Annotated in this window: 47 protein-coding genes, 1 tRNA gene and 1 riboswitch (1 of these 49 only partly in view); of the genes, 25 read left to right on the forward strand and 23 right to left on the reverse strand. The window is 74.0% G+C overall.

The genetic code is table 11. The features are described 5' to 3' along the window. Positions 1–256 (forward strand): ATP-binding protein (locus tag GD970_RS10020; RefSeq protein ID WP_193314915.1); only part of this gene is annotated, 256 nt, incomplete at its 5' end. Positions 257–467: 211 nt separating this feature from the next. After that, positions 468–1,565, forward strand: coding sequence for a tyrosine-type recombinase/integrase (locus GD970_RS10025; RefSeq protein ID WP_152202750.1), 1,098 nt, complete (start codon positions 468–470; stop codon positions 1,563–1,565). 17 nt (positions 1,566–1,582) lie between these two features. Here GD970_RS10025 and GD970_RS10030 read toward each other — a convergent pair. The 5 genes from GD970_RS10030 to GD970_RS10050 all read right to left on the reverse strand — a co-directional run bounded on the left by GD970_RS10030 (position 1,583) and on the right by GD970_RS10050 (position 5,800). Then, positions 1,583–1,655, reverse strand: a tRNA-Arg gene (locus GD970_RS10030). A 127-nt stretch (positions 1,656–1,782) separates the two neighbouring features. After that, a complete protein-coding gene (locus GD970_RS10035) occupies positions 1,783–2,304 on the reverse strand; it encodes a flavodoxin family protein (RefSeq protein ID WP_152202751.1) in 522 nt (173 codons plus the stop codon). A 159-nt stretch (positions 2,305–2,463) separates the two neighbouring features. After that, positions 2,464–5,277 (reverse strand): MinD/ParA family ATP-binding protein, encoded by a 2,814-nt coding sequence (locus GD970_RS10040; protein WP_152202752.1) that lies wholly within the window; start codon positions 5,275–5,277, stop codon positions 2,464–2,466. An 88-nt stretch (positions 5,278–5,365) separates the two neighbouring features. Beyond that, positions 5,366–5,566 (reverse strand): hypothetical protein, encoded by a 201-nt coding sequence (locus tag GD970_RS10045; protein WP_152202753.1) that lies wholly within the window; start codon positions 5,564–5,566, stop codon positions 5,366–5,368. Positions 5,567–5,602: 36 nt separating this feature from the next. After that, the gene (locus GD970_RS10050; protein ID WP_152202754.1) at positions 5,603–5,800 is read right to left on the reverse strand and encodes a hypothetical protein; all 198 of its coding nucleotides are present in this window, start codon (positions 5,798–5,800) and stop codon (positions 5,603–5,605) included. Positions 5,801–6,073: 273 nt separating this feature from the next. Between GD970_RS10050 and GD970_RS10055 the strand changes: the two genes are divergently transcribed. Then, positions 6,074–6,838 carry an AfsR/SARP family transcriptional regulator gene (locus GD970_RS10055; RefSeq protein ID WP_152202755.1) on the forward strand — a complete coding sequence of 255 codons (765 nt, stop codon included), beginning with the start codon at positions 6,074–6,076 and terminating at the stop codon, positions 6,836–6,838. 13 nt (positions 6,839–6,851) lie between these two features. On the opposite strand, the gene GD970_RS10060 is transcribed toward GD970_RS10055, so the two are convergent. Then, positions 6,852–8,621 carry a glycoside hydrolase family 13 protein gene (locus tag GD970_RS10060; RefSeq protein ID WP_152202756.1) on the reverse strand — a complete coding sequence of 590 codons (1,770 nt, stop codon included), beginning with the start codon at positions 8,619–8,621 and terminating at the stop codon, positions 6,852–6,854. Positions 8,622–8,796: 175 nt separating this feature from the next. Between GD970_RS10060 and GD970_RS10065 the strand changes: the two genes are divergently transcribed. Then, positions 8,797–10,545, forward strand: coding sequence for a RecQ family ATP-dependent DNA helicase (locus GD970_RS10065; RefSeq protein ID WP_226925266.1), 1,749 nt, complete (start codon positions 8,797–8,799; stop codon positions 10,543–10,545). Between the two features lie 268 nt (positions 10,546–10,813). Here the strand turns inward: GD970_RS10065 and GD970_RS10070 are convergent, their stop codons facing one another. Next, on the reverse strand, positions 10,814–11,353 hold the full coding sequence (locus tag GD970_RS10070) for a pyridoxamine 5'-phosphate oxidase family protein (RefSeq protein ID WP_152202757.1): 540 nt from the start codon (positions 11,351–11,353) through the stop codon (positions 10,814–10,816). 109 nt (positions 11,354–11,462) lie between these two features. Between GD970_RS10070 and GD970_RS10075 the strand changes: the two genes are divergently transcribed. Beyond that, entirely contained in the window at positions 11,463–12,290 is an 828-nt protein-coding gene (locus tag GD970_RS10075) for an alpha/beta fold hydrolase (RefSeq protein WP_152202758.1), read from the forward strand. A 34-nt stretch (positions 12,291–12,324) separates the two neighbouring features. Here GD970_RS10075 and GD970_RS10080 read toward each other — a convergent pair whose 3' ends face one another. Beyond that, complete coding sequence (locus GD970_RS10080; RefSeq protein ID WP_211489857.1) at positions 12,325–12,936, reverse strand: GNAT family N-acetyltransferase; 612 nt, start codon at positions 12,934–12,936, stop codon at positions 12,325–12,327. Between the two features lie 152 nt (positions 12,937–13,088). Here GD970_RS10080 and GD970_RS10085 point away from each other — a divergent pair, with 152 nt between their 5' ends. After that, positions 13,089–13,478, forward strand: a complete 390-nt coding sequence (locus tag GD970_RS10085; RefSeq protein ID WP_152202759.1) for a universal stress protein — start codon at positions 13,089–13,091, stop codon at positions 13,476–13,478. Positions 13,479–13,554: 76 nt separating this feature from the next. Here GD970_RS10085 and GD970_RS10090 read toward each other — a convergent pair whose 3' ends face one another. Beyond that, a complete protein-coding gene (locus tag GD970_RS10090) occupies positions 13,555–14,982 on the reverse strand; it encodes a dicarboxylate/amino acid:cation symporter (protein WP_452179358.1) in 1,428 nt (475 codons plus the stop codon). 526 nt (positions 14,983–15,508) lie between these two features. On the opposite strand from GD970_RS10090, the gene rocD reads away from it, so the two are divergent. Beyond that, positions 15,509–16,723: an ornithine--oxo-acid transaminase gene (rocD, locus tag GD970_RS10095; RefSeq protein ID WP_152202812.1), complete on the forward strand. Its 1,215-nt coding sequence runs from the start codon at positions 15,509–15,511 to the stop codon at positions 16,721–16,723. A gap of 368 nt (positions 16,724–17,091) precedes the next feature. On the opposite strand, the gene GD970_RS10100 is transcribed toward rocD, so the two are convergent. From GD970_RS10100 to GD970_RS10110, 3 genes are all read right to left on the reverse strand, one after another. Continuing rightward, positions 17,092–18,015, reverse strand: coding sequence for a universal stress protein (locus GD970_RS10100; RefSeq protein WP_152202813.1), 924 nt, complete (start codon positions 18,013–18,015; stop codon positions 17,092–17,094). Positions 18,016–18,223: 208 nt separating this feature from the next. Next, positions 18,224–19,015, reverse strand: a complete 792-nt coding sequence (locus GD970_RS10105) for a C40 family peptidase (protein ID WP_152202760.1) — start codon at positions 19,013–19,015, stop codon at positions 18,224–18,226. 2 nt (positions 19,016–19,017) lie between these two features. Then, positions 19,018–19,168, reverse strand: a riboswitch (cyclic di-AMP (ydaO/yuaA leader). A gap of 564 nt (positions 19,169–19,732) precedes the next feature. Beyond that, positions 19,733–20,551 carry a metal-dependent transcriptional regulator gene (locus GD970_RS10110; protein ID WP_152202761.1) on the reverse strand — a complete coding sequence of 273 codons (819 nt, stop codon included), beginning with the start codon at positions 20,549–20,551 and terminating at the stop codon, positions 19,733–19,735. Positions 20,552–20,786: 235 nt separating this feature from the next. Between GD970_RS10110 and GD970_RS10115 the strand changes: the two genes are divergently transcribed. Next, positions 20,787–21,803, forward strand: coding sequence for a citrate/2-methylcitrate synthase (locus GD970_RS10115; protein ID WP_152202762.1), 1,017 nt, complete (start codon positions 20,787–20,789; stop codon positions 21,801–21,803). 124 nt (positions 21,804–21,927) lie between these two features. On the opposite strand, the gene GD970_RS10120 is transcribed toward GD970_RS10115, so the two are convergent. Then, entirely contained in the window at positions 21,928–22,581 is a 654-nt protein-coding gene (locus tag GD970_RS10120; protein ID WP_226925267.1) for a vitamin K epoxide reductase family protein, read from the reverse strand. Between the two features lie 210 nt (positions 22,582–22,791). Here GD970_RS10120 and serC point away from each other — a divergent pair, with 210 nt between their 5' ends. Both serC and GD970_RS10130 read left to right on the forward strand, forming a co-directional pair. Beyond that, positions 22,792–23,904 (forward strand): phosphoserine transaminase, encoded by a 1,113-nt coding sequence (serC, locus tag GD970_RS10125; RefSeq protein WP_152202764.1) that lies wholly within the window; start codon positions 22,792–22,794, stop codon positions 23,902–23,904. Between the two features lie 353 nt (positions 23,905–24,257). Continuing rightward, a complete protein-coding gene (locus tag GD970_RS10130) occupies positions 24,258–24,524 on the forward strand; it encodes a hypothetical protein (RefSeq protein ID WP_152202765.1) in 267 nt (88 codons plus the stop codon). 423 nt (positions 24,525–24,947) lie between these two features. Here the strand turns inward: GD970_RS10130 and GD970_RS10135 are convergent, their stop codons facing one another. Beyond that, positions 24,948–26,057: a polyprenyl synthetase family protein gene (locus tag GD970_RS10135; RefSeq protein ID WP_170297336.1), complete on the reverse strand. Its 1,110-nt coding sequence runs from the start codon at positions 26,055–26,057 to the stop codon at positions 24,948–24,950. A 201-nt stretch (positions 26,058–26,258) separates the two neighbouring features. Between GD970_RS10135 and GD970_RS10140 the strand changes: the two genes are divergently transcribed. From GD970_RS10140 to GD970_RS10170, 7 genes are read left to right on the forward strand one after another with little or no spacing between them, the layout of a single operon-like run. Next, positions 26,259–27,437: an inositol-3-phosphate synthase gene (locus tag GD970_RS10140; RefSeq protein WP_152202767.1), complete on the forward strand. Its 1,179-nt coding sequence runs from the start codon at positions 26,259–26,261 to the stop codon at positions 27,435–27,437. Beyond that, a complete protein-coding gene (locus tag GD970_RS10145) occupies positions 27,434–28,294 on the forward strand; it encodes an SCO3242 family prenyltransferase (RefSeq protein ID WP_152202768.1) in 861 nt (286 codons plus the stop codon). Before GD970_RS10140 ends, GD970_RS10145 begins: the two co-directional genes overlap by 4 nt. Then, positions 28,291–29,178, forward strand: coding sequence for a sugar phosphate isomerase/epimerase family protein (locus GD970_RS10150; protein ID WP_152202769.1), 888 nt, complete (start codon positions 28,291–28,293; stop codon positions 29,176–29,178). Before GD970_RS10145 ends, GD970_RS10150 begins: the two co-directional genes overlap by 4 nt. Then, complete coding sequence (locus GD970_RS10155) at positions 29,175–29,810, forward strand: EboA domain-containing protein (protein WP_152202770.1); 636 nt, start codon at positions 29,175–29,177, stop codon at positions 29,808–29,810. The genes GD970_RS10150 and GD970_RS10155 overlap by 4 nt, the downstream gene beginning before the upstream one ends. A gap of 9 nt (positions 29,811–29,819) precedes the next feature. Then, a complete protein-coding gene (locus GD970_RS10160) occupies positions 29,820–30,713 on the forward strand; it encodes a TatD family hydrolase (RefSeq protein ID WP_152202771.1) in 894 nt (297 codons plus the stop codon). Further along, a complete protein-coding gene (gene eboE, locus GD970_RS10165; protein ID WP_152202772.1) occupies positions 30,713–31,882 on the forward strand; it encodes a metabolite traffic protein EboE in 1,170 nt (389 codons plus the stop codon). The genes GD970_RS10160 and eboE overlap by 1 nt, the downstream gene beginning before the upstream one ends. After that, the gene (locus tag GD970_RS10170; protein ID WP_152202773.1) at positions 31,879–33,282 is read left to right on the forward strand and encodes an alkaline phosphatase family protein; all 1,404 of its coding nucleotides are present in this window, start codon (positions 31,879–31,881) and stop codon (positions 33,280–33,282) included. The genes eboE and GD970_RS10170 overlap by 4 nt, the downstream gene beginning before the upstream one ends. 123 nt (positions 33,283–33,405) lie before the next feature. Here GD970_RS10170 and GD970_RS10175 read toward each other — a convergent pair whose 3' ends face one another. From GD970_RS10175 to GD970_RS10195, 5 genes are all read right to left on the reverse strand, one after another. Beyond that, complete coding sequence (locus tag GD970_RS10175; RefSeq protein WP_152202774.1) at positions 33,406–34,410, reverse strand: sugar phosphate isomerase/epimerase family protein; 1,005 nt, start codon at positions 34,408–34,410, stop codon at positions 33,406–33,408. Positions 34,411–34,420: 10 nt separating this feature from the next. Next, positions 34,421–35,620 (reverse strand): Gfo/Idh/MocA family protein, encoded by a 1,200-nt coding sequence (locus GD970_RS10180; RefSeq protein ID WP_152202775.1) that lies wholly within the window; start codon positions 35,618–35,620, stop codon positions 34,421–34,423. Between the two features lie 64 nt (positions 35,621–35,684). Continuing rightward, positions 35,685–36,743 (reverse strand): substrate-binding domain-containing protein, encoded by a 1,059-nt coding sequence (locus GD970_RS10185; RefSeq protein ID WP_152202776.1) that lies wholly within the window; start codon positions 36,741–36,743, stop codon positions 35,685–35,687. 168 nt (positions 36,744–36,911) lie between these two features. Beyond that, on the reverse strand, positions 36,912–37,958 hold the full coding sequence (locus GD970_RS10190; RefSeq protein ID WP_152202777.1) for an ABC transporter permease: 1,047 nt from the start codon (positions 37,956–37,958) through the stop codon (positions 36,912–36,914). Next, positions 37,955–39,466 carry a sugar ABC transporter ATP-binding protein gene (locus GD970_RS10195; RefSeq protein ID WP_152202778.1) on the reverse strand — a complete coding sequence of 504 codons (1,512 nt, stop codon included), beginning with the start codon at positions 39,464–39,466 and terminating at the stop codon, positions 37,955–37,957. The genes GD970_RS10190 and GD970_RS10195 overlap by 4 nt, the downstream gene beginning before the upstream one ends. A 106-nt stretch (positions 39,467–39,572) precedes the next feature. On the opposite strand from GD970_RS10195, the gene GD970_RS10200 reads away from it, so the two are divergent. Continuing rightward, positions 39,573–40,799: an ROK family transcriptional regulator gene (locus GD970_RS10200; protein ID WP_152202779.1), complete on the forward strand. Its 1,227-nt coding sequence runs from the start codon at positions 39,573–39,575 to the stop codon at positions 40,797–40,799. Between the two features lie 200 nt (positions 40,800–40,999). Here GD970_RS10200 and GD970_RS10205 read toward each other — a convergent pair whose 3' ends face one another. Further along, entirely contained in the window at positions 41,000–41,914 is a 915-nt protein-coding gene (locus tag GD970_RS10205) for a sugar phosphate isomerase/epimerase family protein (RefSeq protein ID WP_152202780.1), read from the reverse strand. 200 nt (positions 41,915–42,114) lie between these two features. Further along, positions 42,115–45,456 (reverse strand): PQQ-dependent sugar dehydrogenase, encoded by a 3,342-nt coding sequence (locus tag GD970_RS10210; protein WP_152202781.1) that lies wholly within the window; start codon positions 45,454–45,456, stop codon positions 42,115–42,117. Positions 45,457–46,213: 757 nt separating this feature from the next. Between GD970_RS10210 and GD970_RS10215 the strand changes: the two genes are divergently transcribed. From GD970_RS10215 to GD970_RS10225, 3 genes are all read left to right on the forward strand, one after another. After that, positions 46,214–47,266: a multicopper oxidase domain-containing protein gene (locus GD970_RS10215; RefSeq protein WP_152202782.1), complete on the forward strand. Its 1,053-nt coding sequence runs from the start codon at positions 46,214–46,216 to the stop codon at positions 47,264–47,266. Between the two features lie 10 nt (positions 47,267–47,276). Beyond that, positions 47,277–51,245, forward strand: a complete 3,969-nt coding sequence (locus GD970_RS10220) for a ThuA domain-containing protein (RefSeq protein ID WP_152202783.1) — start codon at positions 47,277–47,279, stop codon at positions 51,243–51,245. 175 nt (positions 51,246–51,420) lie between these two features. Next, entirely contained in the window at positions 51,421–53,577 is a 2,157-nt protein-coding gene (locus tag GD970_RS10225) for an OmpL47-type beta-barrel domain-containing protein (RefSeq protein WP_152202784.1), read from the forward strand. A gap of 119 nt (positions 53,578–53,696) precedes the next feature. On the opposite strand, the gene GD970_RS21615 is transcribed toward GD970_RS10225, so the two are convergent. Continuing rightward, complete coding sequence (locus tag GD970_RS21615) at positions 53,697–53,858, reverse strand: hypothetical protein (protein WP_170297245.1); 162 nt, start codon at positions 53,856–53,858, stop codon at positions 53,697–53,699. Next, entirely contained in the window at positions 53,858–54,634 is a 777-nt protein-coding gene (locus tag GD970_RS10230; RefSeq protein WP_152202785.1) for a class E sortase, read from the reverse strand. The genes GD970_RS21615 and GD970_RS10230 overlap by 1 nt, the downstream gene beginning before the upstream one ends. Positions 54,635–55,018: 384 nt before the next feature. Between GD970_RS10230 and GD970_RS22670 the strand changes: the two genes are divergently transcribed. The 4 genes from GD970_RS22670 to GD970_RS10250 form a co-directional block, all read left to right on the forward strand. After that, positions 55,019–55,519, forward strand: a complete 501-nt coding sequence (locus GD970_RS22670) for a GNAT family N-acetyltransferase (RefSeq protein WP_405002575.1) — start codon at positions 55,019–55,021, stop codon at positions 55,517–55,519. Positions 55,520–55,747: 228 nt separating this feature from the next. Continuing rightward, entirely contained in the window at positions 55,748–56,515 is a 768-nt protein-coding gene (locus GD970_RS10240) for a hypothetical protein (protein WP_152202787.1), read from the forward strand. A 100-nt stretch (positions 56,516–56,615) separates the two neighbouring features. Continuing rightward, positions 56,616–56,819, forward strand: a complete 204-nt coding sequence (locus GD970_RS10245; RefSeq protein WP_152202788.1) for a cold-shock protein — start codon at positions 56,616–56,618, stop codon at positions 56,817–56,819. 174 nt (positions 56,820–56,993) lie between these two features. Further along, positions 56,994–57,462, forward strand: partial view of a M14 family zinc carboxypeptidase gene (locus GD970_RS10250; protein ID WP_226925268.1) — the start only. It continues 557 nt past the right edge of the window; 469 of the gene's 1,026 nt are visible here — the first part of the coding sequence; the start codon lies at positions 56,994–56,996; the stop codon falls past the right edge of the window.

A 57,462-nucleotide genomic window follows, 5' to 3' on the forward strand; every position in this document is an offset into this window, starting at 1 on the left:
CATCCCCTTCGAGCCCGAGGCCGCGAACCTGTTCTTCCAGCTCGTCTCCGCCCGCTACGAACGCGCGAGCCTGATCGTCACCTCCAACAAGCCCTTCGGCCGCTGGGGCGAGGTCTTCGGCGACGACGTCGTCGCGGCCGCGATGATCGACCGCCTCGTCCACCACGCCGAGGTCATCGCCCTCAAGGGCGACTCCTACCGCCTCAAAGACCGCGACCTCGGCCGCGTCCCCGCGGCCACCACCGACGAACCATGACCATCCAGGGGGTCAGTTTTCAGATGCCGCCAGGGGGTCAGTTTTCACATGCCGTTGACAGTACTCCACCTGGGAGGCCTCCCGCAGGGACAAGGCTCCTCGGACACTAGAGGCCGAGCGGGAACGTTATGACTCCCTCATCTCCCCCACATTTGGTAAGTCCGCGCTGGGCCGCATCACCTACGAGGACGTGGTCAGGTGGTCAATCGAGATGAAGGCGTCCAACGGTGAGGTTGCCGGACAGACCCGCCGCAGGGATGCGGTACGGCTTCTGAAGAGCGTGCTTGATGCTGCGGTGGATTCCGGCCTCATCCTGCGCAACCCCGCTAGGACGAAGTCCGGCAAGACGCCATACATGCCGAGCCGATCCAAGACGAAACCGCACCGGTACCTGAACGACGAGCAAGTGGCACGCCTTGCTGACGTCGCGGGAGACCAGGCGGGTCGGCTCATCCGGATCGCCGCCTACACCGGGCCTCGCTGGGGAGAACTGACAGCCCTAACCGTGTCGGATGTCGACGTGCTACGAGGACGCCTTCACATTCGGCGTGCCTACACGCGCCTTGACAGCGGCCAACTCCTCCTTGGGGACACCAAGACCCACGCCAACCGGTATGTCGTGGTGCCCATCCCCCTGCGGGGCCTCCTTCAGGCACAGCTCGCAGACAAAGGGCCTCACGATCTTTTGTTCTCGCAGGGAGACGGCAAGGCTCTGCGTCGCGAGAACTTCACGAGCCGCCACCTCAGCACTGCGGTCGAGACGGCAGGCACGGCTGTGAGGACGCTGCAGGCCCTTCTATGCCTCCCTGAACGGCAGCAGACGGGTGTGTACGGTTCCAGCACCACGCAGGCCGTCAGGGCGCTCCAGGAGCGCTCAGGCATCCCTGTGACAGGGCTCGTGGATGCAACCACATGGACACACATCGAGCTAGCAGATCGGTCCGCTCGTTCTGACCTGACTCAGGGTGAGAAGGTCAAGCGCACCAACATGTTCAAGAGGCTACGTAGATGCACCCTCGCGGAGGGGGCCGAAGACTTCGAGCCACTCACCTTCCACGACCTCCGGCATACCGCCGCGTCACTCGCCATCCGAGTCGGAGCAACGGTGAAGGCGGTCCAGGAGATGCTCGGGCATGCCTCGGCGCAGGAGACGCTCAACACCTACGCGGGGTTGTTCCCAGACGAGCAGGATGCTGTTGCCGATCGCCTTGCGGCCAACATCGTGGCGCCCTCTGCCCACTATGTGCCCACTGGTGACGGACACCAGCATGAGGAGGCACCGACCGAGCGACGCCTACAGGCTGTCTGACCTGCGCAAACACTGCGTGCCCTCGGGCAGATTCGAACTGCCGACACCCGCTTTAGGAGAGCGGTGCTCTATCCCCTGAGCTACGAGGGCGGGGACGCACACCAGGGTAGCGGGCGCGACCACGCGCACCGAAACGTGCCCCTCCCCCGCCGCAGGTCCCGTGGGCAGCGTTCCCGCCGCGCCGCCGTACGGAGGCAGCGGGGCCGGCCGCGCCGGTTCATGTGGCCAGGGCTCCGGCCACGCGCGCGCCGAGCACCTCGCCCCAGCGCCGGGCCCGGTCGAGCTCGCCGTCGAGCAGCGGGCCGGTGTACCCGTGGACCCAGAAGCTCTCGGCCGGGCACGCGATCCGCGCCCCGAGGTGGCGCAGCCGCCGCTGCGCGGCGACCGAGGCCCGCCCGGGCACCCGCGGGCTCCTCACGTGGGTGTCGAAGGCGGCGACGGCGAGGCCGCCCCGCACGGGGGCCGCGGCGTCGAGCCACTCCCGCACCCCGGTGCCGGCGGAGAGCACCGGCCCCTCGCCGCGCGTCGCGGCGTCCTCGCGGGTCCCGGCCCGGCTGAGCCCGAAGGCGTGCGTGGGCGCGCCGACCACGAGGAGGTCGACGTCGAGGTCCGCGAGCGCCGGCGCCCGGCCCACCTCGCACAGCTCCACCTCCAGGGACGGGCGCAGGCCCGCGGCGACGGCGCGGGCCACCTCCTGGGTGTTGCCGAACATCGACTCGTAGACGACCAGCGCGCGCACGGCCGCTCACCCGCTCCCGCTCGTGCGGCGGGCGACCGCCGGCGGGTGCCGGGGCACCGTGCCGCTCCTCCTGCCACCGTGCCGGGCCGGGCCGCCGGGCGGAAGAGACCGAGGTCCCGGGCCGCCGGCGCGGTGACTTGGTGGACGTCGTCCGCGCGGTCAGCGGTTGCCGCGCACCTCGACGAAGTTGTCGGCCACGGCCGCCGCGACCCGGTGCAGGGCCTCGCGGGTGGGCCGGCGCAGCTGCTCGACGGCCGTCTGCGCGCCCTTCTCGAGCATCTCGTCCCAGGGCACGCTCAGCACGTGCGCGCACCGCTTGGTGAAGTGGGCCTCGATCTTCTCCAGCGGCACCCCCACGCCCGGGCGCACCCCGTTGATGACGACGACGGCGCGCTCGACCAGGTCGCCGTGGCCGTGCTGGTCGAGCCAGTCCAGGGTCAGCGCGGCGGCTCGGGCGCCGTCGAGCGCGGGGCGCAGGACGAGGACGAGCTGGTCCGCGTCGGCGATGAGGCCCTGGTTGGCGCTGTCGAGGATGCCCGTGCCGGTGTCGAGCAGGATGAGGTTGTAGAAGGCGTCGAGCAGCGTGATGACCCGGTGGTAGGACGCCCGCGTCAGGGCCAGGGAGATGCGCGGGTCGTCGTCGGAGGCGAGCACCTCCAGCCGCGACTCGGGCGCCTGGGAGGTGTAGCCCTGCAGGTCCGCGTAGGTGTGGATCCGGTCCAGGTCGCCCAGCACGTCGGTGATGGACCGGTGGGTGGGCCGGGTGTGCCCGCGGGCGAGGCGGTGGGCGAGGTTGCCCGCGTCGGGGTTGGCGTCCACGGCGATGACCCGGTCGCCGCGCTCGAGGGCGAAGGTGCTGCCCAGCGCCAGGGCCAGGGTGGTCTTGCCGACGCCGCCCTTGCGGCTCATGACCACCACCCGGCGCGAGCCGGTGATGGGGGCGCGGACCCGCTCGAGGACCTCCAGGTAGCGGCGCTCGGCCGCGCCGGGGCGCGGGCTGATCCGTCCGCCGGTGAGGACGTGGACGGCGTGCTGCCAGCCGAGGGTGGCGGCCGGCCGCGGCGGCGGGAACATCTCCGCGTCGGTGAAGGCCGCCGCCGTCAGCGGGAGGGGCAGGCCGGGCAGGTGGTCGGCGTCCGACGGCGCCCTCGCCGGCTCCCGCGCGGGGGCGGTCCGGGCGGGCGCCGGCGCTTCGGGGGCCTGCTGGGCGGCCGGGGCGATGGGAGGGGGCGCGGCTGCCTCGTCCGCCGGGGGCGCGGGGACGGCCGGTGCGGCCACCTGGTCGACCGGTGGGGCGGCGGCCGGCGAGGGCACGGTTGCGTCGTCGGCCGGGGGCCCGGGGACAGCTGGTGCGGTCACCTCGTCGGCCGGCGCCGCCGCCGACGGGGCGGGGGCGGGCGAGGCGGGAGCGGCGGCTGGGGCGGCCGCTCCGACCGAGCCCGAGATGACCCGCCAGCCGTCCCAGCCGCCCTGTCCGGGAGGCAGTGGCCGGGCGGGTGGGGTCGGGCCGTCCGCCGTCTGTGTCGCGGCGGTGCCGGCGCGGGCGCCGGGAGTGGCGGCATCGCCGGGCCGGGGCTGGACCATGATCGACCTCCTTGTCGTGGTCGCGTGGCGACGCACCTTGGTGATGGGCGCCGGACGCGGGTGGCGGGCGCGCCAGGCCCCGGCCGCGCGCCGCGCGGGGAGCAGCGCCATGACCGCGGTGCGCTGGACCACCAGCGCGGCGCCCAGGGCGGGCAGGGCGAGGACCACCATCGCGAAGACCGCCCCGAGGAGCGGCAGGGGTGCGCCGTCGGCGACGGCCTGCTGCGCCGTCGCCAGGTGGGTGCGCACGGCGTCGAGCGCCACCCGCACGATCTCGGGCAGGTTCCACACCAGCACGGCGAGCCCGAGGGCCAGCGTCGGCACGACGACGAGGACCCAGGTCGTGACGAGCCGGCGGGCGCGCGGGCGCAGCTCGGCGACGCGCGGGTGGGCCGGCCGCCCGGGCACCAGGCTGCGCATCACCGGGCCGACCCGCGAGAACAGGTCGGGCACCCCGGCGAGGTCGGCGAGGACGTAGTAGCCGTCGAAGCGCAGGGTGGGGATGAGCTGCTGGACCATCTGGAAGTGCGTGATGAGGATGTAGAGCACCAGCACCTGGGGCCCGCCGAGCAGGTAGGCGGCGCCGGCGGCCAGCAGCCCCCAGACGTTGAAGTACAGGCCCCCGAGGTCGGTGCGCAGCCGGCCCGCCCGGTCCAGCCGGTAGGAGTCCGTGACGTCGGTGTAGAAGGCGGGGAAGACCAGGTAGACCCCGGCCCCGATCCGGCCGGGCGTGGCGCCGCCGTACCGGCACGCTGTCGCGTGACCGAGCTCGTGGAAGAAGATGCCCACGGCGGTGAGCAGGTACAGCGCGGCGATCAGCCCCGGCGTGGCGAGCGTGGTGGCCAGCGCCGCGAGCGCGTCGCTGCGCACGAACAGCAGGACGTCCATCACGACCAGCGCGGCGAGCGCCAGCACGACGACGGGCGGCCAGAACAGCGGCGACAGCGTCCCGGCGGCGAACCGGACCGCACCGGCGGGCAGCAGCGTCAGCTTGGCGCGCAGCGCGAGCAGCGGCGTCGCGCGCGGGGCCGGCCGGGCGGCGGGGGCGGCGGCGTCGGTGACCAGCCCGACGGGCGCGAGCTTGGTCGTCACGAGGCGGTCGAGCCCCTCGACGCTGAGGCGACGACCGAAGGCGGCGCTGACGACGTCGGCGGCCTCGGCGGGGCTGCGGTCGGCGGAGAGCGCCATGAGCACGAGGTGGACGAGCTCGGAGACCTGGACCACCTGGCCGTCGCCGCGGCGCACCAGGAACGCCGGCGCGGTCAGCCCGGAGTCCTGGACCTGCCCGAGCGACTCCACGCCGTCGGCCCGGCGCCACCGGCGCGAGCCGGCGGCGGCGTCGTCGGCCGTGACCGGCGGGGCGTCCGGCCCGCGGGTCTGCGTCGACATCCCGTTCCCCCCTCGTTGCGGGAAGCCGCCGCCCGGCGGGCACGCCAGCGCGCGTGGCGGACCCACCGGGCGGCGGACCGGCCGGCGCCTAGTGGTGCTGCCAGGTGCCGATCCACTGCTGGGCGTTCGCCGCGGCCACCGAGTGGTCGGAGAACGCGTTGATGGCGATCGCCATGTTGACCCCGATGACGGGCGCAACGTTGATGTTGAGCCAGAGGGTCTCCCGCGCGGGGAGGACCTCCACCGCCTGGTCGTCGAGCTCGGGGTCCAGGATCACGTGATCTGTCATGACCACTCACCTTTCGCAGAGGTCAGGTCGTGCAGGTCAGTGCTGGTTCACGCCGATCCACTGCTGGGCGTTGGCGGCGGCGATGGAGTCCTTCGTGAAGAAGTTCACCGCCGTGGCCGAGTTGTGAGCGAACACCGCCGAGAAGTTGTTGTTCTTGAAGTAGAACAGCGTCTCCCGTTCCGGCAGCAGCTCCACGTCCTGGCCCTCGATCTCGCTGATGGTCAGCTCGCGCATCTTTGTCACCCCCCCTCGTGATTTCCGACCCGTGACGAACGTGCCCAGTGAGCCGGGTGCCCTGTTACTGGCGCGTGACAGGTCCGTCACCGCGCCCGCACCACCGGCGGGCGCTCGCGCCAGGACAGCGTTTCGCCCGATCCGCCCGATCCGCGATTTCATCCTTGACGGTGGAGTGACAGGTGGGGATCGTGATGCTTGTCGCCCCGGTCGGCGACAGGTGAGGCCGGGCGGCGCAGGCCGCGAAGTCGGGTCGAGGGGGACGCACCGACGATGGACAGCGACGCGATCGCGACCACCGCGCCACGCTGGTCGCTGCGGCTCTTCGACGGGTGGCAGCTGCGGTGCGGGGACGCCGCGGTCGTGGTGGCCTACCGCGAGCGCCGCCTGCTCAGCCTGCTGGCGCTGCAGGGCGAGCGGCCCCGGGCGCACCTGGCGGGGCTGCTGTGGCCGGAGAGCGAGGAGGGGCGGGCGCACGGGAACCTCCGCGCCGCCGTCTGGCGCATCCAGCACCTGCTCGACGGGGTCCTCGAGGAGTCCCAGGGGATGATGGCGCTGGCCCCGGGGGTCCACGTGGACGTGCACGACCTGCGCGGGGTCGCCCACCAGGTCACCGCCGGCCAGGACCCGCCGGACACCGCGCGGGCGCTGCAGGTGCTGCGGCGCGGCACCCTGCTGCCGGGGTGGTACGACGACTGGGCGCTGGAGGAGCGCGAGCAGCTCCACCAGCTGCGGCTGCGGGCCCTCGAGGCGCTGGCGGACCGCCTCCTGGACCACGACGAGCTGCACGGGGCCCTGCAGGCCGCGATGGGGGCGGTCCAGCTCGAGCCGTTGCGCGAGAGCGCCCACCGCGCGCTCATCCGCGTCCACCTCAAGGACGGCAACCACGTCGAGGCGGTGCGGGTCTACCGGGCGTTCAAAGAGCGGCTGAGCGAGGAGCTCGGCATCTCCGTCTCGCACCAGATCGTCGATCTCATCCGGCCGCTGCAGGCGGTGCACCCCCGCAACGACCTCCCGCCGCCGGACGCGGTCCCGTGAGAGGCCGCCACGCTCAGGCCAGGTAGACCCGCGACTCCCAGGGCGCCAGGCGCACGCGGTCGCCGTCGGCGGGGGCGCCGTCGGGATGGGTGGTGAGGAGCAGCTCGCCGGCGAGGACGCCGGCCTGGCCGGGCAGGTCGACGGCGACCGGCTCGCTCGACATGTTGGCCACCACCAGGAGCGTCTGGGCCGCCCTGCGGGTGTAGGCGAAGACCTGCTCGTGCTCGGGCAGGAGCAGCTCGAACCGGCCGTCCACCACGACGTCGAGGCGGTGGCGCAGCTCGATCAGCCGGCGGTAGTGGTGGAACACCGAGTCCGGGTCGGCGACCGCGGCGGCGGCGTTGATCTGGGGGTAGGCGGGGTTGACGCTCAGCCACGGGGTGCCGGTGGTGAACCCGGCCTGCGGGGAGTCGTCCCACTGCATGGGGGTACGGGCGTTGTCCCGGCTGACCGGTCCGATGCCGGCCATGACCTCCCCGTCGCTCGCCCCGCCGGCGACGGACTCGCGGTAGTAGTTGAGGGTCTCGACGTCCTGGTAGTCCTCGATCTGGGACCAGGAGACGTTGGTCATGCCGAGCTCCTCGCCCTGGTAGACGTAGGGCGTGCCCTGCTGCAGGTGCAGCACGGTGCCGAGGGTCTTGGCGGAGGCGACGCGGTGCTCGGGCGAGTCGTCGCCCCAGCGGGAGACCACCCGGGGCTGGTCGTGGTTGTTCCAGTACAGGGAGTTCCACCCCGCCCCGGCCAGTCCCTCCTGCCACCTGGCCAGGTTGGCCTTGAGGTCGGGCAGGTGCAGGGGCCGCAGCTGCCACTTCCCGCCCGGCCCGTGGTCGACGCCCATGTGCTCGAACTGGAACACCATGTCGAGCTCGCGGCGGGCCGGGTCGGTGATGGACCGCGCCTGGTCCAGGGTGACGCCGGGGGTCTCCCCCACGGACAGCAGCACCGCGCCGTCGCGCGCGCCGCCGGCGAGCACGGCGTCGTGCATCTCGTGGAGGAACTCGTCCAGGCGGGGCCCGTTCGTGTAGTGCGGGCTGCCGTCCCCGTACCGGGACGGGCCGGGGAGCGGGGCGCCGTCGGGCAGGGAGCCGTCGGGGCGCACCGCCTTGGAGATGAGGTTGATGACGTCCATCCGGAAGCCGTCGACGCCGCGGTCGACCCACCAGCGCATCATGTCGTACACGGCCCGGCGCACCGCGGGGTTCTCCCAGTTGAGGTCCGGCTGCTTGCGGTCGAACAGGTGCAGGTAGTACTCCCCGCTCGCCTCGTCCCACTCCCAGGTGGAGCCCGAGAAGAAACCGTGCCAGTTGGTCGGCTCGGCCCCCGGCTCCCCGCCGCGGCAGCCCGGGCGCGGCGGGCGCCACCAGTACCAGTCGCGCCGCGGCGAGTCCTTCGACGCCCGGGACTCGGCGAACCACGGGTGCTCGTCGCTGGTGTGGTTGACCACGAGGTCCATGACGAGCCGCATGCCGCGGGCGTGCAGCCCGGCGATGAGCTCGTCGAGGTCCGCCAGGGTGCCGAAGGTGGGGTCGACGTCGTGGTAGTCGGAGATGTCGTAGCCGTTGTCCGCCTGCGGGGAGCGGTAGATCGGCGAGAGCCACACGACGTCGACGCCGAGCGCGGCGATGTAGTCGAGCCTGCCGATGATGCCGCGCAGGTCGCCCACGCCGTCGCCGTCGGAGTCGGCGAACGAGCGCGGGTAGACCTGGTAGACGACGGCGCGGCGCCACCACTCCTGGCCGGGGCCCAGCGCGCGTGCGGTTACGGACGTGGAGCGGGCGGTCATGTCCCTCAGGCTAACGACGGCGCCCGGGCGCGCCAGCGCTGCCGCCCGGGGCCGGCGGCGTTCCGATTGCCGCCTCCCGGCCCGGGCCGCAAGGTGGTGCGGTGACACGTGACGTCGATGCCCCCGCCCTCCCCTCGGCCCCGACCCGCGCTGCGGGGCCGCGCCCGGTGCGCGCGTGAGCACCTCCACCCTGGAGCGGCTGCGCGAGGCCGCCCGCGAGACGTTCGACTGGGACACGCTCAAGCCCGGGCAGCGCGAGGCGATGGAGGCCGTCGTCGCCGGTCGCGACGTCCTCGCCGTGATGCCCACCGGGTACGGCAAGTCGGCCATCTACCAGGTCTCGGCGCTGCTGCTGGACGGCCCGACCGTCGTCGTCTCCCCGCTGATCTCCCTCCAGCAGGACCAGGTCGCGGCCCTGGAGGAGGCCGGCGCCGGCGCCGAGGCGGTCGCGGTCAACTCCGCCCAGGACCGGCGCGAGAACGCCGAGGCGTGGCGCTCCGTGGGCGGCGGGCGCGCGGAGTTCCTCTTCCTCTCCCCCGAGCAGCTCGCCAAGGAGGAGGTCACCGACCGGCTGCGGGCGCTGCGCCCGTCGCTGTTCGTCGTCGACGAAGCGCACTGCGTCTCCTCCTGGGGCCACGACTTCCGGCCCGACTACCTGGCCCTGGGCGCCGCGGCCGAGCGGGTCGGGCGGCCGGTGGTCATCGCCCTGACGGCCACGGCCTCCACCCCCGTCCAGGCCGAGATCGTCGAGCGGCTCGGGCTGCGCGACCCGCTCGTGGTCAGCCGCGGCTTCGACCGGCCGAACATCTTCCTCGACGTGGTCCGCCACCCCGACGACCACGCCAAGCGGCGCGCCGTGGTCGACGGCGTGGCCGACCTGCCCGGGCCGGGGCTGGTGTACGTCGCCACCCGCAAGGACACCGAGCGCTACGCCGCCGCCCTCGCCGAGCGGGGGCTGCGGGCCGCGGCGTACCACGCGGGCCGGTCGGCCGGGGACCGCGAGGACGTCCACCGCGCCTTCCTCGACGACGAGCTCGACGTCGTGGTGGCCACCTCCGCCTTCGGCATGGGCATCGACAAGCCCAACGTGCGCTACGTCGTCCACGCCGACGCCCCGGACTCCCTGGACAGCTACTACCAGGAGATCGGCCGCGCCGGCCGCGACGGCCAGCCGGCCCGCGCCGTCCTGCACTACCGGCCCGAGGACCTCGGCGTCCGGCAGTACTTCGCGACCACCTCGGTGGACGAGGAGGCGCTGCGCGCTGTCCTGACGGCGGTGCGCCGGGCCGACGGGGCGCTGGCGCTCAAGGACCTGCGCGCGCGGACGGAGCTGTCCGCGCGCAAGGCGGCCGGGCTGGTCAACCTGCTCCAGGAGGTCGGCGCCGTCCGGCGGGAGCGGCGCGGCGTGGCGGCGGTCGGCGACGAGGCGCCGGGGCGGGTGGCGGACCGGGCGCGGGAGCTGACCGACTCCCGCGAGCGCATCAACCGCTCCCGGGTGGAGATGGTGCGCGGCTACGCGGAGACCCTGCACTGCCGGCGCCAGTTCCTCCTGGGGTACTTCGGGGAGCCGCACGCCGGCCGCTGCGGCACGTGCGACGTGTGCGCGGGCCCGCAGGAGCGGGAGGAGGACGGCGTCGAGGACGTCATGGCCGACACCGACGTCCTCGCGGGCACCGGGATGCCCGAGGGTGGCGACGTCCCCGAGCGTGACGGCGGGCCCGAGGGGGACGGCCGGCCCGGGCCGCACCCGGGTGCTGAGGACCCCTTCCCCCTGCAGGCGGCGGTCGAGCACCGCGAGTGGGGCCGCGGGGTGGTCATGCGCCACGAGGGCGAGGACCGCATCACCGTCTTCTTCGAGCGCGAGGGGTACAAGACGCTCGGCCGGGACCTCATCGCCGCCCAGGACCTGCTGCGCCGGGTCTGACCGGCGCCGCCCGGTCCGCGCCGGAGCGCCGAGCCCGGGCGGCGCAGCACCCACCGCCCACGGCGGGCACGGCTGAACCAGCGGCAGATCGGCGAGTCAGCAGCAGACCGGCGAACCGGTAGCCGATCCACCGCGAACTCGCCGAGACGGTTCGACCTCACCCAGCCTGTTCGAGCTCACCGGTCCGGTTCGACCGCACCGGACCGGTTCGGGCTCGCCGGACCTGTTCGAGGTCGCCGGCGACGATCCCGCTCGGGACCCGGGCGCGTCACAGGGTGACCGTGCCCGTCTCCCCGCCGTCGTACCGCTCGCCCTTGATCTTGGACTTCACCATGCTCATGAGCTGGACGACCTTGGCGCCCGGGGTGTCCCAGTACTGCGCGGCGTCGGCGTGGACCTTGATCAGCAGGACCCCGGGGGTCTCCGGCCCGTCCGGGAACCACGCATCGACGAACGTGTTCCACAGCTCCTTGGACCGCTCGCGGTCGCGCACGATCTCGGCCTTGCCGGACACCGACACCCACGACCCGTTGGCGCTGAACGAGACGTTCACGTCGGGGACGGCGGTCAGGTCGGCCGCCAGGTCGGAGTGCTCGTCGGCGAAGAACCACAGGTCGCCGTCGAACTCGACCTCCTGCAGCCCCATGGGCCGGCTGACCAGGTGCCCGTCGGCGTCGATGGTGTTGAGCATGGCGATCCGGGCGTCCTTGACCAGCGCGGCGAGCTTCTTCCGGCCCTCGGCCTGCTCGTCGGTCTGCTGGTCGGCCCCGTGCGGGTCCGCGCCCGTCGCCTTGTCCGCGTCGCTCATGACCGTCCTCCTCGCCCGTGGTGGCACTCCCTCCACGGAACCACCCGGGCGCCGGCCCTGCCACCGGGTGGCTGTGGCGAGGGTGCGGCGGGCGAAATAACCTCCCCCCATGTCCCGCCTGAGCCAGGTGCGCCGCGGCCGACTCCTCTTCGACGTGCGCGACGAGGGTCCGGTGGACGGGGAGGCCGTCCTGCTCCTGCACGGCTTTCCCGAGGACGCCGCCAGCTGGGACCGGGTCGCGCCGCTGCTGCACGGGGAGGGCCTGCGCACGCTCGCGCTCGACCAGCGCGGCTACTCCCCCGGCGCCCGGCCGCTGGAGCGGGCGGCCTACCGGATGCCGTGGCTGGTCGCCGACGCCATGGCGGTCCTCGACGCCGCCGGGCTCGCCCGGGTGCACCTGGTCGGGCACGACTGGGGCGCGGGGGTGGCGTGGGCCGCGGCGGCGGCCCACCCGGCGCGGGTCGCCTCGCTGACCGTCCTCGCCACCCCGCACCCGCGGGCCTTCGTCTGGGCCCTGAGCCACTCGGCCCAGCCGCTGCGCTCCTGGTACATGGGCCTCTTCCAGCTGCCGGCCCTGCCCGAGGCCCTGCTGCGCCCGCGGCTGGAGGCCCTCCTGGCCGACGGCGGGCTGCCGGCGGCCGACGCCGCCCGGTACGCCGCCCGGATGCGCGAGCCGGGCGCCTTGCGGGCGGCGCTGAACTGGTACCGGGCCATGCCGCTGGCCCGGGGGCTGCCCGGCGCCGTCGAGATCCCGACGACCTACCTGTGGGGCGTGCACGACCCGGCCATCGACGCCGCGGCGGCGGAGCGCAGCGAGCACCACGTCGCCGCCCCGTACCGGTCCTTGGCGCTCGATGCCGGGCACTGGCTGCCCGAGACCCGGCACGAGGAGGTCGCCGAGGCGGTCCTGCACCGCGTCCGCGCGGCGGCGCGCTGAGGGGCCGGCCGCGGGCGGCGCCCGTTCCCCGGCGCTACGCGACCGGCGCCTGCTCCCGGGCGCGCGCGAGCTTCTCGGTGAGGGACAGGCGCACGGTGGGCCACTCGCTGGCGATGATGGAGAACACGACGGTGTCGCGCAGCGTCCCGTCGCGCCCGATCCGGTGGTTGCGCAGCACGCCGTCCTGCTTGGCCCCGAGGCCGGCGATGGCGCGGCGCGACTGCTGGTTGTGCCAGTGGGTGCAGAACTCGACGGCGATGCACCCGAGGGTGTCGAAGGCGCGGCTGAGCAGGTGCAGCTTCGCCTCGGTGTTGATGCCGGTGCGCTGGGCGCTCACGGCCAGCCAGGTGTAACCGATCTCCAGGCGCCGGTGCTCCTCGACCATGTTGCAGTACGTGGTCATCCCGACGGCCCGGCCGTCGCTCGCGCGGCGCACCGTCCACGGGACGATGTCCCCCGCGGCGTGCCTGGCGAGGCGCCGCTCGATCTCGTCGCCCATCTGCTCCGGGGCCGGGACGTTCGTGTACCACCGCTTCCACAGCCCGTCCTCGGCGACGGCCTGCGCCAGCTCGTCGACGTGCTCGAGCGACAGCGGCTCGAGGGTCATCAGGGTGCCGGGCAGGGTCGGGAGGTCCAGGAAGCTCACGAAACGGCGACGTTACAGCCTGCTGGCCCGCGATCGGCACAGCCTGCGGGCGAGCGATCCGCGGCACGGTCCGTCTGCGGCGCCGGGGTACGAATCCGGCGCTTGGGACTTTTATCCCTGCACCGTGAGCCAGGACACGCCATGATGCAGTCATGACCATCGTTGTGGGGTACACCACCAGGCCCGAAGGCCGCGCCGCGCTCGAGCGGGCCATCCTCGAGGCGAAGACGCACGGCGAGTCCGTCGTCGTCCTCAACGTCTCCGACGGCGACGGGGTCCGCGACCCGCTGCTCGCCTCCGAGGACGACCTGAACGAGGTGCGCGCGCACCTGGCCCATGCGGGCGTCGAGGGCACCGTCCGCCAGCTCGTGCGCGGCAAGGACGCGGCCGAGGAGATCGAGGCCGTCTCCGAGGAGGTCGACGCCAGCCTCATCGTCATCGGCCTGCGCAAGCGCACCCCGGTCGGCAAGCTCGTCCTGGGCAGCAACTCCCAGCGGATCCTGCTCAACGTCTCCGCGCCGGTCCTCGCCGTCAAGGCGTAGGGACGGCGCGAGGGCCGGCGGCGCGGTCTCCCGCGCCACCGGCCCTCGCCGGTGCGGCCCGTGCGCCGCGCCGCCGTCAGCGGCTGGCCGCGAGCTCCGGCTCGCGGGCGACGACGTCGCCGTCGACGACGCCGTCGGCCTCGTCCTCGGTGAAGAGGTCCTCGGCGTCGGCGCCGCGGTACTTCTCGACGTCGAGGATGCCCTCGCGCTTGGACACCACGATCGGCACCAGCACCTGCCCGGCGACGTTCACCGCGGTGCGACCCATGTCGAGGATCGGGTCGATGGCCAGCAGCAGGCCCACGCCCTCGAGCGGCAGGCCCAGGGTGGACAGGGTCAGGGTGAGCATGACCGTCGCGCCGGTCAGGCCCGCGGTCGCGGCGGAGCCGACCACGGAGACGAACGCGATGAGCAGGTAGTCGGTCACGGACAGGTCCACGCCGAAGAACTGCGCGACGAAGATCGCGGCGACGGCCGGGTAGATCGCGGCGCAGCCGTCCATCTTGGTCGTCGAGCCGAACGGCACCGCGAAGGCGGCGTAGGCCCGCGGGACGCCGAGGTTGCGGTGGGTGACCCGCTCGGTCACCGGCATGGTGCCGATCGAGGAGCGGGAGACGAAGGCCAGCTGGATGGCGGGCCAGGCGCCGCGGAAGTAGCTCATCACCGGCAGGCCGTGGCCCTTGAGCAGCACCGGGTAGACCACGAAGAGCACCAGGGCCAGGCCCACGTAGATCGCGACGGCGAAGGTGCCGAGGTTGGCCAGCGAGGACCAGCCGTAGGTGGCGATGGCGCGCCCGACGAGGCCGAGGGTGCCCAGCGGCGCCAGGCGGATGATCCACCACAGCACCTTCTGGATGACGGTGAGGACCGAGGCGTTGAGGGTGAGGAACGGGTCCGCCTTCTTGCCGACCTTGAGCGCGGCGAGCCCGACCACCAGGGCGATGACGATGATCTGCAGGACGTTGAAGCTCACGCCGGTGCTCACGGCGGTGACGGCGCCGTCGGCGCCGGTCTCGAGCGAGGACGAGGCGCCCAGGCCGAGGAAGTTGGCCGGGATGAGGCCCTGGAGGAAGTCCAGCCACGTGCCGGTCTTGCTCGGCGCGGCGGCGTCCGCGGCGTCCACGCCGGCGTTGGCGCCGGGCTGGAGCACCAGGCCCAGGCCGATGCCGATCGCCACGGCGACCAGGGAGGTGATGGCGAACCACAGCAGGGTCTGCCCGGCGAGGCGGGCGCCGTTCGTCAGCCCGCGCAGGTTGGCGATGGAGGCGACGATCGCCGTGAAGACCAGCGGCGGGACGACGGCCTTGAGGAGGCTGACGAAGGAGGAGCCGATGGTGCTCAGCGTGACGGTCAGCCAGTTGTCGGCGCCGTCGGCGGTCTTGCCCAGGCTCAGGGCGGCCCAGCCGAGGACGACGCCGAGCGCGAGGCCCAGCAGGATCTGGACGCTGAACGAGGGCATCCGGAGGCGGCGGCCCCGGGAGCTCTCGGTGGTGGTCGAGGACACGGGATTTCTACCTTTCGGGTCTCGTCCCGGCGGCGCGCGGGGACGACGGTAAGAGCGGCCCGGCGGGGGCGGCGCGCGCGGGCGCGGGCCACTGGTGCGGGCACGGCGGGTTGGAGCGAGGCCCCGGTCAGCGGGGCGTCAGGAGGGGCCGACGGTCGTCGTCGGCGGCGTGGTCAGCGGCTCAACAACACGTCCCGGACGCACACAGCATGCTGGCCTGACGACGAAGGTCGACGTCGTGGCGCATGGTGAGGTTCCAGGGGTTGAGCACGCTCGCTCCAAGAAGAAGGACCGCCCGCGGGACACGGGACGAGGCCCAACGTACTCCAGACGACCGGTTCCGGAAAGGGGAGGGCATCCGGATGTGGGCGGCCTCACCAATCCCCTTCCGCCGGGTCGGCGCCTGCTCTACCGTCCGTCATGAGACCAGGGAGGCCACGTGCTCCACGACGGGCAGGTTCGCACCGGCACCAACGCGTCGTCCGGGACGGGCACCGCCCCGCCGTCGGCCGACGGCCCCGGGGCGGTGGCGCCGGCGCTCGCGCCCAGCGCGCTCGCCCACAACTACCACCCCCTGGACGTGGTGCTCGCCGCCGGCGAGGGCTCGTGGGTCACCGACGTGCGCGGCCGCCGCTTCCTCGACTGCCTCGCGGGCTACTCCGCGCTCAACTTCGGTCACCGCCACCCCGCCCTGGTGGCCGCGGCCACCGCCCAGCTGGGGAGGATCACGCTCACCTCCCGGGCCTTCGACCACGAGCTGCTCGAGCCCTTCGCCGAGGCGGTGACGCGGCTGACCGGCACCGAGATGCTGCTGCCGATGAACACCGGCGCCGAGGCGGTGGAGACGGCGGTCAAGGCCGCCCGCAAGTGGGGCTACGACGTCAAGGGCGTGCCGGACGGCCGGGCCACCATCGTCGTCGCCGAGGGCGCGTTCCACGGGCGGACCACCACGATGGTCTCGATGAGCTCGGACCCCGAGGCCCGCGACGGCTTCGGGCCGTACACGCCCGGCTTCCGGATCGTCCCCTACGGCGACGTCGACGCCGTCGCCGCCGCGGTGGACGAGACGACCGTGGCGGTGCTCGTCGAGCCGATCCAGGGCGAGGCCGGCGTCGTCATCCCGCCGGCGGACTACCTGCCCCGGCTGCGCAACCTGTGCACGGCGGCCGACGTGCTGCTCGTGCTCGACGAGGTCCAGTCAGGGCTCGGCCGGACCGGGACGACCCTCGCCCAGGACCTCGCCGGGGTGCGCGGGGACCTCATCGCCCTCGGCAAGGCGCTCGGCGGCGGCATCCTGCCCGTCTCCGCCGTGGTCGGGCGGCGTGACGTGCTGGGCGTCCTGACCCCGGGCACGCACGGGTCGACCTTCGGCGGCAACTCCCTGGCCTGCGCCGTCGGCCTGGCGGTGGTCGACCTGCTCGCGCCGGGCGACCTGCAGGCGCGAGCGGCGGCGCTGGGCGCCGAGCTGCGCGAGCGGGTGGACGAGCTCGTGGCGCGCGGGCTGCTGGCGGCCGGGCGCACGGTCGGGCTGTGGGCCGGGCTCGACGTCGAGCCGGCGCTCGGGCTGACCGGGCGGGGCACCTGCGAGCGGCTGGTCGCCCGCGGCATCCTCGTCAAGGAGACGCACGGGGCCACCATCCGGCTGGCCCCGCCGCTGACGATCTCCGGCGACGACCTGCACCTGGCCCTCGACACGCTCAGCGACGTGCTGCGCGAGGAGGCCGACGACGCGGCGCGGTAGCGCCGCCAGGCGGACCTGCGTTCGCCCACCGGCCGCCGGTCCGGCCCCGTGCCGTGACCAGAGTGGCCATCTGGCTGCGACCCGGAGGGCGTTCCGGCTGCGACCGGAAGGGCGTTCCGGCTGCCGCCCGCGAACGTTCCCGGCGTTCCGTGTGCGCCCGGACGTGCGGCACGATTGGATACTGCCCAGCGGGATCTCATCGGGCAGGGCTCGGCAACGGCCCCGCCTGCCGCCCGCAGCGACCATGCGCACCCGTGCGCCCTGGGGGCGTGCCGATCGTGGTCGGCGGCACGCGCACAGGGAGGGTGCGGCGGGTTGTCCCACCCGCCGCACCCTCTCTCTCGCTCGTCTCGGCCCGTCCGGCCCGGCTACGCGGTCCAGGGCACGTCGGACGGCGAGCGGCCCTCGTCCTTGACGCGGCTGGGCACGACCATGACCGGCGAGGCGGCGTGGTGCAGCACGGCCTGGCTGGTCGAGCCCAGCAGCAGCCCGGCGAAGCCGCCGCGGCCGCGGGTGCCCACGACGATCAGCTCGACGGCGGTGGAGAACTCGGCCATGAGCGCCGCGGCGTTGCCGTCCAGGGCGTGCTGGCGCACCCGCACCGGGCGGTCCCCCACCGCGCCCGCCACGGCCACCCCGAGCCCCTCGCGGACGTCGGCGAGCACCTCCTCGCGGTCCACGGTGGCCGGCAGCCAGGCCATCGCGCCGGCGCCGGTGGCGATCGGGACGGCGGCGACGGCGGTGAGCTCGGCGTCCCACACCGCGGCCTCGTCGACGGCGCGGCGCAGCGCCACCCGCGCCGACTCCGAGCCGTCGACGCCGACGACGATGCGCCGGACCGGCATGTAGCTGCGGCCCTCGCGCACGGGGACGACCACGACCGGGCAGTGCGCGTGCGCGGGCAACGCGGAGGAGACGGTGCCCAGCAGGCGGTCGGTGAAGCCGCCGCCGCCGCGGGTGCCGACGGCGATGAGGGCCGCCTCCCGGGACAGGTCGACGAGGACGCCGGCCGGGTCGCCGGTCTCCAGGGCCGAGGTGACGACGACGTCGGCCTCGCCCACGCGGGCGACCGCCTCGTCGATCACCGCCTGGGCGCCCTGCTGGATCGCGGTGTCGTCCATCGCGGCGTAGCCGCCGTCGAGCGAGGCCGCGGTGAAGGAGGGCAGGGCGTAGGCGCACACGACGTGCAGGCGCATGCCCGCCTGCTTCGCCTCCGCCACCGCCCAGTCGACGGCGGCGAGGCTCGCCTCCGAGCCGTCGACCCCGACGACGATCACCTTCTCGTTCGCCATGACCCGCCCCTTCCGTTGGTTGGTCATCCGTTGACCTCATTGTGCCGCTATCGAGGGGGTCGCGAACCGGGACCCGCGGTAACTGTCCGAATTCGCTGGGCGGTGCGGCCCCTCCGATCGGCGGGGAGCCCGGCGCACCGTTCGCCCCCGCAGACGGCGGCGGCCCGCCCCCGGGTGACGGGGACGGGCCGCTCGGTGCGCGCGAGGGTCAGAGCACGCGGATGTAGGTCGGGTTCGCCTTGTAGATCGGGGTCTCGGCCAGGGGGGTGCCCGGGTTGCGAGCCGCGATGTGGTTGCCGTTGCCGGTGTAGATGCCGACGTGGCCGGGCCAGACGACGAGGTCGCCGGGCTGGGCCTGGGCGGCGGAGACCTGCTTGCCGGCGCCGGCCTGGGCCCCGGAGCTGCGCGGCAGGTTCACGCCGAACTTGGCGAACACGTACTGGGTGAAGCCGGAGCAGTCGAAGCCGGCCGGGGTGGAGCCGCCGTACACGTACGGGGTGCCGATGAACTGGCGGGCGTAGTTGATGACCGCGCTCGCCGAGGCGGAGGCCAGCTGCGGAGCGGCCTGCTGCTCGGCAGCGGCGAGCGCCGGGCGGTCCGCGCTGCGCGAGGCGGCGGGCGCCGCGCGGTCCACGGCGGGGGTCGCGGCGACCTGGGCCGCGGCGGCCGGGGCCGGGGCGGGCTTCGGCTTGGGGGCCGGGGTGGCCTGCGCCGTGACGGTGTCAGTCTCGACGCTCCACGTGACGTCGGCCGGCACGGTGACCGTCGGCGTGGTGACGACGGCGGCAGCCTTCTGGGCGGCGGCGACGTCGGCCTGGGGGGCGGCGACCGTGTCGGCGTCGCTCGGCGCGGCGGTGGCCCCGGTGGCCGCGGCGGTGAGCACCAGGCCGGACGCCGCGATGGCAGCCAGGCCGCGGCGCGTGCCGACGGTGAGGTTGGTCAGGGGGGTGCTGGGGCGACGCGCCGCGCGGTGCTTCGCGTCAGTGGTGCTGATGGTCACGAACTACCTCTCCTGGAAGCCTGCGGGGTGAGCTGTCGGGTTCGGGTGTGGAGTTCACCCGGCGCGCCCCGTGGGCCGCGCTTCACCCCAAGGCCCTGGCCGGAGCCAGGACCGGATGTGGTTCCCCCGCCCCTGCCGCGGTGCGTAGTCGAACGGCTCCGGACGGCGGCAGGGCTCGGTGTTCGTCCAGAGGCTTTACGGGGAGGGATTCCGCAAAGCGATAGAGACACTACGTGCCGAGAACCCGATTGTCACGTTTTGATAACGGACCGTGGGAGAGGTCACGGATCCCCGAGGCTTTCGGCCGCTGGCGTCGTCGTTCTGCGGCCTGGCGATGCCCCAGGTCAGCAGCGCACGCCGGGGCGGAACCCACGATACGGGCTGCAGCACGGCCGGGGCCCAGAAGTCCGGAACTTGTGGGACGCGTCACGCTCGGGTGCCGTCCGGAGGATCCGGACCTTCCCGGCCGCTGCTCGGCAAGCGTGACCGGGGGTAGTGGACGGGCAGGCCGCGTGCGACCTGGCCGCGGGGACGGCTCCGGTCCGCAGCCGCGTCTCCGGCGCCCACCGTTGCGCGCCGGACCCGCCCCGCCGGGCGCATGACAGGGCCCGGGGCGCGGCTCGCCGCCGCGCCGCCGGCCCGGCGGACGGCCCGGGACGCTCACGCGGGGGGCAGCGTGACGCTCAGGCGGGGATCAGCGCGCCCCTTAGGCGGGGGTCAGATCGCCACGAACAGGTGGCGCGCGATGTCCTCGGGCAGGTCCAGCACGACGTCCGAGCCCGGCGCGTGCAGCGAGATCATCTCGTCCGGGTGCACCGTGACCTCGACCCGCAGCCCCGGCCGGAGCCCGGCCTCGGCCATGCGGCCGAGCAGCTCGACGTCGACCTGGAGCGGCTCGCCGATGCGGGCGAGCTCGACGGTGAAGGCCCCCTCGGACGCGTCGACCGCCTGCCCGGGCACCGCGGCGGGGGCGGCGTGCGGCACGGCGGCGCCGGTCACGGCCGCGTGCACGATCGGCCGCCCCGCCCCGGGGGTGACCCCGAGCCCGGCGGGCACGGTCTCCGCGGCGACGTCGGCCAGCGAGCGCACCTCGGGGTGCGTCGCCGCCGCGCCCTGCTCGCCCAGCTGGTCGAGCCCGGGGATGGGGTTGCCGTAGGGGTCCACGTGGGGGTGGCCGAGCAGCTCGACGAGGCGGCGCTCGACGCGCTCGCTCATGACGTGCTCCCAGCGGCAGGCCTCCTCGTGCACGAAGGGCCACTCCAGGCCGACGACGTCGGTGAGCAGCCGCTCGGCGAGGCGGTGCTTGCGCATGACCATCGTGGCCCGCGCGCGCCCCTCGTCGGTCAGGCGCAGCTGTCGGCTGCCCGTGAGCACCAGGAGCCCGTCGCGCTCCATCCGCGCCACGGTCTGGGAGACGGTCGGCCCGGAGTGGCCGAGTCGCTCGGCGATGCGGGCGCGCAGCGGGACGACGCCCTCCTCCTCGAGCTCGTAGACCGTCTTGAGATACATCTCGGTGGTGTCGATCAGGTCGCTCACGCGTCCGCCGCTCCTTCGTACGTGGCCCCGGCCGGCGCCCGCCATCCGGCCGGCGTGCACCCTTCTGGGCTCAGGATAGGGAGAATCGCCCACATCTCGGCAGACTCGCCGCTGCCGTGGCCCCCTCGCCGCCGCCCCGGCCACCCCGAGGCCCGTCGCCGGTGACGGAGGGGGGCGGTGCCCGGTCGTCGGAGGGATTCCTCGCCGGACGCCACCGCGCCCTATCCTGCCCGAGATGTTCACCACACCTGCCGACCAGACGGGGGCTCCGGAGCCGGCGATCTCGGCCTTCGAACCGGGCACCGGCACCCCGGTCTACCGCGGCCACCCGCTCCCGCGCCTGCTGGGCACCCCCTTCGAGCGGGTCTGGGGCTTGCTCGTCGACGGCGCGCCCACCCCGGGCCTGCCGCCGGCGGAGCCGTTCAACCTGCCGGTGCGCACCGGCGACGTCCGGGTCGACGTGATGTCGGCGCTGGCCCAGCTCACCCCGGTATGGGCGTACCGGCCGCTGGGCGAGGTCGACGCGCGGCAGGCCCGCGAGGACCTCGCGCGCGCGTCCGTCATGGCGCTGAGCTTCGTGGCCCAGTCGGCCCGGGGCGAGGACGTGCCCGCCGTGCCCCAGCGCGAGGTGGACCTCGCCGCCACGATCACCGAGCGCTTCCTCGTCCGCTGGCGCGGCGAGGCCGACCCGCTCGCCGTCCAGGCGCTGAACACCTACTGGCTGGCCCTGGCGGAGAATGGCCTGTCGCCGTCGACCCGCACTGCCCGCCTGGCGGCGGAGGAGGGCGCGGACGCCGCATCCTGCCTGGCCGCGGCCGTGGCCGTGGCCAGCGGGCCGAGCAGCGGCGGGGCCGGCGCGCGGGCGCTGGCGCTGGTCCAGCGGGCCGAGCGCGGCGGCGACGTCGCCGCCGTCGTCGCCGAGCACATCGCCCGGCACGGCGCGCTGCCCGGCTTCGGCGACCCGCACCTGCCCGAGCACGCCCGCGGGCAGCTGCTGCGCGAGGCGTGCGCGCGGCTCGGCGCCGGGCGGCTGGAGGTCGCCGACGCCGTCGTCGCGGCCGGCGAGGACGCGCTGCGCGCGGGCGACGGCGGCCCGGACGGTCAGCCGCGCGCCGGGGCGCTGTTCTGGGGGGCGGTCCTGCTCGACTCCGTCGGCGTGCCGGCCCCGCTGCACGGCGCGCTGTACGTGTGCGGGCGCACGGCGGGCTGGTCGGCCCACGTGCTCGAGGTCCAGCGGGCGCGGCGCGGCTGAACCGCACCCTCCGGCGAGACGTCAAGTCCGTCGCGAGACGTCAAGTTGTGCACCGGGGACCGCGTGCACTACTTGACGTCTCGCGGGGAGGGCGGGAGGGCGGGAGGGCGGGAGGCGGGGGAGGTCAGCCGAACAGCTCGTGCTGGTACTTCACCACGATCGCCGCGGTGAGCAGCACGAAGATCACGGCGACGACGGCGTAGTCGACGCCGGTGCGCAGCAGCGAGGCGGCCCGCTCGTACACCCGCGGGCGCAGGCCGAAGTTGTTCTGCAGGAGGTTGACCCGCAGCAGGCTGGTGAACACCGTCGTGGTCGAGGCGGTCACCAGCAGGCACCACGGGCACAGCGCACCGATGACGAAGTAGGACTGGGTGAACAGCCAGTAGGCGAAGACCAGCCCGAGGAGATAGACCGCCTGCGCGGCCAGCATGAACCAGCGCGGGAACCGCACACCGGCCAGGGCGGCGACGGCGATGGTGATGACCACCGGCTCGGTCACCAGCCCGAGGAAGGCGTTGGGGAAGCCGAACAGGCTCGCCTGCCACGCGACGGCGACCTTCCCGCATGAGATGGCGGCGTTGATGTTGCAGCTCAGCGCCACGTCCGGGTTGGCGGCCAGCCGGACGGCGTCGACCGAGAGCACGAAGGAGGCGACCAGGCTCAGCAGCGACGAGGCCAGCATGACGGCGAACGGGCGCCGCACCAGGCGCCGCGCGGCCGGGGCCACCGCGGCGTCGTCGAGCGCGACGGCCTCCGGCGCGAGGTTCGAGGTGGTCACAACGGGCTCCGGGAATCGGTCGTCTGCGGTCGCACCAATCATCCGGTTCGTCCGGCGTCCGGCGTGGGACGTTCGGCTCAGTCGGCACCGCGGCGGCCGACGGAGCCGGCGCGGCGTCGGGCTCGTCCCGGCGGTGCGCCGAACCGGGGCGCCGGCACCAACGTGGACACCGCGACGGCCCCGCGCGGCGCCGATGGGATGATCCGCCCCATGGAGACCGTCACCATCCCCACCGACCTCCTCCCCGCCGACGGCCGGTTCGGCTGCGGGCCGAGCAAGGTCCGCCCCGCCCAGGTGGACATGCTCGCCGCACTGGGCACCACCCTGCTCGGCACCTCCCACCGCCAGGCCCCGGTCCGCTCGCTCGTGCGCCGGGTCCGCGAGGGCGTCGCCGCCCTGCTCGGGGCGCCGGAGGGGTACGAGGTGGTGCTGGGCAACGGCGGGTCCACCGCGTTCTGGGACGCGGCGACGTTCTCCCTTGTCCGCGAGCGCGCCCAGCACGCCGACTTCGGCGAGTTCGGGCACAAGTTCGCCACCGCCACCGACCGGGCGCCCTTCCTCGCTGCGTCGGACATCCGCACGGCCGCCGCCGGCACGCTGGCGCGGTGCAAGCCCGCCGACGGTGTCGACGTCTACGCCTACCCCCAGAACGAGACCTCCACCGGGGTACTCTCGCCGGTGGAGCGGGTGCCCGGGGAGGACGCGCTGACCGTGGTGGACGCCACCTCCGCCGCGGGCGGGGTGGCCGTGGACCTCGCACAGACCGACGTCTACTACTTCGCCCCGCAGAAGAACTTCGCCGCCGACGGCGGGCTATGGCTCGCCGTCCTCTCCCCCGCCGCCCTGGCGCGGGTGGAAGAGCTCACCGCGGCGCGGTGGGTGCCGGACTTCCTCAACCTCCAGCTGGCGGTGGACAACTCCCGCAAGGACCAGACCCTGAACACCCCGGCCATCGCCACGCTGGTGCTGCTGGCCGAGCAGGTGGACTGGCTCAACGAGAGCGGCGGCCTTCCCTGGGCCGCCGCGCGCACCGCCGAGTCGTCCCGGATCCTCTACGACTGGGCCGAGGCCAACCCGGTCACCACCCCCTTCGTCACCGACCCCGCGCACCGTTCCCCCGTGGTCGGCACCATCGACGTCGCCGAGACGGTCGACGCCGCGGCGCTGGCGGCCACCCTGCGCGCCAACGGCGTCGTCGACGTCGAGCCGTACCGCAAACTCGGCCGCAACCAGCTGCGCGTGGGGATGTTCCCCGCCGTCGACCCCGCGGACGTGCGCGCACTGACCGCCTGCGTGGACTACGTCGCCGAGCGCCTGGGCTGACCGCCCGCCCGCCGACGCACCCCCCGTCCCCCGTCTTCCCGGTGGACTCGTGGGTTAGCGGTGAGCTCGCGCTCCCGGGAGGACGAGCGCACCACCCACCGACGAGTTCACGCCGTCAGCACGTCCTCCCACCGTTCCCCGGGCCGCGTCGCCCTGGCTTTGATCGACCGAGCCGCAGGCCAGGGCAGATCCCACGACAGATGCGACCTCACGCCGCGCGACTTTTGCTTGACGATGGACAAAAGCAGCCATAGTCTCGACCCCAGGCGTCGCGCTGTGTCGCGGGGCGCTCGACAGGTCAGCACCACGTAGTTCCTCCCGGGTCCGGTCCCCCCTCCGCCCCTCGGGACGTGATGCCTGACCGCATCTCACCGTCGCGACGCCAGAAGGGGGCAGCCACGACCACACCTGACGCAGGACATCCGTTCACGCCAGACGAGGGAGCACCGTGGTTTCACGACAAGGCCGAGGAGTTCGCGGGCGACGGCCGGTTCGACAGGGCCTCCCACAAGCTCGACCAGGCCAAGGCCGCCGCGGGCCGCGCGGACGCCACGGCCCGGGACGAGCTGGTCGGGCTCGTGGAGAGCCTGCGCCCGCACGTGGAAGGGGACGGCGCCTGAGGTAGTCCTGCACTCCCCTCATTCACTGGGCTCGGCTGCCCGGCCGGCCAGGTCGGCCGGGCACTCTCGCGCCCCGCTCGTTTCCCGCACGAGACTTTCCACTCTTGCATTCCTGCAAGCAGCGCAGAGTTTCATCGCGGTCCTTTTGTCAATTGCCAGGGGGGCGGCTTTGCCCTGCCGTTCTTTCGGCATTTCGAAGGCGTCGATGAGACCGGTACAGAAATGGCGAGCCTCGCGATTGTCGGCGCAGCCAGACGGCACTCACGAGACTGACGGCCGCATACCCCGGGGCGGGACCGCTCAGCGGATGCCGGGCCCCGGCAGGGCGGGTGGCAACGCCGGGGCTCGGTGTCACGGTAGGCGTGCGCCGACCAGGAGTCGCGAAGCGCACGCCCGCGGCGCCGCCACGAAAGGTGCGTCGCCTCAGCCGGCGGCGCGCACGTGCCGCTCGGCCTCCTCGACGGCGGCGCTGACCGTGGCGGTCAGCTCCCCCAGCAGCCGCGCCGCGGCCGGCGGGAGGTCCGGGACCAGCGCCCCGACCGCGTCGAGCTCGGCGCGCACGAGGCCGGCGACCTGCTGCGGCGCGCCGGACGCGGCGAGCTCGCCGCGCACCCCGGCCGCGGCCTCGTCGGTCAGCTCCCGGCGCAAATAGGTGTCGATCCGCTGCCACCGGGGCGTCTGGCGGGCCAGGAGCATGAGCACGGTGGCCGTGCCCTCGCGCAGGTCCGACAGCCGGCTCTTGCCGGTGACCTCGTCCGGGGCGAAGACCCCGCACAGGTCGTCGACGAGCTGGAAGGCCACGCCCAGGCGCCGGCCGGCCTCGTCCAGGCGGGCCCGGGTCTCGGCGGGGGCGCCGACGAGCAGCGCGCCGGCGGCCAGCGGCGCGCGGAAGGAGTACATCGCCGTCTTCGCGGCCGCGGTCTCGAGGGCGCCGTCGACGGTGGGGGTACTGCCGGGCAGCCCGTCGCGGACGTCGGCCAGCTCGCCGCGCACGCTCACCGCGAGCGTGCGGGAGAGGAGGTCCTGCAGGGCGCTGTGGGCGGCGGCCGGCGCGGCGAGGGCGACCAGGCGGTGGGCCAGCCCGAGCGCGAGGTCGCCGGCCAGCACCGCGGCGGCCTCCGCCAGGCGGGTGGCCGCGGCGGGGGGCAGGCCCCGGGCCGTGGCGGCGGCGAGCACGGTGCCCATGAGGTTCGGCGCGCCGCGGCGCCGGAAGTCACGGTCGATGAGGTCGTCGTGGACCAGGAAGGCCGTGTGCACCAGCTCCAGCGCGGCCCCGACCCGGTCGGCCGCGTCGGGCTCACGGCCGCCGAGGGCGTCGTGGGTGCGCACGACCAGCGTGCCGCGGAACCCCTTGCCGCCCAGCGCGGTCCGGGCGAGCTCGTCCCACACGAGCCGGTAGTCCTCGTCGCCCGTGCCGGCCGCCTCCGCCCGCGCCTCGGCCAGGACGTCGGCGAGCACCGCGCGGACGCGCTCGCGGGCGATCGTCGACCCGGCCCCCCGCGCGACGGCGGGGGCGGGCGTCGGTGGCGCCATGGCGGACCTCCTCCTCACCGGGTGCCGGTCGCCGGAAAGGCGGGCAGGGGCAATCATCCGCGTCATTCTTCCCGACCGCGGCGCAATTGGGAAGGAGACGGACACACTCCGAGAAACATTTCCGGAACCCGGCACGGGACGCTAGCCTCGGGAAATCCGAGGAGCGCCACGGCGGCGCCCGGTGAGAAATACGAGGTAACGATGCCTGCTGCTGCCACCGACAACGATTCCGCCCGGACCGGGGTGTGGTTCGTCGGCGCCCGAGGGTCCGTGGCGACGACCGCCACGCTCGGGGCGCTCGCCGCCCGCAAGGGCCTGGCTCCGCGCACCGGTCTCGTCTCCGAGCTGCCCGAGGTCGCGGCGGCCGGGCTGCCCGGCGTCGAGTCCCTCGTCTTCGCCGGCCACGACGTGGCGACCGAGCCGCTGCCCGAGCGGGCGCTGACGCTGGCTCGCGGCGGCGTCGTGCCGCTCGACCTTGCCCGCTCCCTCGCGGACGAGCTCGCCGAGGTGGACGGCCGGATCCGCTCGGGCGCCCGCGCCGACGGCGAGCCGCAGCGCGACGTCGCCGCGCGGCTGAGCGCCGACCTCGAGGGCTTCCGGACCGAGCACGGCCTGGACCGGGTCGTGGTGGTGGACGTCTCGAGCACCGAGCCCCCGGTGGAGCCCTCCCCCGCGCTCGAGCACCTCGCCGAGCTGGAGCGCGCCCTCGACGCCGGAGGCTCGCCCCTGCCGCCGAGCTCGCTGTACGCCTACGCGGCCTTCCGGGCCGGCTGCCCTCTGGCCGAGTTCACCCCGAGCACCGGTCCCCACCTTGGCGCGCTGGCCGAGCTCGCGAAGGAGCAGGGCCTGCCCTGGGCCGGGCGGGACGGCAAGACCGGCGAGACGCTGCTGAAGTCCGTCCTCGCGCCGATGTTCGCCACCCGCGCCCTGACGGTCCGGTCCTGGGCCTCCTACAACCTCCTCGGCGGCGGCGACGGGAACACCCTCGCCGACCCGCACGCCGCGGCGAGCAAGACCGCCACCAAGGCGATGGGGCTCCAGGCCATGCTCGGCCACCCGGTCGACGGCCCGCTCCACATCGACTACGTCGAGGACCTCGGGGACTGGAAGACCGCCTGGGACCACATCTCCTTCGAGGGCTTCCTCGGCACCCGGATGAGCATGCAGTTCACCTGGCAGGGGTGCGACTCCGCGCTCGCCGCGCCGCTCGTGCTCGACCTGGCCCGCCTCCTCGCCCGGGCCCACGAGGCGGGCGAGGCGGGCGCCATGGGCGCCCTGGGCTTCTTCTTCAAGGAGCCCCTGGGCAGCTACGAGCACGGCCTCGCGGCCCAGTGGCGCGCCCTGACCCAGTGGTGCGAGCACCTCGGGTCGCTGTCGTGACGACGGCGCGCGACCTCGCCGAGCTCGTCCGGCTCCCGGCGGCGCTGACCGTGCCTGGCGACGTGCTCGCCGGCGCGGCCGCCGCCGGATGGCCGGCCGGCGCCCGCACCGCGGCGCTGCCGGCCGCGTCGGTGTGCCTGTACTGGGCAGGGATGGCGCTGAACGACTACGCCGACCGCGACCTCGACGCCGCCGAGCGGCCCGAGCGGCCCCTCCCCTCCGGCCGGATCACCCCGCGCGCGGCGCTGGCCGTGGCCGGCGGCCTCACCGCCGCCGGCGTGGGGCTGGCGGCCCTCGCCGGCCGGCCGGCCCGGCGGACGGCGACCGCCCTGGCGGCCACCGTGTGGGCCTACGACCTGCTCGCCAAGCCCACCCCGGCCGGGCCCGTCGTCATGGCCGCCGCCCGCGGGCTCGACGTCCTGCTCGGCGCGGCCGGCAATGCCCGCGCCGCCGTCCCGGCCGCGCTGGCCGTCACCGCGCACACCGTCGGCGTGACGGCGCTGAGCCGGGGCGAGGTCCACGGCACCTCCCCCCGGGTCGCCGCCGCGGCCGCCACCACCACCGCCGCCGTCGCGGCGGGCACGCTGGTCGCCTCGGCGGGCCGGCCGTGGGTGGCGCGGGCCGCCGCGGCGGTGCTGACCGGGCTGTACGCGGGTGGGGTCGGCGGTGCCCAGCGCCGCGCCGTCGCCCGCCCGGGCGCCCCGGAGGTCCGTGCCGCCACCGGCGCGGGCATCCGCGGGCTGGTGCCGCTGCAGGCGGCCTGGACGGCGGCGGCCGGCGCCCTGCCCGCGGCCGCGGCCCTGGTGGCGCTCGGCCCGCTGGCCCGTGCCGCGTCCCGGCGGATCGCGCTGACATGAGCCTCACGCTCGCCTACGGCACCAACGGCTTCGCCGACCACCGCCTGTCCGAGGCGCTCAGCGTCGTCGCCGGACTGGGCTACGACGGCGTCGCGCTCACCCTCGACCACGGACACCTCGACCCCTTCGCACCGGACCTGCCCGCACGGGTGGCCGCGGTGCGCCGCCTGCTCGAGCGCCACGGGCTGGCGGTGGCCGTCGAGACCGGGGCGCGCTACCTGCTCGACCCGTGGCACAAGCACGAGCCCACGCTCGTCTCCGACACCGGCCGGGAGGTCCGGGTGGACCTGCTGCGCCGGGCCGTCGACGTCGCCGCCGACCTCGGCGCCGGCGTGGTCTCGCTGTGGTCGGGCATCCTGCCGGCCGGTGTCACCGCGGCCGAGGGCTGGTCGCGCGTGCTGAGCGGGCTGGAGGCCGTGCTGCCCCACGCCGAGCGGGCGGGCGTCGTGCTCGCCGTCGAGCCCGAGCCGGGCATGTTCCTCGACCGGCTGGCCGCCGTCCTGGAGCTGCGCCGCCGCCTCGGCGACCCCGACCACCTGCGGGTCACCCTCGACATCGGCCACCTCGTGTGCAACGAGACCGACCCGCCCCCCGCCCTCGTCGGCCAGGCCGCCGGCCTGCTCGCCCACGTCCAGATCGACGACATGCGCCGCGGCGTGCACGAGCACCTCGAGTTCGGTGAGGGCGAGGTCGACCTCCCGCCCGTGCTCGCCGCGCTCGAGGACGCCGGGTACGCCGGCCTCGTCGCCGTCGAGCTGCCCCGCCACTCCCACGCCGCCCCGCTGGTGGCCCGCCGCTCCCTCGAGGCGCTGCGCGCGGCCCTGGGCCGCGCCCGGGAGCACCGCGTCCCCCGTCCCGCACCCATCCCGGAGGTACTCCGATGACCGCAGCCCCCACGCTGGCCGCCGCCCTCACCGACGAGGGCCGCGGCCGGCTCACCGACCTCATCCAGGAGGTCCGCCACGACCCCGCGGCCGCCCGGCGCCGCTTCCCGGCGGCCGCCCGCCTCGTGGGCCGCGGGCCCACCGACCCGTCCGACCCGCTGGGCGTGACCACCCCGCTGGTCGAGGACCTCGTGCGCGGCGCGCTGCTCGAGGCCCTCGCCGCGGCCCGCGACGGCGCAGCCGACCGGATCCTCCAGGACGTCGAGGCGCTCTACCGCGACGGCGACGCCGACGAGAAGCGGGCCGTGCTGCGCGCCCTGCCGGCCCTGCCCGTCGGCGCCGGCGCCCTGCCCCTGCTGCGCGACGCCCTGCGCACCAACGACACCCGCCTCGTGGCCGCCGCCATGGGCGCCTACGCCACCGCCCACCTCGACGACGACGCCTGGCGCCAGGGCGTCCTCAAGTGCCTGTTCGTCGGGGTCCCCGTCGCCGCGGTCGACGGGCTCGACCGCCGCGCCGACGCCGAGCTCGTCCGGATGGTGACCGCCTACGCCGAGGAGCGCCGCGCCGCCGGCCGCGAGGTGCCCGCCGACGCCACCCGCATCCTCACCGACCACGCCCCGACCCCCTGAGGAGCCACCATGCGCATCTTCGACCCGCACATCCACATGACCTCGCGGACCACCGACGACTACGAGGCCATGCACGCCGCCGGCGTGCGCGCCCTCGTCGAGCCGGCGTTCTGGCTCGGCCAGCCCCGCACCAACGTCGGCTCCTTCATCGACTACTTCGACGCCCTGCTGGGCTGGGAGCGCTTCCGCGCCGCCCAGTTCGGCATCGTCCACCACGCCACGATCGCGCTGAACCCCAAGGAGGCCAACGACCCGCGCTGCACCCCCGTGCTCGACGTCCTCCCCCGCTACCTCGACAAGGACGGCGTGGTCGCCGTCGGCGAGGTGGGCTTCGACTCCATGACGCCCGAGGAGGAGCGCGTCTTCGTCCGCCAGCTCGAGCTGGCCGGCGAGCACGACCTGCCCGTCATGGTGCACACCCCGCACCGCGACAAGGCGGCCGGTACCCGGCACACCCTCGAGCTCGTGCGCCAGGTGGGCATCGAGCCGGGCCGGGTCCTGGTGGACCACCTCAACGAGACCACCGTGGCGATGGTCGAGGACGCCGGGTGCTGGATGGGCTTCTCCATCTACCCCGACACCAAGATGGACGAGGACCGCATGGTACGGATCCTCGGCGAGCGCGGCCTGGACCGGGTCCTGGTCAACTCCGCCGCCGACTGGGGCCGCAGCGACCCGCTCAAGACCGCCAAGACGGGCACCGCCATGCTCGCGGCCGGCTTCACCGACGCCGACGTCGACACCGTGCTGTGGCAGAACCCCGTCGCCTTCTACGGCCAGAGCGGCCGGCTGCTCATCGACGACGCCGGCCCGGCCGGCGCCACCTTCGAGGGCAACTCGATCCTGCGCGGCGAGCCCGTCGCCGGCGCCGGCCGCCAGGCGGTCGCGGCGGGGGCGGAGTAGTGCGCCTGCGCCACCGCGACGGCACGATCGTCCACCTCGCCTACTGCACCAACGTCCACCCGGCCGAGGACTTCGCCGGGCTGCGCGACCAGCTGCGCCGCTTCGCCGCCCCGGTGCGCCGCGAGCTCGGCGTCGACCGCCTCGGCGTGGGCCTGTGGCTCCCGGCCGGGGCGGCGGCCCGCCTGGCCGGCGACCCCGCCGAGCTGGCCGAGCTGCGGGCGGACCTGGACCGCCTCGGCCTCGAGGTCGTCACGCTCAACGCCTTCCCGTACGCCCACTTCCACGCCCCGGTGGTCAAGCAGGCGGTGTACCACCCGGACTGGACGGACGAGGCGCGGCTGACCTACACCCTCGACGCGGCCCGCGTGCTCGCCGGGCTGCTGCCCGACGACGTCGCCCGGGGCTCCATCAGCACCCTGCCCCTGGCCTGGCGCGAGCCCTGGTCGCCCGACCAGGCGGGCGCCGCCGCGGCCCAGCTCGACCGGCTCGCCGCCGGGCTGGGCCAGATCGCCGCCGAGACCGGCCGCCGCGTGCGCGTGGCCGTCGAGCCCGAGCCGGGCTGCGTCGTCGAGACCGTGGCGGACGCCGTCGAGCACCTCGCCGGCGTGGACACCGAGCACCTCGGGCTGTGCCTGGACACCTGCCACCTGGCCACCTCCTTCGAGGACGCGGAGGCCGCGCTCGGCGCGCTCGACCGCGTGGGGCTGCCGATCGTCAAGACGCAGGTCTCCGCCGCCCTGCACGCCGAGGACCCGCGCGACCCGGCCACCCGGCAGGCCCTGGCCGGGTTCGTCGAGGACCGGTTCCTCCACCAGACGCGCGAGCTCGACGGCGCCGGCCTGCTGGCCCGCGACGACCTGCCCGACGCCCTCACCGGCGCCGACGCGCTGCCCGGCGAGGGGCCCTGGCGGGTGCACTTCCACGTGCCGCTGCACGCCGAGCCCGACCCGCCCCTGCGCAGCACCCGCGACGTCCTCGCCGCCACCCTCGAGAGGCTCCTCGGCGGCGAGCACCCGCGCACCGACCACCTCGAGCTGGAGACCTACACCTGGTCCGTCCTACCGCCCCACCGCCGCCCGCACGACGACGCCGGTCTCGTCGCCGGCCTCGCCGCCGAGCTGGCCTGGGCGCGGGACCAGCTCACCCGCCTCGACCTGGAGGTCCTGTGAACCGCACCCTCGTCCTCGACGTCGTCGGGCTGACCCCCCGGCTGCTCGAGCACATGCCCCACCTGCGCAGCGTGGGCGGCCCCGGCGGGCGCGCCGAGCTCGGCACCGTGCTGCCCGCGGTGACCTGCTCGGCGCAGTCGACGTTCCTCACCGGGCTGCCGCCGCGCGACCACGGCATCGTGGGCAACGGCTGGTACTTCCGGGAGCTGGGCGAGGTCTTCCTCTGGCGCCAGCACAACCGCCTGGTCGGCGGGGAGAAGGTCTGGGAGACCATCCGGCGCCACCGGCCCGGCTACCGGGTCGCGAACGTGTTCTGGTGGTACGCCATGGGCTCCACCGCCGACACGACGATCACCCCGCGGCCGGAGTACTACGCCGACGGGCGCAAGGAGCCGGACTGCTGGACCTGGCCGCCGCAGCTGCACGACGAGCTGACCGCCGAGCTGGGCCGCTTCCCGCTGTTCAAGTACTGGGGGCCGGGGACGTCGATCGACGTCTCGAAGTGGATCGTCGCCGCGGCCCGGCGCCTCATGCCCGAGCACGACCTCACCCTCGTCTACGTCCCGCACCTGGACTACGACCTCCAGCGCTACGGGCCTTCCTCGCCCCAGGCGGCCGCCGCCGCCCGGGAGGTCGACACCGCCCTCGCGCCGCTGCTCGACGACGCCCGGCGCACCGGCACCACGGTGGTCGCGCTCAGCGAGTACGGCATCACCGACGTCGCCCGGCCCGTGGACGTCAACCGGGTGCTGCGCCGCGCCGGGCTGCTCCACGTGCACACCAACCGCACCGGCGAGCTGCTCGACCCGTGGACCTCGCGCGCCTTCGCGGTGGCCGACCACCAGGTGGCGCACGTGTACGTCAACGACCCGGCCGACCTGCCGGCGGTGCGCGACCTGCTCGCCGGCGTCGACGGGGTGGCCGAGGTGCTGGACCGCGAGGGCCAGGCCGCCTACGGCCTCGACCACCCCCGGGCCGGGGACCTCGTGCTGGTCGCCGAGCCGGACGCCTGGTTCACCTACTACTACTGGCTCGACGACGCCCGGGCGCCCGACTTCGCCCGCATCGTGGAGATCCACAAGAAGCCCGGCTACGACCCGGCTGAGCTGTTCCTCGACCCCGAGGACCGCTGGGCCAAGGCCCGGGCGGCCGGGGCGGTGCTGCGCAAGAAGGCCGGCCTGCGCTACCGGATCGACGTCGTCCCGCTCGACCCCTCGCCGGTGCGCGGGAGCCACGGCCGGCTCCCGGACGACGCCGCGGACGGGCCCGTGCTGCTGTGCTCGGCCGGCGACCTGCCCGCCCGGGTCGAGGCCACGGAGGTGCGCGACCTGCTGCTGCGGCTGGCCGGCGTGCCGGTCACCGCGCCGGTGGCCCCGGCCGCGGCGCCGGCGGAGGTCTGACCGGCGCACGTGCCTGAGCCGCGTCGCGCCTCAGGCACGCGGAGACAGCAGGAAGGGCCTCACCCGTGCGGGTGAGGCCCTTCCGTGGTGGCCCGGCCGGCCCGGTCGGCCGGGCCGGGGCGGTCAGCGCACGCTGAAGGCGGCGTCGAACGCGGCGGCCGGCTTGTCGAAGGCCAGCTTGCGCACGAACGCCAGCGCCTCGGGGGCGCCGACCAGCCGGTCCATCCCGGCGTCCTCCCACTCCACCGAGATGGGCCCGTCGTAGTCGATGGTGTTGAGCATCCGGAAGCAGTCCTCCCAGGGCACGTCGCCGTGGCCGGTGGAGACGAAGTCCCAGCCGCGGCGCGGGTCCGCCCAGGGCAGGTGGGAACCCATGCGCCCGTTGCGCCCGTTGCCCACCCGGCGCTTCGCGTCCTTGCAGTCCACGTGGTAGATCCGGTCCTTGAAGTCCCACAGGAAGCCCACCGGGTCCAGGTCCTGCCACACGAAGTGGCTCGGGTCCCAGTTCAGCCCGAAGGCCTCGCGGTGCCCGATCGCCTCGAGCGCGCGCACGGTGGTCCAGTAGTCGTAGGCGATCTCGCTGGGGTGGACCTCGTGGGCGAAGCGCACCCCCACCTCGTCGAAGACGTCGAGGATCGGGTTCCACCGGTCGGCGAAGTCCTGGAAACCGGCCTCGACCCACTCCTCCTTCACCGGCGGGAACATGGCCACGTACTTCCAGATCGACGACCCGGTGAAGCCCACGACCGTCTTGACCCCCAGCCGGGCGGCGGTGCGGGCGGTCAGCTTCATCTCCTCCGCGGCGCGCTGGCGCACGCCCTCGGGCTCGCCGTCGCCCCACACCTGGTCGGGCAGCATGTCGCGGTGCCGCTCGTCGATCGGGTCGTCGCACACCGCCTGCCCCTTGAGGTGGTTGGAGATGGCGTAGACCTTGAGGTTGTGCCGCTCGAGGATGTCGAGGCGGTCCTGGATGTAGGCGTCGTCCTCGGCGCCGCGCCAGGGGTCGAGGTGGTCGCCCCAGCAGGCGATCTCCAGCCCGTCGTACCCCCACTCGGAGGCGAGCCGGGCCACCTCCTCGAAGGGCAGGTCGGCCCACTGGCCGGTGAACAGGGTGATCGGTCGCGTCATGGTCCCTCCCTTAGGACTGTGCGGCCGCCGCGTGGGCGGCGATGTCGGTGTAGACGCTGCGTGCGGCGCTGGAGCGCTCGACGGCGTCGAGCACGCGCTGCACGGCCAGGCCGTCGGCGAAGGACGGCGTGGGCTGCTCCCCCGCCGCGACGGCGCGGACGAGGTCGACGGCCTGGTGGACGAAGCCGTGCTCGTAGCCGAGGCCGTGCCCGGCGGGCCACCAGCTCGCCACGTAGGGGTGCTCGGGCTCGGTGACGAGGATCCGGCGGAACCCCGCGGTGCGGGCCGGCTCGCTGGCGTCGTAGTACTCCAGGACGTTCATGTCCTCGAAGTCGAACGCCAGGGACCCGGTGGTGCCGTTGACCTCGATGCGGATGGCGTTCTTGCGGCCCCAGGCGAAGCGGGTGGCGTCGAACACGGCCGGGGCGCCGCTCGCGAGGCGGGCGGTGAACATCGCCGTGTCGTCCACGGTCACCGGCCCCCGCTCGCTGCCGCCCACCCCGTGCAGGCCGTCGAAGCTCTCCGCCACGGGCCGCTCGGCCACGAGGGTCTCGAGCATCGCGGACACCCCGGCCACCCGCTCGCCGGTGATGAAGTGGGTGAGGTCGATGATGTGGGCGCCGATGTCGCCCAGCGCGCCGGAGCCGGCCTTGGCCTTGTCGGTGCGCCAGGACAGCGGCGCCTCGGCGTCGGCCAGCCAGTCCTGCAGGTACTGGCAGCGCACCTGCCGGACCTCGCCGATGCGGCCCTCGACCACCAGCTGGCGGGCGAGCTGGACGGCCGGCACGCGCCGGTAGGTGAAGCCCACCATGGAGAGCACGCCGCGGGCGGCGGCCTCCTCGGCCGCCGCGGCCATCGTCTCCGCCTCGGCGAGGGTGTTCGCCATCGGCTTCTCGACGAGGACGTGCTTGCCGGCCTCGAGCGCCGCGCAGGCGATCTCGGCGTGGGTGTCCCCGGGGGTGCAGATGTCGACGAGGTCGACGTCGTCGCGCTCGAGCACCCGCCGCCAGTCCGTCTCCACCTCCTGCCAGCCCAGCCGGTCCGCCGCCGCCTGCGCCGCGTCGGCGTGGCGGCCCACGAGGACCTGCATGCGCGGCTCGAGCGGCAGGTCGAAGAAGCGGGGGGCCACCCGCCACCCCTGGGAGTGGGCGCGTCCCATGAACGCGTAGCCGATCATGGCCACGCGGAGCGGCCGTGCTGCCTGACTCATCAGAAAATCTCTCCTCACCTCTCCTGGGCGGGCCGCCCGGCGGGGACCGCCGGGCGGCGTCGCGTCAGGACTGGAACGCCGTGGGCAGGTACTGGTCGACGTTGTCCTTGGTCACCACGGGCGCGTGGAGCTGGACGGTGCGCGGCACCTCGACCTCGACGAGGTCGCTCATGGCCTTGCCCTGGGCGATGAGCCGGGCGAGGCGGATGCCGTCGGCGGCCTGCGTGGACGGGTAGATGACGGTCGCCTCGACGACGGTGCCGCCGGACTTGATCATCTCCATGACGTTCTTCGACCCGGCGCCGCCGACGAGGAAGAACTCGTCGCGGCCGGCGTTGTCGATCGCGGCCATGACGCCGACGCCCTGGTCGTCGTCGTGGTTCCAGATGGCGTCGATCTTCGGTGCGGCCTGCAGCAGGTTGGAGGCGGCCGTCTCCCCGCCCTGGACGGTGAAGTCGGCGGCCACGCGGTTGGAGACCTTCAGCCCGCAGTCCTTCAGGGCGTCGGCGAAGCCCTGGCTGCGGTCCTGGGTCAGCGGCAGGTTGTCGATGCCGGCGATCTCGGCGACGACGGCGTCGGACTTGCCGCCGAGCCGGTCGCAGATGTAGGTGCCGGCCGAGACGCCCATGCCGTAGTTGTCACCGAGGACGGTGGTCCGGGCGGCGAACGGGCTGGAGAACTCGCGGTCGACGTTGACGACGGGGATGCCGGCCTCCATCGCCTTGGTGGCGACGTCGGTGAGGGCGGCGCCGTCGAAGGGCAGCAGGACGATGGCGTCGACCTTGTCGTTGATGAACTGCTCGATCTGGCTGATCTGCAGGTTGACGTCGTTGGTGCCCTCGGCGACCTTGAGGTCGACGTCCGTGTACTTCTCGGCCTCGGCCTGGGCGGCGGAGGTGATCGCGCCCATCCAGCCGTGGTCGGCGGCCGGGGCGGAGAAGCCGATGGTGACGGTGTCACCCGGCTCGTCGTTGGCCCCGGCGGGCGCCGGCGCGGCGCTGCCGCCCCCGCTGGTCTCGCTCGGCGCGGGGGTGTTCGAGGTGCAGGCGGCCAGGACGGCGGCCCCGGCCAGGACCGCCAGCGGGGCCATGACCCGGCGGCGCAGCGTCTTCGGTGCGGACATGCTTTCTCTCCTTGGGAAGGGGTTGGGCGTCAAACAACGGGGTGGTGCTGGGACAAGGGGTGCGGTCGAGGGCGGACGGGTGATGGAGAAACCACAGGTGCGGGACCGCGGTTGCGGTCCGAGGCCGTGCGGGACAGGTGCGGCCGGGCGACGGCGCCCGGCCACGCCTCAGGTGCGGCGGGAGAAGCGCTGCTGGAGCAGCACGGCGGCGACGATGATGGCGCCCTTGGCCACCGACTGGGCCGAGATGGACAGGTTGTTCTGGGTGAAGATGTTCGTCAGCGTCGCGAAGATGAGGACGCCGAGGACGGTGCCGACGATGGTGCCGCGTCCGCCGATGAGCAGCGTGCCGCCGACGACGACGGCGGCGATGACGTCGAGCTCCAGGAGCTGGCCGTGGGTGGACGAGCCGGCGGTGGTGCGGGCGAGCATCATGAGCCCGCCGATGCCGGCGGTGAGGCCGGCAATGGCGTAGAGGTACATCGTGTGCCGCTGGACCTTGATGCCTGCGAGCCGCGCGGCCTCGGGGTTGCCACCGACCGCGACCGTGCGCCGGCCGAAGGTGGTGCGGTTGAGCACGACCCACCCGGCCGCGGCGACCACGACGAAGATCCACACGAGCACCGGGATGCCGAGGACGTCGGCCTGGAAGAAGTCGAGGAAGGGCCGGACGGTGACGAGCTGAGTCCGCCGCTGGGCGATCATCTCGGCCAGGCCGCGGGCGGCGACCATCATCGCCAGGGTGGCGATGAACGCCACGACCCTGCCGTAGGCGACAAGGACGCCGTTGACGAGCCCGGCGGCGGTACCCACGGCGAGGGCGGTGAAGACCATGATGACCCAGTGGGTGTTGGTCGCCATCGTCTGGGTGGCGAGCGTCGTCGCCCACACGCTGGACAGCCCCAGGACCGAGCCGACGGACAGGTCGATGCCGCCGGCGGTGATGACGAAGGTCATCCCCACGCTGACCACGCCGGTGACGGCTGCCAGGCGCAGGATCGTCATGACGTTGTCGAGGCTGGCGAAGCGCTCGCCGGCGGTCGCCACGCCGATGACCACCAGCAGCGCCAGGGCGATGACGAGGCCGAGGTTGCGGCCGAGGCCGAGCCCGCGCCAGCGGGCCGGAGCCGCCTTCGGCTCGGCCCCCGCGGGGAGCAGGTCCCGGTTGGACGGCGGCAGCGCCGCCGCGCTCCCGGTGGTCTGCGGCTCGCTCACGAGTGAGCTCCTTCCATGACGAGGTCGAGCACACCGTGCTCGTCGATGAGGTGGGACGGGCCCTGGTGGACGATGCGGCCGTCGGCGACGACGAGGACCTGGTCGGACAGCCCCAGGACCTCCTCGATCTCGCTGGACACGACGACGACGGCGGCACCCTCCGCGGCGAGGCGGCGGACGAGGCCGTAGATCTCGGCGCGGGCGCCGACGTCGACGCCGCGGGTGGGCTCGTCGAGCAGGAGCACCGTGCAGCCGTGGACGAGCCAGCGGGCGAGCATCGCCTTCTGCTGGTTGCCGCCGGAGAGGGTGCGGATGGCCCGTTCGGGGTCGGCCGGGGACAGCTGCATCGCCTGAATCTGCTCTCGGGCGGCGCCGCGCTCGGCGCGCTCGTCCAGAAACCCCGTGCGGGCGAAGCGCGCGAAGGTCGAGAGGGTGATGTTGCGGTACACCGGCTCGTCCAGCAGCAGGCCCTGGCTCTTGCGCTCCTCCGGCGCCAGACCGACGCCGCGGGCGACGGCGTCGGGCACCGAGCCCGCCCGCAGTTCCTGACCGTGCACCCGCACGGTCCCGGCGGTGCGGCGGCGGGCGCCGTAGACGGTCTCGAGGATCTCGGACCGGCCGGCGCCCACGAGGCCGGCGAGCCCGACGATCTCCCCGGCGCGCACCGTGAACGAGACGTCCTGGAACACCCCGGCGAGGGCCAGGTCCTCGACCTCGAGCACCGGCTCACCCTGGACCTCCCGCGGCTCGCCGCCCAGCGCCGCGTCCACGGTGCGGCCGGTCATGAGCCGGATGAGCTCGCGGGTCGGGGTGCCGGCGACGTCGAGGTTGGCGGCGACCGTCCGCCCGTCCTTGAGGACGGTGATGCGGTCGCCGATCTGGCGGATCTCCTCCAGGCGGTGGGAGATGTAGATGACGGCGACACCCTCGGCGGTCAGCGAGCGCACCACCCGGAAGAGGTTCTCCACCTCCTCGGGGTCGAGCACCGCGGACGGCTCGTCCATGACGATGACCTTGGCGTTGCGCGACAGCGCCCGGGCCATGGACACGATCTGCTTGCCGGCCGCGGAGAGCCGGCCCACCTCGCGCCCGGGCGAGATCTCCCGGTGGCCGAGCCGGCGCAGCAGGTCCCGGGTGCGCGCGTGCGCCTCGGACCGGCGGAGGAACCCGCCCCGGGCCAGCTCGTGGCCGAGGAAGATGTTCTCGGCGACGGTCAGGCCGTCGACGACGTCGAGCTCCTGGTACATCGTGGCGACGCCGAGGTCGAGCGCGGCCTGGGGGCCGGAGATCGTCACCGGCTCCCCGAGCCAGCGGATCTCGCCGTCGTCGGGCTGGTGGGCGCCGGCGAGGATCTTGATGAGCGTGGACTTCCCGGCGCCGTTCTGGCCGAGGAGGCAGTGGACCTCGCCGGCACGGATGTCGAGGTCGACACCGTCGAGGGCCCGGGCGCCGGGGAAGGTCTTGACGATGTCGCGCATCTGCAGCAGGAGGGGGTCGGCTGTGACCATGGGCACAACCTACGGAGGCTTCTGTCGGCCGTCAAGCAAAAGTCGCGACCAATTTGCGGCGTTGCCTTGCCGCGACGTCCGGAAGACACCGTGGTTTACTCCTGCTATGGCGATTGCTTCAGCCAAACCACCAACCTTGGCGCCCCGTAGCGACCCGCGCCGCCCCGCCGATGTCCGCCCGAACACCGCGGGCAGCCTGTTCCAGCTCCTGCGTGACGGTCAGCCGCGCACGCGCGCGGACCTGGCGGCGATCACGGGGCTCGCCCGCTCGACGGTCGCCGCGCGCATCGAGGACCTCCTCGCCGCCGGTCTGCTCGCGCCCACCGGGGAGGCAGCCTCCACCGGTGGACGCCCGCCCGCGACCTTCGCGTTCAACCCGGCCGCCCGCATCGTCGTCGCCGTCGACCTCGGCGTCAGCCACGCCCGCGTCGCGGTGACCGACCTGGGCGGGCACGTCCTCGCCGAGGACACCTTCGAGCTGGCCATCGCCGACGGGCCGGAGCCGGTCCTCGGCCGCGTCGTCGACGTCGCCCGCGCCCTCGTGCGCGAGGTGGGCCGCCCGGAGGCCGACGTCGTCGGCATGGGGGTCGGCCTGCCCGGCCCGGTCGAGCACGCCTCCGGGCGGCCGACGAGCCCGCCGATCATGCCCGGCTGGGACGGGTACGACGTGCCGGGCCGGCTCGGCGAGGCCTTCCCCATCCCGATCCTGGTCGACAACGACGTCAACATCATGGCGCTGGGCGAGCACGAGGCCGTCTGGCCCGACGTCGACGACCTGCTCTACGTCAAGATCGCCACCGGCATCGGCGCCGGCATCATCAGCGACGGCACGATCCAGCGCGGGGCACAGGGCGCCGCCGGGGACCTCGGTCACATCGCCGTGCCCGGCGGGGCGGAGGTGCCGTGCCGGTGCGGCAACTTCGGCTGCCTCGAGGCGATCGCCGGCGGGCCCGCCGTGGCCGCCGCGCTGCGCGAGAAGGGCCTGGAGGTGGCCTCCAACGCGGCGCTGGTCGAGCTCGTCCGCTCCGGGAACCTGGAGGCGACCCTCGCGCTGCGGCAGGCCGGCCGGGAGATCGGCGCGGTGCTCGCCACGTGCGTGAACCTGCTCAACCCGTCGGTGATCGTCATCGGCGGGGCCGTCGCGGAGGCGGGCGAGCACCTGCTGGCCGGTATCCGCGAGGTCGTCTACACCCGCTCCCTGCCGCTGGCCACGCAGCACCTGCGCATCGTCGCCTCCCGCACCGCCGGCCGGGCCGGGGTGCTCGGCGCGGCCGCCATGGTGACCCAGCACGTGCTCTCCGCCGAGCAGATCAACGCCCTGGTCGGGGACTGACACGGGTGCGCTGAGGGCCCTCACCGGACGGTGAGGGCCCTCAGCGCGCTCGACGGCCCGTCCACGCGTGCGACAGCGCCTTCCCACGCGGTCCACGGCACCTGCCACGCGCACGACGGCGGCGCATGCGGGCGCGTCCCCACGCACGACGGCGGCGGCGCCGGTGCCCCCCAGCACCGGCGCCGCCGCCGTCCCCGCGGTCAGTACCGCAGCGTGGTGAGGTAGTCGAAGCTCTCCTGGGCGAAGTCGCGGCCGTCGGGCGCGAGGTCGTACTCGACGGTGTAGAACCGCACCTTGCCGTGGGCCGCCTGGAGGATGGCCTCCCAGTCGAGCTCGCCGTCACCGACGTTGGCGAAGGTCGCGCGCTTGTCGCCGTTGAGGAAGCCGTCCTTGATGTGGAGCAGCTCGATGCGGTCGCCGTAGCGCTCGAGCAGGTCGACGACGTCGACGCCGGCGTCGGCCGCCCACAGCACGTCGACCTCGAAGGTGACGTACCGGGGGTCGGTGTTGTCGGCGATGATCTCCCAGGCCGGCTTCAGCTCCCCGGTCTCGGGCACGACGTACGTGGTCGTGAACTCCTGCTGGTGGTTGTGGCCGAAGATCTTGTGCAGACCCTGCTGCTTCGCGGCCTTGCCCAGCCGGTTGAGGGTCTCGGCGGTCTTCAGGACGTTCTCGTAGCTGCCGATGCCGGGCGAGGCGAAGCCGCCGGAGCCGACGTAGTGCTGCCCGATGGTCTTGGAGTACGCCAGGGTCTGGTCCCAGGTGGCCTCGTTCGTGCTGTTGTGGGACGCGGAGGCCTTGAGGCCGTACTGCTTGAGCAGGGCCGCGAACTCCTCGGCGGTGTAGCCGCTGAAGTTGCCGCTGTAGGGCTCGATGTTCTTGTACCCCATGGCCGACAGCTCGGCGAGGACCTGCTCGAGGCCGACCTGGTTGACCCACGGGATGAGGCTGTACATCTGGATCGAGACCTTGCTGGCCGGGACGCTGCGGCCGGCGTGGTCGGGGGTGTGAGGCCCCGGCGTGGCCGAGGCGGCGGAGGCGGTGGCGACCAGGGCGCCGGCGGCGAGGGCGGCGGCGGCCACCCGGCGGGTGTGGCGGGACCGGAATGACGACATCGGTGAACTCCCTTGTTGTCCGTGCGGTTGAGGGGACCGGCGCGATGCGCCGGGGCGTGCGGGGCGGACGGTGGGCCCGCCCGGTGATGGGGCGGAGGGCCCGCCCGGTGATGGGGCGGAGGGCCCGCCCAGGGGGTGAGCGGCGGGCGTCCGCCCGCCGCGCCGGGAGGGCGGGGCCCGAAGGCCCCGCCCTCGCGCCGTCAGCTCAGCGCGGCGATCACCGCCTTGGCGTCGCGCACGAGGACCTCGTGGCCGGCCTTGTCGGCGAACCGCTCGAGGGCGCCCACGGCCTGGGCGGCGCGGCCGGCGGCCAGGTGCCGCTCGGCCTGGTCGAGCTGGGCGGTCAGCGGCTTGACGGCGCCGACCTCCCCGCGCTCGGCCAGGAGCCCGAGCAGGGCCCGGACGTCGGCGAGGGACGTCGTCGTCGTGAAGGTCACGGCGGTCTCGGCGGTGTTGCCCGCCGCGTCCGTCGCGGTCGCGACGACGGTGTGCTCGCCGAGGTCGAGCGTCCACAGCTCCAGGGCGTCGGTGACCGGCGCCCCGTCCACCGTCAGCGTCGTGGCGGCGACGCCGGAGGTGGCGTCCTCGGCGGCCGCGGCCGGGCGCAGGACGCCCGAGTCGCCGAGCTCGGCGCCGTCCTCGACCCCGCTGATGCTCACCACGGGGGCGGCGGCGTCGATCCGGACGCTCAGCGCGATCGGCTCGGAGACGTTGCCCGCGCCGTCGGTCGCCCGGACGAGGGCGGTGTGCTCGCCGTCGCCGCTGATGGCGAAGGTGCCGTAGGTGGACACCGGCTGCCAGGTCTTCCCGCCGTCGAGGGAGTAGGCCCGCTCGGTGACGGTGCCGTCGTCCACCGCCGTGACCGAGACGGTCACGTCGGCGGTGTACCAGCCGTTCTCGCCGGTCGGCTGCGCCGGGTCGAGGGTCGCCTGGACGACCGGGGCGAGCGTGTCCGGCACGTCGCCGGTGCCGACGCCGGCGCCCACGAACCGCAGGTAGTCCAGGTCGACGCCGCCGGTGGAGGTGACGTAGAGGGTGTCCGACCCCTCGGGGGCGTCCGCCAGGGTGGCGGCGGCCTGCTGCCACCCCTCGCCGCCGCCGAACGCGAGCTCGGCGAAGGGCGCGGCGTCCGCGGCGCCCCAGCGCAGCTGGATGCCGCCCTTGCCCTGGGCCTGGCCGATCACCGAGTCGACGCCGACGAGGTTCGCCGGGTCGTAGGCGAGGTAGTCGCCCTCGTCGAAGGAGACGACCTTGCGCAGCCCGCTCGCGGACGCGTCGTCGACGACCTCGACGCCCTCGAGCCGGTCGGCCCACTCGGCCTCCTGCGTCTTGGGGTTGAACAGGAGCGTGGCCTCGCCCTGGGCGGGCGGGATGTCGCCGTGGCCGGCGTCGGTGTAGGTCACCACGAGGGTGCCGTAGATGTTCTCGGTCTCGCCGTGCTCCTGGGCGTCGGCCGGGGTGCGGATCGAGAAGGAGCAGCCCGTGCCCGAGGTGAGCGGGTGGGCGTGCTCGTCGTGGCCCAGGCCGAAGGTCCAGGAGACCCGCCTGCAGTCCGGGCTGGTGCCGTCCTCGGGGTCGTCGACGGACACGTTGACGCGGACCGTCTGGCCCCAGTCGAAGAAGGCCCCCTGCGGCACGTCCAGGCTCACGGTCGGCGCGACGTTGCCGACGGTGATGGCCCGGCTGGTCAGGGCGAAGCGGCCGCCGGCGTCGGTGACCCGCAGGCGGGCGGTGTACTGGCCGGTCTCCGTGTAGGTGTGGGAGGCGGTCACGCCGGTGGCGTCGAAGGTGCCGTCACCGTCGAAGTCCCACTCGTAGGTCAGCGCGTCACCCTCGGGGTCACGCGAGCCGGAGGCGTCGAAGTCGACCACCAGCGGGGCGTCGCTGGAGGAGATCGCCGAGGCGGTGAAGCGCGCCTGCGGCGTCTTGTTGCCGGCGGCGAAGTCGACCCGGTACAGGCCGGCGTCGGGGTTCTGACGGAAGAACCCGTCGCCGTACTCCAGGACGTACAGCGAGCCGTCCGGCCCGAACTCCATGTCCATGACGTTGTCCCAGATGGGCTGCGCCACGTTGTTCAGGTGCGCGTTGGGCAGGAAGTTCTCGATGTGGGTGACTTCGCCGTCGTTGGCCAGGTCCGAGGTGAACGCGGCGACGTAGTCCTGGGAGAACTCCGCGAAGAAGGACTTCCCGTCCCAGTACTCCGGGAACTTCGACGTCGAGGGGTTCTCGGCGTCGTAGCGGTAGACCGGGCCGCCCATGGGCCCCTGGCCCCTGCCGCTGCCGAAGGCGGTCAGCTCGGGCCAGGGCTGGTGGTCGTCGTCGTCGCCGTACCACAGCTGCGGGGCGGTGGCCGGCGGCAGCTCGCGCAGACCGGTGTTCCAGCGCGAGTTGTTCTCGGCGCCGGCGTCGCAGTCGAAGAACTCCCGGGGCGTGCCGGTCGCGAAGTCCCACTCGTTGTAGTTGGCGTTCGGGCCGTGGCAGAAGGGCCAGCCGCCGTTGATCGGCTTGGTGGTCGACTGCCACTCCACGTAGCCCATCGGGCCGCGCTGCGGGTCAGGGACGGCGGAGTCCGGGCCGTAGTCGCCCCACACCAGCGCGCCGCTCTGGGCGTCGTAGTCGATGCGGAAGGGGTTGCGCACCCCCATGACGTAGATCTCCGGGCGGGTGCCCTCCGTGCCCTCGGGGAACAGGTTCCCCGCCGGAATGGTGTAGGAGCCGTCCGCCTGGACGCTGATCCGCAGGATCTTGCCGCGCAGGTCGTTGGTGTTGCCGGGGCCGCGGCGGGCGTCCAGGCCCGGGTTCATCCCGGGGGCGTCGTTGTTGGGCGCGAACCCGTTGGCGCCGGGGGTGCCGGCGGGGGTGTTGTCACCCGTGGACAGGAACAGGTTGCCGTCGGCGTCCCAGGCGATGTCAGCCCCGACGTGGCAGCACTGCCCGCGCTGGGCCTCGACCTTGATGATCTTCTGCTCGGTGCTCAGGTCCAGCGTGCCGCTCTCGGCGTCCCACTGGAACCGGGAGAGCTGGTTGTACCCCAGCCACTGGTTCCAGTACTCCTCGGTCTCCCCCGCGGGCAGGCTGTTGGGCGCGCTGCCGGCCGGCGTCGTCCGCGGGTAGGGCACCCCGGAGCTGGAGACGCCGTCCATCACCACCGGCGCGTAGACGAGGTAGACCCAGCCGTTCTCGGCGAAGTTCGGGTCGAGGGCGACGGTCTGCAGGCCGTCCTCGGAGTTGCGGTACACGTCGAGCGTCGCGGCGACGCGCGTGGTTCCGGTGGCCGGGTCGGTGAGCCGGACGACGCCGTCGCGGGCGGTGTGCAGCACCTTGCCGTCCGGCATGACGGCGAGGTCGATGGGCTCGCCGGTGTTCTTGGTGAGCAGGATCTTCTCGTAGTTGTCCCAGTCGAGGGCGACGTCGGCCCCCGGCTCGCTGCCGTGGTCGATGCCGCCGTGCGCGGCGGCCGGGACGGTGACGGCACCGGAGAGCGCCACGAGGCCCGCGAGAAGCAGGGCTCGCGAGCGCGTCGGGCGCGCAGGTCTTCTCATGCGTTGGTTCCCCCTGTCGGTCGGCCCCGCCGCCCGCCGTCGTCGGCGGGCCGTGCGGGGTCGGCGTGAGCTGCTGCGACAGCCGTCCGGCGGCGGCTCGCCGGCCCCGGGCCTCTCCCGGTGGGTTCCCGGGTACCCCGGGGCGCCGGCCCCCCTCCCCGGGCCGGTGGCGGCAATTGCGGACCACCTTGTCCTGTCGCTTGCCGGGAACGTAACGGGGACATCTGTCGTCCGTCAAGCATAAGTCCGGAGTATGGGCAGCCAAAGACCCGCGACGGGCGTCAGTTGCGGTCCCGCAACGGCCTGACGGGCCGTCCCGGCGCCCGCCCGAGCGGCCGGATCGTCCCACCGCCGGGGCCTCGGCGGCACCTTCCCGCACTAACTCACCCGTGCCGCGCCGCGGGGGGCACTTGAACCGTCACGCTTTTACGGATCGAGATAGATCTTTTGCTTGACGATCAACAGAAGGGGGCCTACTGTCGCCATCGTTCCAGACGATGACGTCCGGTCCATCGATACGGCCAGCCCGTGAGGCTGACCGGCCCTCCCCCTCGCGATGGTCCGGACCGCGCGCGCCGACGACGGCCCGTGCGGCGTCGTCCCGACACCAGGGGGAGCTCGATGACGACGACCAGGCGTGCCGGTCGTGTCCTCTTCCACGCCCCCGTGCCAGGGCGGAGCCGCCTCGCCGACGAGGCGCCCGCCGTACCGCAGTCGCCGCCGCGGCGTCGGGCCGGGCGGCCCTGAAGGGAGACCCATGACCGCACCAGCTGCCCCCGGCCCGCTCCGGAGGGCGATCTCGCGCCGCTCGATGATGAGAGGAGCGGCCCTCGGCGTCGTCGCGCCCGCGGCGGCGGCCGCGATCGGCGCGCCCGCCGTGGCCAACCCCGGCAAGGGCCAGGGGGCCGGGCAGGGCGGGGAGACGCGCCGCATCACCATGTACGCCGAGAAGCTGCCCGGCGGGATGGTCGGCTACGGGCTCGCCCCCGGGAAGGCGACCGTCCCGGGGCCCGTCCTGGAGATGTGGGAGGGCGACACCCTCGAGATCGAGCTGGTCAACACCACCGACCAGCGGCTCTCGATCCACCCCCACGGCGTCCTCTACAGCACCGACTCCGACGGCAGCCCGTTCAACGCCTCGTTCAACGAGCCGGGCGAGACACGCACGTACGTGTGGCGCTCCCGCGCGCCCTTCCGGTCCGACGGGCTGTGGATGCCCGGCAGCGCCGGCTACTGGCACTACCACGACCACGCCATGGGCACCGACCACGGCACGGGCGGGCTGCGCGCGGGTCTGTACGGCGCCCTGGTGGTGCGCCGCAAGGGCGACCCGCTCCCCGACCGCCAGTTCACCGTCGTGTTCAACGACATGACGATCAACAACAAGGTGGCCCCCGACACCCCGATGTTCGAGGCCAACCTCGGCGAGCGGGTGGAGTTCATCGCCATCGGGCACGGCAACACCTTCCACACCTTCCACCTGCACGCCCACCGGTGGGCCAACAACCGGACCGGCATCCTCGAGGGCCCGAACGACCCGAGCCAGGTCATCGACAACCGGGACCTCAACCCCGGCGACTCCTTCGGCTTCCAGGTCCTGGCCGGCGAGGGCGTCGGGCCCGGGGCGTGGATGTACCACTGCCACGTCCAGTTCCACTCCGACGGCGGGATGGCCGGGATCTTCCTGGTGCGCAACGCCGACGGCAGCCTCCCCGAGGGCGCGCAGGAGGCCATCGACGGCTTCCACGGCGGCGCACACGGGCACCACGCGGCCGGCGACGCCGGCTCGGCAGGACCCACCCACGAGTGAAGGAGGACTGATGCGACGAGATCGTGCAGGGGGCCACGTCCGGCCCCTCTGGCTGCGCCGCTCCTTGGCGCTGGCCACCGGCGGGACGCTCGCGCTGGGGCTGGCCGCCCCGGCCGTCGGCGCACCACCGGCCGGCCCACAGCCCGACGCCGCCGGCGGCGCGCCCGCCGTGCTGGTGTTCCACGGCGCGCCCGACCAGCAGGAGGACCCGGTCGCCCGGGCCGCCCAGACCATCGAGGAGCTCGGCGCCGACCACGGCCTCGCCGTCGAGACCACCACCGACCCCGCCACGTTCACCGCGGAGAACCTCGACCGCTACCGCGGCGTCGTCTTCCTCTCCGCCGAGGGCACCGCTCTGAGCGCCGGGCAGGAGGCGGCGCTCAAGGGGTTCGTCAACGACGGCGGGGGTTTCCTCGGCGTGCGGGACGCGGCCCGGGCCCAGGAGCGCTCGGAGTGGTTCACCGGGCTCATCGGCACCCGCCCGGCCGGCAACCTGCCCGAGCCCGAGAAGGTCGCCGAGGTCACCGCCAGCGGTAACAACCCGCCCAACGAGGTCGCGGCCAAGCTCGTCGACGGCGACCCGCGCACCAAGTGGCTCACCTTCACCCCCACCGCCACCATCACGCTGCGCCTGGCCGAGGCCGTCCCCGTCACCCGGTACGCGCTGACCTCCGCCAACGACGCCGCCGGCCGGGACCCGCAGGACTGGACCCTGCAGGGCTCCGCGGACGGCAAGACCTGGGTGGACCTCGACAAGCGCACCGGCGAGGACTTCCCCGACCGGTTCCAGACACTGGACTACACCTTCGAGAACGACCAGGCCTACGCGCACTACCGCCTGGTCATCTCCCGCAACGCCGGGGACGGCCTCACCCAGCTCGCCGAGCTGCAGCTCTTCGGCGCCGCCGCCACCACCGAGCCCGAGCCGGAGATCACCGTGCAGAAGACGATCGTCGACGTCGTCGACCGTCAGCACCCGGCCACCAAGGACCTGCCGCTGAACTGGGAGCGCTCGGACCGCTGGATCAACTGGGACCCCAACCCGGTGGGCCAGGTGCACACCGTCGCGCAGATCCGCGAGAACCTCTACGACGCCGGCAAGGGCGCCAACGGCCCGTTCCACCCCGTCTCCTGGTGCCGGGACTACGACGGCGGCCGCTCCTTCTACACCGGCATGGGCGGCACCGCCGACAGCTACGGCGAGGACGGCTTCCGCACCCACCTGCTCGGCGCGCTGCAGTGGACCACCGGCCTCGTGCGCGGTGACTGCCAGGCCACCATCGCGGCGAACTACACCACCGAGCGGCTCACCGCGACCAACGCCTCGGGCAAGCTCGACCAGATCGGCGAGCCGCACGGCCTGACCGTCGCTCCCGACGGCACCGTGTTCTACGTCGGCAAGGCCGCGTGCCCGAGCGGGCCGGTCCCGTCGTGGGACGACCCCGACGTCGGCCTCGGCTGCGGCACCATCCACCAGTGGGACCCCAAGACGGGCAAGGTCACGCTGCTGACCACCCTCGACGTCATGGGCAACCGCGGCAGCGGCGACGAGCTGGTGAAGAACGAGGAGGGCCTGCTCGGCATCGTGCCCGACCCCGACTTCGCCGAGAACCACTGGATCTACGTCTACTGGATGCCCCACGAGTCCATCGACCGGGAGAAGCGCACCGGCCAGCGGACCGTCTCGCGCTTCACCTACGACCCGGCCGGTCCCACTATCGACCAGGCCAGTCGCGTGGACCTGCTGAGCTGGACCACGCAGATCCACAGCTGCTGCCACGCCGGCGGCGGCATGGCGTTCGACGACGCGGGCAACCTGTACATCGGCTCCGGCGACAGCAACTCCTCCGGCGGCTCCCAGGGCTACTCGGGGAACAACTGGACGAAGGAGTACGCCGGCCTGTCCTTCCAGGACGCCCGCCGCACCTCGGGCAACACCAACGACCTCAACGGCAAGATCCTGCGGATCCACCCCGAGGACGACGGCAGCTACACCATCCCCGAGGGCAACCTGTTCCCCGAGTCCGAGGACCCGGGCGACAAGACCCGCCCGGAGATCTACGTCATGGGCGTGCGCAACATCGCCCGCCTCCAGGTCGACGCCGACACCGACTGGCTCACCGCCGGGTGGGTGGGGCCCGACGCCGGCGCCCCGAGCCCGGAGCTCGGCCCGGCCAAGTACGAGACCGCCACGATCATCACCTCGGCGGGCAACCAGGGCTGGCCCTTCTGCATGGGCAACCGGCAGCCTTACCGCGACCGCAGCGACACCGACGCCAGCGTGCTCACCGGCTGGTACGACTGCGACAACCTCAAGAACACCTCGCCGCGCAACACCGGCCTGGTGGACCTGCCGCCCGCCCGGGACAACATGATCTGGTACTCCCCCGACGGTGGCGGCCCGGTCTTCCCGCTGCGGGAGGACGGGGTGCCCACCTACGAGAAGGCGGACGCCACCTATACCCAGCCGTGGTACCGCGGCGGCGGCCAGGCGATCATGTCCGGGCCCACCTACCGCGCCTCCCAGGTGAACAAGGACAGCAACGTCGCCTGGCCGTCGTACTGGGAGGGCAAGTGGCTGATCGGCGACCAGTCCAACGCCAACAACCGCGTGGCGGTCACCGTCGACCCCGACAAGGTCGAGGAGCAGGGCCCGCCCGCCTTCGCCGAGGACCTGCGCCAGATCATCCGCGGGGGCAACGGCAACGACCGGCTGCAGAGCTGGATGGACGCCGAGTTCGGCCCGGACGGGGCGCTGTACCTGCTCGACTACGCCGGCGGGTTCTTCAGCCTGCACCCCAACCAGAAGCTGCTGCGGGTGACCTACCAGGGCGGACCGGCCAGCCCGGCCCCCACCGCCACGGCCACCAGCCTGCAGCACCGGCCGCTGACGGTGGCCTTCACCGGTGAGCGGTCCGGCGGGGTCACCTACGCGTGGGACTTCGGCGACGGCGCGACCTCCACCGAGGCGAACCCGCGCCACACCTACGCCAAGGTCGGCACCTACAGCGCCACGCTGACGGTGACCTACGCCGACGGCGAGAAGGCGTCCACGACCACCAAGGTCACGATCGCCTGCCCGACACCGGACGCCCGCAAGACCGTCTGGCTCGGCGACACCGACACCGGGGTGGCCAACCACGACCTGGGTGGCTGCACGGTCAACGACCTCATCGACGACGAGGGCACGTGGGCCAACCACGGCGAGTTCGTGACCCACGTCAACGACGTCATCGGCCCGCTCGTGGCCGACGGCGTGATCAGCGGCAAGGACAAGGGGAAGATCACCAGCGCCGCCGCCAGGTCCGACATCGGCAAGAAGGGCCACGCCGGCTACCAGTCCCTCTTCGACGGGACCGCCGCGTCCCTGGCGGGGTGGACCCAGGCACCGGGCGGCCACTTCGAGCTCCAGCCGGACGGCACGCTGCTCTCCCGCGGCGGCCTCGGGATGCTCTGGTACTCGGGCAAGGAGTTCGGGGACTTCTCCCTCAAGCTCCAGTTCCGCGACGTCTCGCCGGAGGGACGCCACGCCAACAGCGGCGTCTTCGCCCGCTTCCCCGACCCGCGCACCCCGGCCGACCAGCGGCCCGAGTGCGCCACGCAGGGCGCGGCGCGGGACTCGCAGGCCTGGGTGGCGATCTACTGCGGCCACGAGATCCAGATCTACGACGGCGCGACCGGCGAGCCGCAGAAGACCGGCTCGATCTACAACTTCGACCCCGTGGGGCTGAAGGACGCCGGCGTGACCGCCAAGGGCGAGTGGAACGACTACGAGGTCCGCGTCGTCGGACAGCGCTACACGATCATCCGTAACGGCGAGGTCATCAACGAGTTCGACAACGCCAAGGGGATCGCCTCGTCCCGGGCCGGCGACCCGCCGACCGACCTGCGGCAGTTCGCCAGCGGCTTCATCGGGCTGCAGAACCACGGCGACAACGACCGCATGGAGTTCCGCAACATCCGCGTGCAGGAGCTCTGAGCCCTGGGGGTGGGCCGGTGCGCGTCGGCAGCCGGCCGACGCGCACCGGCCCGCCCCGCCCCCGACCCGTTCCGGGTCCTCACCCGTCCACGGCCCCCTCCGGGCCTGACCGTCCACGGCCCGCCCCGGGCCTCATCGACACGGCCCGCCTCGGGCCCCCATCGGAAGGCACACGATGTCCCACAGAACCTCACCGGCCCGCCGCCGTCGCGGCGCGGCCGTCCGGCTCGCCATCTCCTCGGTCGCCGCGATCACCGCGGTCGGGCTGGTGCCCGGCACCGCCTCGGCCGAGGTCGCCCCCCAGACGCAGGAGGCCGCCCAGACGGCCGCCGAACAGGTGCTGACCTGGACCGCCGGCGACAGCATGACCGAGTACACCTCCGCCCCGACGGAGGCCACGGCCGGGCCCGCCACCATCGTCTTCGAGACCAGCCTGGCCACCGGCAACACCTTCGGCATGGCGCACACCCTGACGTTCGACACCTCCACGCCGGGGTACAACCACGACGTCGACCTCAACATCGTCGCCAGCCCCTTCGACGCCAACGGCGGCCGCCACGAGGTCGAGGTCACCCTCAGCCCGGGGACCTACCGCTACTTCTGCGCCATCCCCGGCCACGGGATGATGGTCGGCGAGTTCACCGTCACCGGCGGCGGCACCGAGCCCGGCGACACCACGGCGCCGGAGGTCTCGGCCCAGGTCACCGGCGAGCAGGACGCCGACGGCAACTACGTCGGCACCGCGTCGGTGACGCTGGACGCCACCGACGACTCCGGCGTCGAGTCCGTCGAGTACTCCCTCGACGGCGGCGCCTGGACTCCCTACACCCAGCCCGTGGCCGTCACCGCACCGGGCGCGCACACCCTGCGCTACCGGGCCACCGACACCGCCGGCAACACCTCCGAGGCCGCCAGCGTGACCTTCACCGTCGCCGAGCCGGCCCCCGCGGACACCACCGCCCCGGAGGTCAGCGCCCACGTCGCCGGCGAGCAGGACGCCGACGGAAACTACGTCGGCGCCGCCACCATCGCCCTGGAGGCCACCGACGCCTCGGGCGTGGAGAGCGTCGAGTACTCCCTCGACGGCGGGGCCTGGACCCTCTACACCGAGCCGGTCGCCATCACGTCCCCCGGCGCGCACACCCTGCGCTACCGGGCCACCGACACCGCCGGCAACACCTCCGAGGCCGCCAGCGTGACCTTCACCGTCGCCGAGCCAGCCCCCGCGGACACCACCGCCCCGGAGGTCAGCGCCCACGTCGCCGGCGAGCAGGACGCCGACGGAAACTACGTCGGGACCGTCACCGTGGCCCTGCACGCCACCGACGACTCCGGCGTCGAGACGGTCGAGTACTCCCTCGACGGCGGGGCCTGGACCCCCTACACCGATCCGGTCGCCATCACGTCCCCCGGCGCGCACACCCTGCGCTACCGGGCCACCGACACCGCCGGCAACACCTCCGAGGCGGCGGAGGTCACCGTGACCGTGGCCGCCGAGCAGCCCGAGCCGGACACCACCGCCCCCGAGGTCACGGTCAGCCTCGGCGGGGACCGGGACGGCGACGGCAGCTTCGTCGGCGCGGCGACCCTCACCCTCGCGGCCACCGACGACTCCGGGGTGGCGAGCATCGAGTACGCCCTCGACCGCGGCGGCTGGACGGCCTACACCGAGCCCATCCGGATCACCGCGCTCGGCAACCACACCGTGCAGTACCGGGCCACCGACACTGCGGGCAACACCTCCGCCGTCGCCTCCGTGACGCTCACGGTCGTGGCACCCCAGCCGGACGACACCACCGCCCCCGAGGTGAGCGCCACCGTCAAGGGGCAGAAGGACGGCGAGGCCTACGTGGGCACGGCGACCGTCGTCCTCGACGCCACCGACGCCTCCGGCGTCGCGTCGATCGAGTACGACCTCGACGGCGCGGGTTGGGCCGCGTACACCGGGCCGGTCGCGGTCACCGAGCCCGGCGCGCACACCCTGCGCTACCGCGCCACCGACACCGCGGGCAACACCTCCGCTCCGGCGTCGATCGCCTTCGAGGTGGTCGACGGCGAGCCCGGCCCCGGCGAGCCGGACGCCTGCCCGGACTCCGACGGGCTCGAGACGGTCGTCATCGGCGGCCACGACACCACGGTGGCCAACGTCGACACCGGCGACGGGTGCACGATCGGCGACCTGATCGCCGCCGACGGCGAGTACCGCAACCACGGCAAGTTCGTCTCGCACGTGGCGAAGGTGACCGGCGACCTCCTCGAGCGCGAGATCATCTCCGCCGTGGAGAAGGGCCGCATCCAGAGCGCGGCCGCCCGCTCCGACATCGGCAAGTAGCACCGGCACGGGACCCGGGGCCGCGGCACGCCACCGCGGACCCGGGTCCCGTCGTCTGCGCCGGGGTCTTTGCCCGGCCCTGCCGAGAGAGGCCCCGCAGCGTGGCGACTCGGGCGCCGCTACTCCCTCACCGTCGTGGCGTCCAGCAGGCCGGCGGTGTCGGCCAGCGCCGGGAACACCCAGGTGAACAACGCCGCGACGACCGCGAGCGCGAGCAGCACGGCCTCGAGCGCCTTGAGCCAGCGCGGCCCGGGCAGGAGCCGCCAGATCGCCGCGTACATCAGTTCCCCTCCAGCAGCTCGGCCGGCATGCCCTCGGCGCGCGGGTACCACTCGGTCAGCTCGCCGTGCGTGATCCACCGCTGCGCCACGCTCCACAGCGGGTGGCAGGTGGTCAGCGTGATGGTCCGGGCGGTCGGCTCTGCCCCCGGCTCGCCGGGCACCGGCGCGATGACGTCGACCTCGTCGGGAGTGACGACGTAGCTCTCGGTCACCCGGTACACCAGCCACGCATCCGCCGTCTCGACGATGAGCGGGTCGCCCGGCTGCAGCTTGTCGACGCCGTGGAAGGCGGCGCCGTAGGTCTGCCGGTGTGCCGCCAGGGCGAAGTTGCCCACGTCCCCGGGCATGGCCGTGCCCGGGTAGTGCCCGGCCGCGCCGGTGTTGAGCACCTGGCGCAGGCCGACGCCCTCGGCAATGGCCACCTCGTAGTCGCCGCCCCAGCGGGGCACGTGCAGCGTGGCAAACCCCTGGCCCTCGGCCGCGGGGGCCACGGTGGGCGGCGGGTCCGTCCGGGGCTGCGCCGTCACCTCGACCGCCGGGGCGGCGTAGCCCTCCTTGATCTGGGCGACGACGGCGTCCTGCTCCCGGTCGGCGACGACGTCGGTCCACCAGACCTGCCATACGACGAACAGGCCGAGCAGCATCCCGGCGGTGAGCAGCAGCTCGCCGAGCACGCCGACCACGCGGGTGGCCGGTCCGGGCCGGCCCGTTCCCGGCCGCCTCGGCCGGTACCGGGTGGCGGACCGGCGGGCGCGCTCGACGTCCTCCGCGGTCATGCCGTTCCCCTCCTCGTGCCGGTCGCACCCGACGCGCTGCGACCCTATTCCCCGCCGCCGGGCGGCGTCCCGGCGTCGTCGGCCCGAACACTCGTTGGTCGATGTCGACCGTCTCGCCGGGCAGGTCCGCGCCACCGGTGCTTGCCAGCCTCCCCGGCCTCGGGCCATGCTCGGCCGTCATCCGCCCGAGACGCCCACGGCCGAAGGAGCCACGTGGTCACGCAGCATGCCGCCCTCGAGATCCACCCGGCTGACGCCGACCGGTGGCCCGACGTCGAGCGCCTCTTCCGGCGCCCCGGCGATCCGCGCAGCTGCTGGTGCGCGTGGTGGCGCCTGCCGGCGTCGGAGTACGGGGCGACGCCGGTGGCTGACCGTCGCGCCCTCATGGCCGACCGGGTGGCCCGGACTCCGGCGCCCGGCCTGCTCGCCTACGCCGGGGGCGTCCCGGCCGGTTGGGTGGCGCTCGCGCCGCGGGGCGAGTACCCGCGCATCCCGCGCTCGACGGTCATCACCTACGAGGACGTGCCCGGCTGCTGGGCGATCACGTGCTTCTACGTCCACCCCGGCCACCGCGGCCGGGGCCTGCTGCAGCCGCTCCTGGCCGCCGCCGTCGAGCACGCCCGCACCCACGGGCGCCCGCCACCTGGAGGCATACCCCGTCGAGCCGGGTCCCGGCCAGTCCGACTCCGGGCTGTTCCGCGGCCCGCTCGGCCTCTTCCTGCAAGCCGGGTTCGTCGAGGTGGGCCGGCGCGGCGGGCGGCCCACGGTGCGGCGGACGCTCGACGGCACGGACGGCTCCGGACGGCCAGCTCCCGACGGCGCCCAGGCCTCCCGGCAGCGAGCGCCCGACGGCGCCCAGGGCCGCGGCACCGACTGAGCCGCTGACCGAAGAGAAGGTACGGCTATCCCGTACGTTCTCTTCGGCCAAGGGGGCATCCGCCTCAACCACGAGGGCACCCGCGGATACGCGGTCGCCCGCAGCAACGGGGCCAACCGGGGGGCCGAGCCACGCGGCGCCGCCCCTGGCCGGAAGTCCGCGCGCCGTTCTGTCACGAAACGCCCAAGGCTGCCGAATGATAGGGCAAGACCAGCCCGGCCACCATCGGAGACAGGATGCTCCCGGCTCGACGTCGCGCCCTCGCGGTGCTCGGCGTGCTCGCGGCGTTACCCCTCGCCGCCTGCTCCGCCGGGGCACCGTCGGTCCTGGTCGCCGACGAGTCCGTGGAGCGCCTGCCGTCCCCGCGCGCCTCCGCGGAGCTCGACGACCCCGCCGCGACGACGCTCGCCGCGCCGTCCGGACAGCTCCCCGAGGCGCGGCCCACCGTGGGCGACGGCGTCCTCATCGAGGGCCTGGGGCTGCTCAGCAGCGCGCAGCACGACGTCGCCTTCGGCACCGTCGTCAACCCCACGGGCGCCGCCGTGCGCGTGACCGTCGACGTGACGACCTACGACGACGCCGGCGTCGTCCTCTCGCAGGACAACACCGCGGAGGTCGAGGTGCCCGCCGCGGACTCGACGCTCTTCGTCGCCGAGGTCATCACCCCGGCGGGCGCCACCGTGGCCCGCATGGACGCCGCCCACTCGGTGGTCTCCCCCGTGTCGGCCTCCGCCGGGCCGACGGCCCCGAGCCCGGCGCTGACGGTCAAGGGCCGCACGATCCACCCCGACCCGCTCAACCCGACGGTGACCGGACGGGTGAGCTCCGCACACCCGGGCGCCCTGGAAGCGGTCCGCGTGATGGCGGTGTGCACGGCCGACGGCGAGCCGGTCGCCGCCGGGTTCGGCCGCGTGCCCAAGGTGCCCGCCCACGGCGACGCCGCCTACGAGGTGATGCTGTACGGCGCCACGCCCGACACCTGTGAGGTCACGGCGACCCGGTGACCGGGGCCACCTCCCGGGACTCTCCCCGCCAATCCCGCCCGATCCGGCCGGTTCCTGCCCTATGTTCCGGGCTGATGGTTCCTGGGAGGGAGGGTGCGAGATGGGCACCGGGACCGTGAAGTGGTTCAACGCCGAGAAGGGCTTCGGCTTCATCAGCCCCGACGACGGCAGCCCGGACGTGTTCGTGCACTACTCGGCGATCATGATGCGGGGGTACCGCACGCTGGAGGACGACCAGAAGGTCGAGTTCGACATCGCGGAGAGCCCCAAGGGCCCGCAGGCGGAGAACGTCCGTCCCGGCTGAGCGGGCTCCGGGCGGACGGCGCGCCATCCCGTGGCGCCGTCGGCCACTTGCTGCCATGACCGCAAGTTGACCGGCTCCAGCCCTGTCCGTGACGCGGGCGCGGTGGTGACGATGGCTGGCATCCCGGACGGCAGCGCCGCCGCCGGGGGCCGTCGACCCGAAGGAGTCCCGCCCGTGAAGAAGACCGCCACCGCGATCACGCTCGCCGCCGCGCTCAGCCTCGGCGCCGCCGCACCGGCCCTGGCCGTCGGCGAGGGCCCTGGCTACAACGGCCACGAGACGGTCAACACCTCGATCCTCACCACCTACGACGAGATGGTCCGCTTCCTGAAGGAGCAGGACGCCAAGCAGGACCGCATGGAGCTCGAGGTGATCGGCCAGACGGTCAAGGGCCGCGACATCCACCTGGTGAAGTACCTCTCCGACCCGGCGAACCCGACGATCCTCTACCTCACCCAGCAGCACGGCAACGAGCAGCTGACCACCGAGGGGGCCCTCGAGTTCATCAAGAGCCTCGGCACGGGCAAGAACGACGGGCTGCTCGACAAGGTCAACGTCCTCATCGTGCCCATGCTCAATGCCGACGGCGCCATGGGCGACGTCGACTTCTCGCTCGACGGCTACCGGGCGTCCGGCGACCGCC

This window comes from Georgenia thermotolerans, assembly GCF_009193185.1.
In the GTDB taxonomy this organism is placed as follows: Bacteria; Actinomycetota; Actinomycetes; order Actinomycetales; family Actinomycetaceae; genus Georgenia; species Georgenia thermotolerans.

Bases quoted from the DNA above. Each gene is read 5' to 3' on its own strand.
- GD970_RS10240 (WP_152202787.1), top strand. From the start codon at position 55,748: ATGCTCCCGGCTCGACGTCGCGCCCTCGCGGTGCTCGGCGTGCTCGCG.
- GD970_RS10225 (WP_152202784.1), top strand. From the start codon at position 51,421: ATGTCCCACAGAACCTCACCGGCCCGCCGCCGTCGCGGCGCGGCCGTC.
- GD970_RS22670 (WP_405002575.1), top strand. From the start codon at position 55,019: ATGGCCGACCGGGTGGCCCGGACTCCGGCGCCCGGCCTGCTCGCCTAC.
- GD970_RS10115 (WP_152202762.1), top strand. From the start codon at position 20,787: ATGTTCACCACACCTGCCGACCAGACGGGGGCTCCGGAGCCGGCGATC.
- GD970_RS10140 (WP_152202767.1), top strand. From the start codon at position 26,259: ATGCCTGCTGCTGCCACCGACAACGATTCCGCCCGGACCGGGGTGTGG.
- GD970_RS10055 (WP_152202755.1), top strand. From the start codon at position 6,074: ATGGACAGCGACGCGATCGCGACCACCGCGCCACGCTGGTCGCTGCGG.
- GD970_RS10150 (WP_152202769.1), top strand. From the start codon at position 28,291: ATGAGCCTCACGCTCGCCTACGGCACCAACGGCTTCGCCGACCACCGC.
- GD970_RS10200 (WP_152202779.1), top strand. From the start codon at position 39,573: ATGGCGATTGCTTCAGCCAAACCACCAACCTTGGCGCCCCGTAGCGAC.
- GD970_RS10040 (WP_152202752.1), bottom strand. From the start codon at position 5,277: ATGTCGACGCAGACCCGCGGGCCGGACGCCCCGCCGGTCACGGCCGAC.
- GD970_RS10185 (WP_152202776.1), bottom strand. From the start codon at position 36,743: ATGTCCGCACCGAAGACGCTGCGCCGCCGGGTCATGGCCCCGCTGGCG.
- GD970_RS10075 (WP_152202758.1), top strand. From the start codon at position 11,463: ATGTCCCGCCTGAGCCAGGTGCGCCGCGGCCGACTCCTCTTCGACGTG.
- GD970_RS10160 (WP_152202771.1), top strand. From the start codon at position 29,820: ATGCGCATCTTCGACCCGCACATCCACATGACCTCGCGGACCACCGAC.
- GD970_RS10175 (WP_152202774.1), bottom strand. From the start codon at position 34,410: ATGACGCGACCGATCACCCTGTTCACCGGCCAGTGGGCCGACCTGCCC.
- GD970_RS10195 (WP_152202778.1), bottom strand. From the start codon at position 39,466: ATGGTCACAGCCGACCCCCTCCTGCTGCAGATGCGCGACATCGTCAAG.
- GD970_RS10050 (WP_152202754.1), bottom strand. From the start codon at position 5,800: ATGCGCGAGCTGACCATCAGCGAGATCGAGGGCCAGGACGTGGAGCTG.
- GD970_RS10085 (WP_152202759.1), top strand. From the start codon at position 13,089: ATGACCATCGTTGTGGGGTACACCACCAGGCCCGAAGGCCGCGCCGCG.
- GD970_RS10230 (WP_152202785.1), bottom strand. From the start codon at position 54,634: ATGACCGCGGAGGACGTCGAGCGCGCCCGCCGGTCCGCCACCCGGTAC.
- GD970_RS10025 (WP_152202750.1), top strand. From the start codon at position 468: ATGAAGGCGTCCAACGGTGAGGTTGCCGGACAGACCCGCCGCAGGGAT.
- GD970_RS10135 (WP_170297336.1), bottom strand. From the start codon at position 26,057: ATGGCGCCACCGACGCCCGCCCCCGCCGTCGCGCGGGGGGCCGGGTCG.
- GD970_RS10210 (WP_152202781.1), bottom strand. From the start codon at position 45,456: ATGAGAAGACCTGCGCGCCCGACGCGCTCGCGAGCCCTGCTTCTCGCG.
- GD970_RS10245 (WP_152202788.1), top strand. From the start codon at position 56,616: ATGGGCACCGGGACCGTGAAGTGGTTCAACGCCGAGAAGGGCTTCGGC.
- GD970_RS10155 (WP_152202770.1), top strand. From the start codon at position 29,175: ATGACCGCAGCCCCCACGCTGGCCGCCGCCCTCACCGACGAGGGCCGC.
- GD970_RS10215 (WP_152202782.1), top strand. From the start codon at position 46,214: ATGACCGCACCAGCTGCCCCCGGCCCGCTCCGGAGGGCGATCTCGCGC.
- GD970_RS10220 (WP_152202783.1), top strand. From the start codon at position 47,277: ATGCGACGAGATCGTGCAGGGGGCCACGTCCGGCCCCTCTGGCTGCGC.
- GD970_RS10070 (WP_152202757.1), bottom strand. From the start codon at position 11,353: ATGAGCGACGCGGACAAGGCGACGGGCGCGGACCCGCACGGGGCCGAC.
- GD970_RS21615 (WP_170297245.1), bottom strand. From the start codon at position 53,858: ATGTACGCGGCGATCTGGCGGCTCCTGCCCGGGCCGCGCTGGCTCAAG.
- GD970_RS10180 (WP_152202775.1), bottom strand. From the start codon at position 35,620: ATGAGTCAGGCAGCACGGCCGCTCCGCGTGGCCATGATCGGCTACGCG.
- GD970_RS10130 (WP_152202765.1), top strand. From the start codon at position 24,258: ATGCCTGACCGCATCTCACCGTCGCGACGCCAGAAGGGGGCAGCCACG.
- serC (WP_152202764.1), top strand. From the start codon at position 22,792: ATGGAGACCGTCACCATCCCCACCGACCTCCTCCCCGCCGACGGCCGG.
- GD970_RS10100 (WP_152202813.1), bottom strand. From the start codon at position 18,015: ATGGCGAACGAGAAGGTGATCGTCGTCGGGGTCGACGGCTCGGAGGCG.
- GD970_RS10060 (WP_152202756.1), bottom strand. From the start codon at position 8,621: ATGACCGCCCGCTCCACGTCCGTAACCGCACGCGCGCTGGGCCCCGGC.
- GD970_RS10205 (WP_152202780.1), bottom strand. From the start codon at position 41,914: ATGTCGTCATTCCGGTCCCGCCACACCCGCCGGGTGGCCGCCGCCGCC.
- GD970_RS10045 (WP_152202753.1), bottom strand. From the start codon at position 5,566: ATGACAGATCACGTGATCCTGGACCCCGAGCTCGACGACCAGGCGGTG.